We start from the raw sequence: 57,671 nt of genomic DNA, 5'->3' as shown, positions 1-57,671 counted from the left end.
AAGCTCGCCACCCGACCGCGACCGGACATCTCCCGTGCCACGCGGTCGGCGCTGTGGCACACCGGGCACAGCGGCGACGGCGGATGGCACAGCTCGCCACACGCGCCACACGCCTGGATGAGCAGCCGGCCCTGCCCCGCGCCCTCCCAGTAGAAGGCGTTGTCGGCGGTGAGCACCGGCGTGGGGCGCCGTGGTGTGGTGCCGGCGGTCGTCATGCAGCCGACAGCCCGTAGACCCGGGCGGCGTTGCCGGCGACGATCAGCTGCCGCTCGTCGGGGGGGATGTCGGCGAAGAGCTCCTCGACCACCGTGCTCGAGTTCGGCCAGGTCGAGGCCGGGTGGGGGAAGTCCGTCGACCACATGATGTTCTCCACGCCGACGTCGTGGCGCTGGGCGAGGCTCGCGGCGTCGCCACCGATGAAGGTCAGGTACATCTGGGCGCGGAAGGTCTCGGACGGCGGCTTCGTGACGCCGGGGAACATGTGCTCCCGGCCGCGGCGCCACTGCGCGTCGAGCATGCGGAGCCACATCACGAAGATGTGGAAGGCGGGCTCCACGAACACGACCCGCAGCTTCGGGAACCGCTCGAGCAGGCCGGTCATGAGCCAGAACGACAGGTTCTCGACGATCATCAGCCCCGGCAGCGAGGTGAAGATGCTCTTGTAGGGAGTCGGGTCGGAGCGGTAGACGTCGAAGAGGGTGTTCTTCAGACCCAGGTGCTGGCTGATCGTGAGGCTGGTCTCCGACAGCGCCGCCCACAGGGGGTCGTAGGTGGGCTCGTGGTAGGGCGGGAAGCCGAGCTCGGTCGGGTAGTTGGGCAGCTGCACCGAACGGGCGCCGAGGTCGGCGAGGCGGCGCACCTCGTCCACGGCGTGGTCGATGTCGATGATCGGGAGCTGGTAGCTCGCGACGAGGCGGTCGGGTTCGACCGCGACGAAGTCGGTGAGGGCGTCGTTGAACGCGCGCGCCACCTCCTTCCAGTGCTCACCGGCGTGGTGGAACTGACGGAAGGCGCTGAGCTCGGAGTAGAGCACCTCGGCGTACACGCCGTCGCGGTCCATGGCCGCGAGTCGGGCGTGGGGGTCCCAGTAGCCGGGATCCGTGGCGCCCGGTGCGAGGTCGCCGAAGTCCTCGAGGCTCTGGCGGTGTCCGCCGCGCTGCTCGAGCTCGAAGTCGTCGAGCGTCCTGACCGCCGCCTCGTAGGACTCGAGGGCGCTCGACGGCAGCCGCTCCTTCACCCAGTCCTCGGTGATGCGCACGTGCGAGTCGGCGGAGATGAGTCGCTGTTCCATGGTCTCTCTTCGTTCCGGTCGTGGGTTCAGGCCCGAGCGCGGTCTGCGCACTCGTCGTGGACGGCGGCGACGACGTCCTCGGGAAGGTCCAGCTCGGCGAGGATCTCGCCGGTGTGCTCGCCGAGCGTGGGAGCCTCTCCGGGCACGCTGGCCGGTGTGGCCGAGAAGGCCACGAACGGCGTGTCGGCCGGGGCGGTGACGAGGCCAGGAGCCGAGATCTCGACCGGGACCCCAGCGCCGTCGAGGGCGGCGAACCAGTCCTCGGCGCGGCGGCCGGCGAACGTCGCCTCGAGCAACCTGGCGAGCTCGTCGTCGTTGGCCCCGCGAGCGGCGGCGTCGGTGAACCGGGCGTCGGCGACGAGGTCGACCCGGCCGATCGCGTCGCAGAGGCGCCGCCAGTGGTCCTGGGTCACGGCGGCGAGGCAGATCCAGCCCTCCTCCGTCTCGTACAGGCGGTACAGCGCGTCGAGCCCGAGCTGCATGGCGTCGAGCCGGGGACGGTCGGGGCCCGAGCCGTCGGGGAAGGCGTACGTCCCCGACGACGTGGCCAGGCAGGCGCCGAGGATCGAGCAGCCGACCTCCTGGCCCTCGCCGGTGCGCTCGCGGTGGTAGAGCGCCTGGAGGATCCCGATCGCCACGAGGAAGCCGTTGCCGAGATCGCCCATCGACGTGCCGAAGAACGGCCGGCCGCCCCGCGAGCAGCCGCCGTCCTCCCACTCCTGGCCGGCCAGAGCCGATCCCGACTGGTCGGTGCCGGGGATGTTGCGGGCGGACCGGTCGCGGTCGAACCCCCGGCTGGCGCAGTAGACGATCGAGGGGTTGAGCGCGCGGAGGTCGTCGTAGCCGACGCCGAGCCGCTCGGCGACGCCCCACCGCATGTTGTGGGTCACGACGTCGGCCGTCTCGACCAGCTTGTGGAAGGCGGCCAGCCCCTGCGGCTTGCCGAGGTGGAGGAGCACACCGCGCTTGCCCCGGTTGGCCATCTGGCCGATGCCGGTGTCCATCCAGGGCCCGTCCCACGGCGCCATGACCTTCATCACGTCGGCGCCGAGGTCGGCGAGCAACGACGAGCCGTAGGGCCCGGCCAGGGCAAGGCCGATGTCGAGGACTCGGACCCCATCCAGCGGGCCCGCCGACCTCGGCGCGGCGGCCCGTGATGTCACGGCCGGCGTCGGCGTCGACGCCGCCGCCTCGTCGAGGACCACGTCGGTGTGCTCGCCCCGCCGGGGCGCGGGGCCCCGCACACGACCGGGCGACGCGCTCAGCTCCGTGATCACGCCGAGGTGCCGGATGCGGCCGAGCTCGTGGTCCGGCACCTCGACGATGCTCCCGTCCTCGAGCAGCAGAGGGTCGGACAGGGCCTCCTCCGGTGACCGGACGATCTGCACGCCCTCCTTCACCCGCTCGGCCCACCGGCGCCAGGCCTCGGCCGGGAACCTCTTGAACGCGGCCTGCATCAGGGGCAGGTAGTGGAACAGGACGACGATGTTCTCGGGCTCCATGCCGATGCGGGCCGGGTCGACGCGGCGGTGCTCGTACTCCGGTGCCGGTGCCGCCTCGAGCCGATCGTGCTCAGCCGCCTGGATGACCGACAGCGGCTTGATCGGCCACTGGTGCACCCACCGGCCGTCCTGGCACTCGAAGAGCCCCCGGGGCGCGCCCCGCAGGTTCATCCAGGTGCCGCCGACGGCGCCACCGCTCCGTCCGCTCGTCGGAGCGAACGCCGCGCGCGACAGCAGCGATGTCTCGATGTGCTGGCCGACGCCCGTGCGCTCCCGGGCGACGAGGGCCGCCGCGATGGCCAGGGTGGCGTGGTAGAAGCCGTTGAGGCTCATCCACGGCGAGGCACTGAAGATCGGTCCGTCGGGGCGCGCCGCCTGCTCCGCGCCCTCGGGGATCTCCACCTCGGGCAACCCGAGATCGCCGGTCGACATGATGCCGCCGCGCTGCGCCCACTGTGACCCGGTCCTCGCCGCGACCAGCGCCTCGTAGCCGGGCCGGTCGCTGTGCTCGTTGCCCTCGCCGTAGGCGGTGACGGAGCAGGTGACGAGACGGGGGTTGCGGGCGGAGAGCGCGTCATGCCCGATGCCGAGGCGCTCGGTCACACCCGGACGGAACGAATCGAGCACGACGTCGACCCGAGCCGCGAGGGCGAGGAAGGCCTCCCGCCCGGCGGGATCGTGCAGGTCGATGACGGCGCTGCGCTTCCCCCGGTTCCACACCCGGTGCCCGGGGTGCTCGGCGAACGGATCCTCCGGCGGCTCGATGCGGGTCACGACCGCACCGTGATCGGCCAGCATCATCCCCGCCATCGGGCCGGCGATCCCCCAGGTCAGCTCGAGTACGCGCAAGCCCTCGAAGGCACCGGCCATCTCTCCCCCTGAATTCGTTAGCGTTGGCTAATCATTCCTGCGAGGGAGTCGCCGCGTCAAGTGCGCCTGGGTGGGTCAGCCGCCAGTACCGGAACATGGCCTTGCTCCACAGGATGAGGCCCTCCTCGGCGATCGCGCGCTCGTGCTCGGGCAGCTGCGCGGCGACGCGGTCCAGGGGCTCCCGGATGGCCGCGTTGGCCTCGGCCAGGGCGCGCCGGCCGGCCCGGGTGACGGCCAGGGTGGTACGCCGCCGGTCGCGCTCGTCGACCTGCCGCTCCACGAGCCCGCGCTCCGCCAGGCCGTCGACGAGGCGGGTCACCACCGGCGGGCGGACGGTGAGCCGGTACGCCAGCTCCGACGTCGTGGTCGGCTCGACGGCCAGGTAGGCGAGCGTGCGGTACTTCTGGATCGTCAGCCCCTGGGTCTCCAGGACGACCTCGAACGAGCGCGCCAAGCCGGCGATCGCCGATTCCACGGTCGGACCAGCGCGGCGCGGCATCACACGGACGCTACTGATCCCGACGCACCGAACGAGCACCTCACCCGCTGGCGAGCAGATCGTCCGCTGCCCAGAGTCGTCGGAAGGCGGGCTCACCGGCAACCTCGGCGGCCCCGCCCCTGGTGGCGACCCGCCCACCCTCGAGCACCACGATGTGGTCGGCGCGCGCCGCCACCTCGTGCCGGTGCGTCACCATCAACGTGGTGACCCCCAGGGAGGCGACGGCAACCAGGACCCGTCCCTCGACGTCGCCGTCGAGCGACGACGTCGCCTCGTCCAGGACGAGCAACTCGGGCCGAGCCAGCCAGGCACGGGCCAGCGCGATGAGCTGCCGCTGGGCGTGGGTGAGGTTCCGCCCCTCCTCCTCCACCGTGTGGTCGTAGCCGTCCGGGCCGGCGACGAGCAGCTCGTGGGCGCCTACGGCGACGGCCGACGCCTCGACGTCCTCACGGCTGGCGTCGGGGCGGCCGTAGGCGATGTTCGACGCGACCGTGCCGCGGAACAGGAACGCGTCCTGGGGCACGATGCCGATCCGGCTGCGGTAGCCGGCGAGGTCGACGTCGCGGAGGTCGCGGCCGGAGACGACGACCCGCCCGACGTCCGGGTCGTAGGTCCGTGACAGCAGCTTGGCGACACTGGACTTCCCGGCACCCGTCACGCCGACGAGCGCCGTTACCCCACCGGCCGGCATCGTGAAGGAGACGTCGGCGAGGACCTGCCGACCCGCGTGCGGGTAGGCGAAGTCGACGTGGTCGAAGGCGACCGGGCCCACGATCGCCGGGCACGGGGGCGCACCCTCGGCGACGACGGGCAGGACCCGCACGCGGAACGGCTCCCGCACGCGGTCCCACGAGACCCGGACCTCGAGCAGCCGCGCGTACAGACCGCCGATCGTGCCGAGCGGAAGTGTCCCGCCGACGGCGAGGAGCTGGACCGTGAGCGCCGAACCCGTGGACAACCGTCCGGCGAACACCTCCTCACCCGCCCGCCACAGCACGAGCAGGGACAGGACCTGACCGGTCGCGTCGATCACGGAGGTGTACGCACTGGCCACGACCGCCACCCACCAGCGGGCGCGGCGGCGCTCCCAGCACGCGTGCACGAAGCGCCGCAGCTGGAGGCCCAGTGCCCCGAGGTGACGGATCTCGTGCCGGGCCGTGAAGTCCTCCTCGAACTTGGCCGTCACGACACCGAGCTCGTCGCGGGCCCAACCGTTGGCCTGCATGGCCAACGGGAGCTGGATCGCGGTCAGACCGACGATGACGACCACCCCGCCGATCACGACCGGCGCGGTGGCGGGTGCGATCACGAGGATGGCGCCCATCGCCACGAGGACGCGGGCGATGTTGGACACCAGGATGAAGCCCGGGCCCTGGAAGAACACGAGCAGCGTGTCGAGGTCGTTCACCACCCGGGCCGCCACCTCACCGGGTTGCTCCCGGTCGTAGAAGTCGATGCCGAGGCGGGTGAGGCGGTGGAACACCCTCCGGCGCAGCAGGTGGATGACGCCCTGGTTGAAGCGCTCGGCGGAGACACGGAAGACGTACCCGGTCACGCCGATCACGGCACCCATGGCCATCATCACGTACGCCCACCGGTACGCCGCTGCCTCGCTCTCCTCCACGAGGTCGACGACCCGGCCGAACAGGATGTCCGGCGAGCTCACGGCGAGGGCCTGGGCCAGCACCGCCACGAACGCGAGCGCGGCGACCGCCCGGAACCGCCGGAGCACGGCGCGCAGCGTCGGCTCCCTCTCGTCGGCGACGACGTCCTCGGGCAGCGACGGAGCGACGTCGTGCAGGCCGACGCCCGTCAGCTCGGCGACCGGGGCCGGGACCTCGGCGAGCGGGGCCGCGGCGCCCGGCAGGTGGTGCAGCGACCCGCCGCTCGCCAGCCGGCGGACCTCGTCGGCCACGGCCCTGGCGCCGTCGCGCCGGGTGACGAGCAGGATCGCGAGGTCGGGCGCGAACCGTCGCACCCGGCGCAGGACGTCGATCTCGAGCGACGGGTTGACGGCCGACAGGGCGTCGTCGAGGACGAGCAGGCGCGGCCGCGCCAGCAGCGCCCGGGCCATCGCCACGCGCTGGCGCTGGCCGCCCGACAGGGTGAGGCCGCGGTCACCGACGGCACCGTCGAGGCCGCCGGTGAGCGACGCCGGGACATCCTCGGCCCCGGCCGCCTCGAGCGCGGCGAGGATGTCGTGGTCCGTGACGTCGGGCGCCGCTCCCATCGTCAGGTTGTCCCGCAGCGAGAGCGCGAAGAGGAGGGGCTCCTCGGTCACGACTCGGACGCTCCGGCGCAGCTCCACCGGGTCGAGCTCGTCCATCGGCACGGCCTCGAGCAGCGCCCGGCCACGTGTCGGGGCGAGCAGGCCCGCGGCGACGGCGACCAGCGTCGACTTCCCCGACCCGGGCCCGCCGACGACCATGACGAGCTCACCCGGGGCGACATCGAGGTCGAGCTGGTCGAGGACGACGCGCTCGCCGAGCTCGACGGACACGCCGTCGAGGCCGAGGCCGAGCGAAGGGCCGGGCAGCGATCGCCCGCCCGCCAGGGGCTCGTTGCCCAGGGCGAGCATCTCCGTCAGGCGGTCCTGGGCACTGCGGACGTACTGCCACGCGCTCACGACGTCGCCGAGCGGCGCCGCCACCTGGATGACGATGGTGCCCGCCTGGAACGCGAGGAGGAACGTACCGAGCGTGAGCCTGCCGTCCGCGACGAGGCGGGCACCGGCGAGGAGGATCACGCCCTGCATCAGGTAGGGGAAGCCCCGGATGACGATGTCGTACCGGGCGAGAAGGCGCACCCGCGCCAGCGCGAACTGGTAGGCGCGGTCGGCCACGGCGTGCAGCCGGCGCCGCTCGTGATCCTCCCGGCCGAAGGCGCGGACCACCCGGATGCCGCGCACCGGCTCGTCGATGGCGGTCATGACCTCCGCGCGCTGGTTCAGGTCGGCCCAGCTGAGTTGCCGCAGCCGGTCCTTGAAGCGGGCGATGAGCCACAGGTCGACCGGGAGCACGACCATGCCGAGCAGGCCCATCGGCGGGCTCAGGATGGTGATGAACACCAGCAGCGCCCCCAGCACCGGTAGCAGGGCGCCGAGGAGCGGAAGCACCCCCAGAACCGACTGCAGGAGCTGGAGATCGGTCAGCGTGCGGGTGACCAGCTGGCCACCGGCGACGGCGTCGAGCCTGCGCAGCTCGGCCGTCTGGATGCGCGTGTACAGCCACACGCGCATGTCGAGCTCCACCGTGTAAGCGACCCGCTGGAGCATGAGGCCCGACGCGATGCTGGCAGCGACGCCGACGAGCACCCACGGGACGGCCCGCCGCACGAAGGGCCACAGCGGGACCGCCTGGTCGACGATGCCGCGGTCGACCATGCCCCGCGTGAGGTTGGCGACCATGATGCCCGCGACCGCGACGACGAGCGTGAGGGCGACGACGAGCTTCACGTTGCGCCGCTGTCGGCTGAGCAGCGCCCAGAACAGCGACGTCCGGGCGTTGCGATGCACGGACCGCGCCGCAACCACCCAGCCACGGGCCCTCATTGCCCGACGACCTCCCCGATCGCGCCGGCGGCGCGGCCCGACCGTGCGACGACGGCCCGGGTCGATCCGAGGTAGGACGCCACCACCTGCTCGTCGTTCAGCACGACGTCGGCGTCGCCGTCGACCACCACCCGCCCGAGGTCGAGGGCGAGCAGGCGGTCGGCGACGCCGCTGACGAGCGGCATGTCGTGCTCGATGAGCAGGATGCTCGCCCCGGTGAGCTCCCGTATGCGCAGGAGCACAGGCCCCAGGGCCTCGGCCTCCCGCTGGGCGATGCCGGAGGACGGCTCGTCGAGGAGCAGCACCTTCGGCGCCAGGCCGGCCTGGCACGCCAGGTCGACGACCCGCCTCGTGCCGGTGGACAGCTCCCCGATGAGCGAGTCGGCATAGCCGGCGAGGCCCATCAGCTCGAGCAGCTCGTCGACTCGGGCTGCGGCACGCCGGTCGGCGGCCCGTAGGCCGGGCCAGTCGAGGGCCGCCGCCACGGCACCGCGTGTGCCGCGGTGGCCGTCGAGTGCCGTGGTCACCACCTGGCGGACCGTCAGCGCCCCGAACAGCCGGGCGTCCTGGAACGATCGTGCGAGGCCGAGCCGGGCACGACGGTCGGCGCGCAACGTGGTCACGTCGCGCCCGTCGAGCACGATCGCCCCCTCGTCCGGTGCCAGGAACCCGGAGACGAGGTCGAACAGGGTGGTCTTCCCGGCACCGTTCGGCCCGACGATCCCGAGGATCTCCCCCTCGCCCACCTGGAGGCTGACGTCGTCGATGGCCCGCAGGCCGTCGAACCGCTTGACGAGGTGGCGCACCTCGAGTGGGGCCACCCCGGTCGTCGCGGGCCGCCGCCTCTCGGCCCGCGACGAGGCACCCGGGACCGGCGCCACCGCACCCTCGAGGAACACCGACCGCAGGATGTCTGGCCGTTCGAGCAGCTCGTGGGTCGGGCCCCGGAAGCGGACCTCCCCCTTCTCCATGAAGTAGGCGGTGTGGGCCACCGTGAGGGCCAGGTTCACCGACTGCTCGACCAGGAGGATCGTCGTCCCTCGCCGTTGGAGGTCCCGCACCACGTCGAGCAGCTCGGCGACGACGACCGGTGCGAGCCCGAGCGACAGCTCGTCGATGACCAGGACCCGCGGCCGGGCCATGAACGCCATCGCCAGCGCGAGCATCTGCTGCTGGCCGCCGGAGAGGGCGGCCGCCTGGTCGTCGAGCCGCTGGGCCAGGCCGGGGAAGAGCCCGAGCACCTCGGCCCGGCGCTCCCCGACACCGGCACGGTCGTGCCGGTCGAGCCAGCCGGCGAGCCGCAGGTGCTCGCTCACCGTCAAGGTCGGGAAGATGCCGCGCCCGCCGGGAACGTGGGCGAGCCCGAGGGCCGCGACGCGGTGCGGTGGGTAGCCGGCGATGTCGGTGCCCTCCCAGCTGATCGAGCCCCGCGTCGGGCTGACGAGCCCCGACAGCGCCCGGAGCACCGTCGACTTGCCGGCGCCGTTGGTCCCGAGCAGCGCGATCGTCTCGCCCTCCGCCACTTCGAGGTTGACGCCGAACAGGACCTGGACCTGTCCGTAGGCGACGTCGACCGAGCGGAGGCTGAGCAGGTTGGGCTGCCGTCCGCCGAGCGCCAGCTCGGGGAAGCTGAAGTAGTCGAGCTCGGGGGCCGCACGGCGCAGGAACCGCCGCACGTGGCGTGGCGCCCGCGACGGCGGTGGCCGCCAGGCCGCGACCGCGTCGCGGCGCCTGACCGCCCGGTCCGTGGTCGTCGGGCCCGCCGGCTCGGTCGGGTCGTGGGTCAGTGCCCGGATGGCGAGGCCCCGCCGGCGCGCCACCCGACGCAGGTAGGCATCGCGCCATCGGAGCAGGCCACCCCCGAGGCCGCCGGGGAGGAACATGAGGACGCCCAGGAGTCCGATGCCGCTGCCGGCGAACGTGAACACCGTGCGGAACTGCTCCGGGACGACGGTGTTGAACCACTCGGTGCTCTTCAGGAACACCGCTCCGAGCAGGGCCCCGGGCACCGACCCGAGGCCGCCGACCACGACCATCGTCAGGACGCGGATGCTCTCGGCCGGAGCGAAGATCTGCTCGCCGAGAGCACGTTGGTGGTAGGCGAGGAGCCCGCCGGCGAGCGAGGCGTAGAAGCCCGACAGCGCGAAGGCCGTCAGCTTCGCCCGGCCGATGTCGACGCCGAACGCCTGGGCGGTGCGGCCGTTCTCGCGGGCGGCCACGAGGACGCGGGCGATGCGCGACCGCTGCAGGCCGCGGACCGACAGGAGCATGAGGCCGAGCACGACGAGGCAGACGTAGTAGAAGGTCGTCTCGTCGCCGATGTCGAACCGCCCGAACAGCGGCAGCCGCTCCACCTGTTCGACGATGTTGTCCGGCAGGACCTCGAAGCGGTCCCGGTCGAGCAGGTAGGACGACGTCGTCACCGCGAACGCCAGCGTCGCCATCGCGAGGAACAGCCCGCGGATCCGCAGGGCCGGGAGGCCGATGACGACCGACGCGACGGCGCCGACGAGCCCGGACAGCAGCAGCGAGATCGACAGGTCCCAGCCTCGGTGGACGTTCACGATCGAGGTCGCGGCCGCGCCGACGGCGACGAAGGCCATGTGGCCGAGGCTGATCTCGCCCGACCACCCGGTCAGCAGCACGAGGGACACCGCGATCATGGCGTAGATGGCCACGGCTGCGGCGAGGTTCACCTTCGCCGCACCCATGGTCGACGGCAGGACGACGAGGAGGGCCACGACGCCGGCGACGCCGGCCCACCGCACGAACCGCACCTCCGGCAGGCGAGCCAGCGCGGCGGGCACCGGGCGCGCGTCGGCCGCGTCCTGCCACGACGACGCGGCTTGGTCCTCGACCCGCGACTCGCGCCCGCGGCGCTGCACGAGCAGCCCCACGAGCACGATCACGAAGAGGACGGGATCGACGAGCGTCGACGACCCGGTGTTCCACAGGATCGCCGTCTCGACCACACCGAGCATGCCCGCGGCGACGAACATCGTCCCGAACCGCTCCATGCGAGCGAGAACGGCCGCCGCCAGCGCCCTCACCAGGATCGACGGCCCGAACGCCGAGCCGAGGGGTACGCCCACCAGACCGGCGCGCAGGGTCACCGCGACGGCCGACAACAGCGCGGCGACCACCCAGGCGACGTTCTGGGTCAGGCCGACGTTGATCCCCAGCAGCGACGCCCGGTCACGGTCCTCGGCACTGGCACGGATGGCGATGCCGATGTTCGTGTACCGGAGGAACCCGAACAGGCCGACGATCGCCACGACGCTCGCGGTCACGGCGAGCAGGTCGTTCGCGTCGAACACGACCGGTGGCAGCTCGAGGGTCCAGCCGAACGGCGGTGCGATGCGGGTGTCCGGGAGGATCGACCCCATCCAGAACGGGATCGCCAGGCCGAGGGCGACGAGGATCTGGGCGACGCCGACGGTGACGACGACGACGATGAGGCGCGGCGCCGTGCTGAACCGCCGGATGACGAACCGTTCGACGGCGAACCCGAGGGCCGGTCCGGTCACCAGGGCGACCGGCAGCGCCGCCCAGTACGACCAGCGCCACTGGTTGACGAGGCTCACGAACAGGCTCGCCGGGACGACGCCGAGATCGGCCTGCGCGAAGTTCACGATCCGGTTCGAGCGGTAGACCAACGCCAGGCCGAAGGCGATGAGGCCGGTGAGGGATCCGAGGACCATCCCCTTGAGGGCGACGCCGACCGGTGTCGGCCAGACGAGCTGGAGGGCGCCGTAGAGCGCCCCGACCACCAGGACGGTTCCGGCGGCACGCCGCGCTCGCCCGCCCCACGCCGGGTCGAGCGTCAAGGCGGTCACCCGTCGTCTCCCAGCGCACAGAGAGGGGCGACGCCACCATCGGTCCGGTCGCAGTCGCTCGAGCCGTCGTCGCCGCGGAGGAGGTCCGCGCACCCCCGCGACTCGATGGCCGCGGCCCGCCCGACGTGGTAGCCCGAGCGCGCCCACGACGACTCGCGCCGCGCGTGCTCGTCGACGGCCTCGATCGTCTCGCCGTCCCGCACCACCCAGGTGAGCACGTCGCCCTGCGTGTCGGCGTCGTCTTCGCGCAGGTGCAGCTCGGCGCTGACGAACGTGACGCGGTCACCGCGATCGGTCACCTGGCGGGCGTTGCGAAGCCCACCGTCGGCGTGCAGCCGTGTGCTGATCGCGCCCACCACGCTCGTGGGCGGCACCTCGCACGCGGCGGTGTCGGGCTGCGGCATGCCGCACCCCACGGCGACGACGCCCGAGCCCATGGCGACGACGCCCGCAACGACGGCGAGCGCCGACCCTCGTCGGTGGCCAACGACCACGTGTCCCCCCTCCCCTGTCACCCTCGCCGATCCACGATCCAACGGTCACGGCGTCGACAATTTAGTTAGCATAGGCTATGTATAGTGAGCACTATGTAGCGGCGGCCGCACCCACGGCCGGTCCTTGGGGGGACGACGAACGTGAAGCTCACACCTCGCTCCCGGCGCCGCTCGGCGCTGGCGGGAGCAGTCATCGCCGGAATGCTCGCCACTGCGTGCGGGTCGGGATCCGACTCCGACGACACCGGTGCGCCGGGCACCGCCAGACCGGGGCAGACCGGCGCCGAGATGGGGTCGGAAGAAGCGCTCGGCTCACCCGGCTGCGACCCGGCGACGAAGCGCACCAGCTTCTTCTTCGTGAACGGAGGGCCCCTCTGCGTCAACCCGTGGGACACCGGCGACGACAACGGCGGCGCCACCGCGCCGGGTGTCACCGACACCATGGTCGAGATCGTGGTGTACGTGCCGAACGAGACGATGCAGGAGTCCATGACGTCGACGGGGGCGGTCCAAGCGGTCACCGACCAGCGCACCGGCAAGGCGGCCTCCTACGCCGACATGATCCGCGACTACGACGCCGCCTACCGGCACGCCATCGAGCAGCTCCACAGCTTCCAGACCTGGGGTCGTACCCCGGAGTTCACGGTGGTGGAGGCCTCAGGGCCCGACGAGGCGTCCCAGCGTGCCGACGCGGTCCGGGTCCTCGCCCTGGAGCCGTTCATGGTCATCGACGGGTCGAACCTCACCACCGGTGCGCCGTTCTTCGCCGCCGCCGTCGCCAACGCCGAGGTGGTCGTGCTCGGCTACATGGACGGCAACGCGGCGGAGCAGGCGCCCTACCGGTGGGGGTCGCAGTCGCCCACCGCCGGCACCTACCTGCTCGCGAGCTTCCTCGGCCAGAGCCTGTCGGGCCGGCCGGCGCGGTACGCCGGCGACGAGCTCCGGGCGGAGGAACGGGTCTTCGGCATCGTCCACCCGGCCGACAACTGGGACGACGGTCTCCTCGAGGACCTGCTCGACGAGAACGGCTCGACGCCCATGGCCGTGTCGCTGGAGGCCGGCCCCGACGCGTCCGACGCCCAGCAGGCGGCGACGACGATGGTGACGAAGCTCAAGTCGGGCGGGGTCACCTCGGTCGTGCTCCACACCGGCCCGACGGTGGTGACCGCGCTGATGGCGGCCGCGGAGGCCCAGGGCTACGAGCCCGAGTGGATCTTCACGGGCTTCGGGTTCCAGGACTTCGACCTCTTCGGTCGCCAGAACGAGGCCGACCAGATGGAGCACGCCTTCGGCATGGGCATCCTGCCTCCGGCGACCGCCCAGCCCGCTGACGGCACCCCGGTGCCGCCCGCGCCCGACCCGTTCGCCTGGTACTGGGGCGACGACCAGGGCGTGTACGGCCCGCCGGGGCTCCTCTGGATGACCTTCGTGTACGGGGCGATCCACTACGCCGGCCCGGACCTCAACGCCGAGACGGTCCGTGACGGCCTCTTCGGCGTGCCGGCGCAGGGAGGAGCCGACGAAGGCACGACCGGGTTCCTCACCGGGTACGGGCGCACGACGGGACTTCCCTACGACGAGTACGCCGTGCTCGGCGCCGACCGGAACCTCATGTGGTGGAACCCGGAGCTCGAGGGCGGCACCCAGGTCATCCCGTCGCTCGTGGGCACCGGGAAGTGGACGTACCTCGACGGCGCCACCCGGTACCGCTACGGCGACTTCCCCACCGAGGAGCCGACGTTCTTCGACCCCTCCGACTCGGTCGCGGAGGTTCCCTCGACGTCGGCCTATCCCGAGGGCCTGTCTCCCGAGCTCTCACCGTGCGAGGGCTGCCCATCGGCCGGACGATGAACGAGCGTCCGCCGCGGCTTGGTCAGTGCTGGGTGCGCTCGGCCAGGAACTCCTCCTTGAAGACGATCTTCCGCTCGGAGGATCGGGGACGGAAGTTCAGGAACCGCACCCCCTGGTCGCCGACGCGGAAGCCGTAGAGGGTCCACGCGGGGACGAAGACGGCGCTGCCGACGCCGACCTCGCGGTTTCCGAAGTGCACGCTGCCTTCGAGGATGTACATGATCTCGTCCTCGACGTGCGCGTGCGGCGCCGACACCGCGCCCGGTTCACGGGTCACCTCGAAGAGCTCGAGCTCGTCGGCGGCGCCGAAGATGTGACGAACCGACACCTCGGCGGCGCCCTGGGCCCGCCAGCGGTCGGCGTCGCCGTTCCCGTCGGTGATCTCGGCGAGCCGGCGTACCGGGATCTCGTCGGCCATCCCGAACTTGATGGTTGCCATGTCGACGTCCTTTCCTACGACCGTCCGGACCGCAACGACTCTCGTTCCGGCGTCGCGGGGAAGCCGGCCTCGGCTTCACCCTCGGCACCCGCCTTCAGCGGCACGTGCGGCCAGTCCCGCCCGTCGAAGACGATGATCACCGTGGCTCCGTCGGGCCCGGCCACCACGGGGCCGTAACCCGTGCCGGCGCCGACCACGCGGATGTCACCCGGGCCGTACGAGCGCCTCGTGACTTCGACCGTGCCGGAGACGACGATCTCGGCGTAGGCGACGTTGTGCGTGTGGGGCGGCACGTGGAAGTTCGGTGGGTAGTGGACCTGCATCACCGTGGTCGCCGAGTCCGGGGCCGTCTCCTGGTCGTGCGCCAGGACGAACCAGCCCGACTTCAGTCGGTCGGGGAGCTCCTCATAGCCGAGATCGCTCCACGAGGTCTCCCGCTGCCACCTCGTCGGGGGTGTCGGCCTTGCGTCGTCCATGGGGTCCTCACTCTCGCGGTTGCCTGCCGGGTCTCGAGTCGTCGGGCTCACGTCAACACACGACCGCCGTCGGCCACGATGGTCTGCCCGGTGAGCGGTGCGCTCAGATCGGTGGCGAGGTAGATCAGCGTCCCGACGAAGTCCTCCGGGACGAAGCGTCGCCCGAGGATCTGCTGCCGCACCGCGGACTCGCCGATCTCGGTGCCGTCGATGCTGTCGAGGCTCGGCTTGTCCCAGATGAGACCTGGCGCCAATGCGTTCACCCGCACGCCGGCCGGTCCGTACGCCCGAGCGAGCGACCTGGTGAGGCTGAGCACCGCAGCCTTGGACGCCGCGTAGTGCGCGAGGTGCGTGGGGCCGGACAGCGCGCTGGTCGAGGAGATGTTCACGATCGTCCCGCCCGACCGCGCTCGCATGGCGGCTGCTGCCGCGCGGCTGCAGATGAACGTCCCCTTCACGTTGACCGACATCACCCGGTCCCACTCGTCGAGGTCGAGGTCGTCGAGGTGGGTCCACGAGATGCCCGCGTAGAGCGCGGCGTTGTTGATCAGAGAGTCGAGCGCGCCGAGCTCGTGGAGCGTGACGTCGACAGCTCCGGTGACGGCTTCCGGGTCGGTGATGTCGACGCCCAGGGCGATGGCCGACCCACCTTGGTCCCCTATCTGCGCCGCGACCCGGCCCGCTCCTCGTTCGTCGACGTCGAGCACTGCGACGGCTGCGCCGGCACGCGCCGCAGCGAGGGCGTACACCTCGCCGGCGTTGTTGCCGCCACCGGTGATCATGACCACCTTCCCGAGGAGGGGCTGGCCCTCGTGCGACGGGACGGAGCGCTCCATCAGGACGGCCGGAAGGTCACGACGAGCGACTCCGGGTAGCGGATGACGCCGGGCCGGAACACGACGGGGGCCGTCGACGCCCGTCGGAGGTCTCGCACCTGCGCCAGCAGGCGCTCGATCGCGATCCGGATCTCCAAGCGGGCGAGGGAGGCGCCGATGCACCGGTGCACGCCGCTGCCGAACGCGAGGTGGGCGTTGTCCGCACGGTCGAGGTCGAGCTGCTCGGGGTCGGGGAAGCGGTTGGCGTCGCGGTTGGCCGCTCCGTAGAAGACCATGAGCTTGTCGCCCTTCGCGATCGGCTGGCCCTCGAGCGTCACCGCCTCCCGGGCGACCCGGCACAGGCCCACGACGGGTGAGTCCAGCCGGAGCAGCTCGTCGACGTCCCCTCGGGTGAGCGACCGCTCCCGCAACCTCGGCTCCAGGTGGGGAACCGTCGTCAGCCGGAACACCGCGTTGGCGATCGCCGCCTTGGTGGTGTCCTGGCCGGCGCCCAGGAACAGCCGGATCGTGTTGTACACCTGGGCCTCGGTCAACGGGCCCTCCGCGGTTGTGCCGAACACGATGGCCGAGAGCACGTCGTCGGTGCGCTCGTCGGACGACCTCCGGGAGGTGATCAGGTCGAGGATGAGGTCGCGGAGCGCGGCCTCGTTTCGAACCCCCGCCGCACCTGACTCCACCGCCTCGGCCGCCTCGAGGATCGCCGCCGCATCGGTGGCGTCGGGGAGCCCCAGCACGACCCTCGCCAGCACGCTGGCCGCTAGCGGACCGGCGAACGCCGCCACGATGTCGCACCGGCCGTCGTCGATCCATCCACCGATGAGCCGGTCGGTCGTCTCGACCACGAAGGGCTCGTAGCGCGACAGGTGCTGTGCCCCGAAGTACCGGTCGAGCGGTCGCCGCAGCTCCCGATGACGGGGAGGGTCGGTCTCGATGAGCGAGCCCGAGACCGGCGACTCGTCGAGCGTGATCCCGCCCTCGGACGAGAAGCGGTCCGGTCGGGTCAGCACCTCCTTGGCCGCCTCGTACCCGAGCACCATCCAGTGGCCGCCGTGCCGGTCGTTGTGCACCACCGGGCACGCGGCGCGGGCCTCGCCGAGCGATTCGTACAGCGAGCCGCTGCCGGCAGGATCGAACAGGTCGACCCCCGTCCCCGTGTCCCCGCCGGTACCACCACCCTTGTCATGGGCCATCTGCCAGAATCCCTTCTCGAAGGTCATCCATGTCGAGGTCGGCATCCGCCGGGATGGTGATCGATCGGGGTTCGAGGAACTCCTCGAGCCCCTCACGGCCTCGCTCGCGACCGAGGCCCGAGCGCTTCAGCCCACCGAACGGGCCCGAGCCTCCCGAAGCGGAACCGGCGTTGATCGAGCACATGCCCGAGGCGATCAGGCTGGCGCACGACAGGCCTCTCGCCAGGTCGCCGGTGTAGACCCCGGCAGCCAGGCCGAAGTCCGACTCGTTCGCCAGCCTGATCGCCTCGGCCTCGTCCGGGCAGCGGATGAGCGTCAGCACGGGACCGAACACCTCGCGCTGGGCGATCTCCATCCGGTTGTGGACGGCGAGCACCGCCGGCGCGAGGAACCAGCCCTCTTCGAGCTGCGCCGGACGCTCACCCCCCACCAGGAGCGCGGCCCCCTCGCGCACCGCGGACGCGATCCGGTCCTCCACCGCCGCACGATGCCCGCGGGTGATCAGCGGGCCGATGTCGGTCGACGGGTCGTACGGATCGCCGATCCGGAGCGCCTGCACCGCCGACACAAGGCGTTCGGCGAGCGCGTCGTAGACGTCGGCCAGTGCCAGGATCCGCGTGGTCGCGAAGCACACGGCGCCGTTGTTCGCCAGGCCCCGCTCGACGAGCAGCGGGACGCAAACGTCGAGATCGGCGTCGTCGAGGACGATCGCGGGGGACTTCCCGCCCAGCTCGAGCACCGCCCGCTTCACCTGCCGTCCACACACCGCGCCGATCTCCGAGCCGACCGCCACGCTGCCGGTGAACGAGACGGCGTCGACTCCGGCATGGCCGACCAGGCGACGCCCCACCTCGACCCCTCCGACCAGGACGTTCACGACCCCGGGTGGAAAGCCCGCCTCGTGGGCCGCCTGAGCGATCACGAACGACGTCAGCGGCGCCTCGGGGGGCGCCTTCACCACGACCGAGCAGCCGGCCAGCAGAGCCGGGAGCAGCTTGTTGAGCAGCAGACCGACCGGGGCGTTCCACGGCACGATCGCGGCCACCACGCCGACCGGCGCCTGCAGGACCAGCGTCGGCCCGCCCCGTCCGTCGCGGATCTCGGGCCGCATCGTCGCCCGAGCTGTCGCGATCTCCTCCCGGGCCCGGGCGCCGATGCCCTGGGTGGCTCGCTCCACGAACGAGCGCGGCCCTCCCGTCTCGCCGATCTGGAGCCACGTCAGCTCCCCCGAGCGCTCGTCGAGCAGCTCGGCGAAGGCGGCGAGCCTCGTGATCCGATCGTCCAGGCCGAGCGATCGCCACGGTCCCTGGTCGAAGCAGTCCCGGGCCGCACGGACCGCGACCTCGACGTCCGACTCGTCGCACTCGGGCACCACGCCGAAGAGGGAGCCGTCGATCGGGCACTCCACCGGGAGTGCCCGATCGGCTCGCGACGGGCGCCAGGCGCCCCCGACGTAGACCCGGTCGTGCTCGGTTCGGAACGTCGTGGCCAGGTCGCGCATCGCCGGGCTACTTCAACCAGAGCTCGTCCGTCCGGATCGTCCCGTCGTTGATGCCGGCCTCCTCCATCCCCTGCACGTTGTCGTTGTAGGCCCAGAAGGACGGGGTGCGCTGCAGCGGGAAGAAGGGCATCGTGTCGATGAGCTCCTTCTGCATGTCGATGAGCAGCTGAGCCCGCTCGTCGGTGTCCTGTGTCGCTCGCACCTCGACGACCAGGTCGTCGACCGCGGGGTTGTCGTACGTCTGGAAGTTCCGGGTGCCGCTGCTCAGGACGAGCTCCAGGAACTGCGACTCCGGATCGGATCCCTGGTAGATGAAGTAGAAGGCGTCGAAGTTGCCGGCCGTGTAGTCGGCCAGGTTGGCGGCCGGGGCCTGCGACTTCACGTCCATCTTCACGTTCTCGAGCTCCCCGAGCTGCGCCTGGATGGCCTGCGCCGTGAGCGTGGACCGGGCGCTCGTCGCCGTGGTGAAGGTGAACTCGACGTCGGATCCGGTCTCGGCGACGTACTCGTCGATGAGGTCCTGCGCCTCGGCGAGATCGGGCTCGGGGTAGACCACGCTGTCGTCGGACAGGCCGGTCTCCTCGGGGAACAGGGTCGCCGGCACGCCGCCCAGACCCTGGTCCACCTGCTCGTTGATCTGTTCCACATCGATGGCGAGCTGCAGGGCCTTGCGCACCCGGACGTCGTCGAACGGCGGCTTGGCCAGGTTGGGCCAGAACACGAAGGTGTTCAGGGCCTGCGGCGAGTACACCGGACCTGCCGCCTTCTCCTGGGTGACGGTGTTGAGCTCGTTGCTCAGGTTGATGTCACCCTGCCCGGACTGGAAGGCGTTCAGGCGCTGGGTCTCGTCGGGGACGGTCTTCACGACCAGCTTGTCCACATAGGGCCGCGGAGCGTTCCAGTAGGTCGGGTTCCGTTCGAACTGGGCATCGACCGTCGGTGTGTAGCTCGTCAACGTGAACGGACCGGCACCGATGGGATGCTGGGCGTAGTCGTCGCGGTCGGACGCCGCCTGGATCGCCGTGGGCGAGCCGATGAAGGTGAGGTTGTCGGCGATGATCCGCGGGAGCTGGTAGTTGGGGGCATCGATCTTCACGCTCAGCGTCGTGTCGTCGACGACCGCGTAGCTGAGCGACCTGGCGGCCGGAGCAGACGGCGACGCCAGCTCGGGATCGACGTGGCGATCCCAGTTGAACTTCACCGCTTCGGCATCGAGCGGGGTGCCGTCCGAGAACTCCAGGTCCGGTCGGAGCTTCAGCTCCCAGTTCATGCCGTCGCTCGACGTCATGGACTCGGCGAGGTGCGGCACGACCTCGCTGGTCGCGGAATCGGCGTAGAGCAGCGCGTCGTAGACGGCGTAGAGCCGATAGGTGTCGCCGCCGAGCACCGACGTCTGGAACTTCGTCGGGTCGTAGCCGTTCCCGTCGGAGTAGGTGAGCACCGTCAGCGTGCCGCCGCTGACCGGGTCCCCACCGTCCTCGGAGCCGCCCGAGCCGCCGGAGACGTCGTCGTCCGACGAGCCGCATGCAGCCAGCCCGACGACCACGAGCGCAAGGACCCCGGCGCACAGCGCTCGGAACCACCGGTCTCGCGTGTCCTTCATCTGTCCCCCTCTTCGTCGAATGCCAGCGCTCGTGGTGCGTGACGACCACCTGAACGCGGGTGGAACGTAACAACGCCTCCAGGTGGGACATAGACGCCGTTCCGCTCATCGGATGACCAGTTGAGCGCCGCGTTCCGGGGTCCAGAACGAGCCGTTGCCCAGCGAGCGGCGGGTGCGTACCGTCCGAAGTCATGCCCCGGATCGAGCCGATCACCGCCCGGACAGGAGCGGTCGTCCGGGGTTGTGACCTGCGGACGGCCCCGCCCCCGGCGACCGTCGAGCTGCTCGAGGAGGCGCTCGCCACCCACGGGGTGCTCTTCTTCCCGCAGCAACAGATCTCGGCGGCGCAGCACCTGGCGCTCGCGGCCGCTTTCGGGCGCGTCGAGGTCCCGGCTGCAGGGCGCGACACCGTGCCGGACTTCCCCCAGATCGTCCGGATCGCCAGCGCAGCCGGACGGGCACACCACACCGACACCTGGCACTCCGACACCAGCTTCGAGGAGCGGCCCCAGCGCTTCGACGTCCTCCACGCCCATCGCATGCCGCCGGTCGGTGGGGACACGCTGTGGTCGAGCTCGATCGCCGCCTACGACGCGCTCTCCCCGGCCCTCCAGGGCTTCCTCGAACCGCTCACCGCGCACCACGAGTACGCGTACGACGGGACCGTGCGCGGCGCCGACCATCCCGTGATCTGCACCCATCCGAGGACGGGGCGGCGAGCCTTGTACGTCAACGAGATGCTCACGACCCGGATCAACGAGCTCCACCCCGCCGAGAGCGACGAGATCCTGGGCCTGCTCGTCAAGCACATGACGCAGCCCGACTTCGTGTGCCGTTGGCGCTGGTCGCAGGGCGACGTCGCCATGTGGGACAACCACTTCGTGCAGCACTACGCGGCGCACGACTTCGGCGCCGCCGACCGGGTGATCCATCGCGTCGACGTGCAGCGAGAGCCGCCGCGCGCTCCCACCCGCGGCGCCCGCCCGGTGGACGCCACCGCCGGCTGAGCGATCGACCCTAGGCAGGCTGCGCCTCGGCTGTCTCGAGCTCCTGCGCCTCGAGGGGGCCAGGGAAGTGACAGGCCACGAAGTGACCGGTGCCGACACCCTGCATCAGGGGCACCTCGGCCTCGCAGCGCGCTGCCGCCCGAGGGCAGCGGGTGTGGAAGCGGCAGCCGCTCGGCGGATCCACCGGGGACGGCAGATCGTCGGAGATCGCGGGCACCGGAGCGATGCTCCCGGGGTCAGGATCAGGGTCGGGGATCGCGCTCATGAGCGCCTGTGTGTACGGATGTTGCGGGTTCACGTAGAGCTCGTCCGCGGGCGCGATCTCACACAGCCTGCCGAGGTACATCACCGCGATGCGGTCGCTGACGTTCTTCACCACCGCGAGATCGTGCGCGATGAAGAGCAGCGTGAGGTTGTAGCGGGCCTTGGCCTCCTCCAACAGGTTGAGGATCTGCGCCTGCACCGAGACGTCCAACGCCGAGACCGGCTCGTCGCAGACGATCAGGGCCGGCTCGAGGAGCAGTGCCCGGGCGATGGCCACCCGCTGGCACTGCCCACCGGACAGCTCGGCAGGGAACCGATCGCCCACCGCATCCGGGTCGAGCCCGACCGCCAGCAGCACCTCGTCGACCCGATCGTCCCAGGGCTTCGGGGCGCGCACGATCGACAGGCCCTCCGCGACGATGTGCCGGACGCGTCGCCGGGCGTTCAGGGACGAGATCGGGTCCTGGAAGATCATCAGCACACGGCGCCGCAACCGGCGCAGCGCCCGTGCGGGCAGGGCCGCCAGGTCGCGGCCTTCGAACATCACCGTGCCGCTCGTCGGCCGCCGCAACATGACGATGGCCTGCCCTGTCGTGGACTTCCCGCAGCCCGACTCCCCGACGAGCCCGAGCGTCTCACCACGGCGCACGTCGAGGCTGATCCCCGACACGGCATGGACCCTCTTCGATCGCTTCCCGGGCACCGGGAACTCGACCACCAGGTCGTCGACCTGCAGGAGCACGTCCTCGCCCGGATCGAGGTGGGCCTTGCCAGCACCGGCCATCAGGACACCACCACACTGGCTTCCGCGTCGACGCTGCCGCCGCGCACCCGCGGGCGCTCGACCGGCACGGTCGATCCGGAGGTCGGGTCTTCCACCGGGTTGAAGCACGCGAAGGCATGACCCGGAGACCCCGGAGCGGGCGCCAGCTGGGGGTCCTCCTCCGTGCAACGGGCCTGGGCACGGGCGCACCGGGGAGCGAAGCGGCAGCCCGGGGCCGGGTCGACCACGTCGACCGGGCGGCCCGGGATCGCCGCCAGCCTGGTGTGACTGGGCTGGTGGAGCCGCGGAACGGCGGCGAGGAGCGATGCCGTGTAGGGGTGGCGGGGCCGGCGGAACAGCGCCGCCGTCGGCCCTTGCTCGACCACGCGGCCGCCGTACATCACGAGCAGGCGATCGGTCCGGCCGGCCACGACGCCGAGGTCGTGGGTGATGAGGATCAGCGCCATGTCGAGCTCGCGGCCCAACCGATCGAGGAGGTCGAGGATCTTGCGCTGGATCGTGACGTCGAGCGCCGTCGTCGGCTCGTCCGCGATGAGGAGCTTCGGGCTGCACGCGATCGCGATGGCGATGCCGACGCGCTGGCGCATGCCTCCCGAGAGCTCGTGCGGGTAGGAGCGGAGCCGGCTCGCAGGCTCGGGGATGCCGACCATGCGCAGCAGCGCCACGGCGCGGTCGCTGGCCGCGGCCCCCTGCAGACCCTCGTGGAGCTCCAGCGACTCGGTGATCTGCCGCCCGATGCGCATGACCGGGTTGAGCGAGGTCATCGGGTTCTGGAAGACCATGGCGATCTCGCTGCCCCAGATCTCGCGGGCCTGGTCGTCGGAGAGCTGCATGAGGTCCCTGCCGCCGAACGTCACGGAGCCGGCGCTCCACGCGGCGGAGGGCAGCAGGCGCATGACCGAGCGAGCGAGGACCGACTTGCCCGATCCCGACTCACCGACCACGCCGAGTCGTTCGCCCCGAGCGAGGTCGAACGAGACGTCGTCCACGGCGTGCACGACGCCCCGCTCGGTCGGGAACCGCGTTCGCAGCCCCTCGACGGCGAGGAGAGGCTCGTCCGATCCACGTTCGGGGTTCGTCAGCATGGGAACCGCATCCTTGGTGTCGTCACCGGGCCACCTTCAGGTGTTGCTCCGCGTCCTCGCCACACGCGTCTGGACCTGCTCGCCGAGACGGCGCAGGGACATGACGGTGAACAGCAGCGCTGCCGACGGGATGAACACGAGCAGAGGCGAATCGCGCAGGTACTGGCGGCCCTCGTTGACCATGCTCCCCCAGCTCGGGTCGGGGGGAGGCACCCCCAGGCCGAGGAAGCTCAGGGAGCCCTCGGCCACGATGATCGTCGCCATGAAGAGGACCACGATCGACACGACCGAGGGGATCACGTTCGGGAGGATCTCCCGGAACATGATCCGCAGGTTCGAGGCCCCCATCGACCGCGCGGCGAGCACGAACTCGCGATCGGCCAGTGACAGCGTGTTGGCCCGGACCAGCCGGGCGAAGGGTGCGACACCGAGCACCGCCAGGCCCGCGATGAGCGTCGTGACGCTCCGCTGCCCGATCGACGCGACGGCGAGGAGCAGTACGAGGGGCGGAAACGCCAGCACCGAGTCGAGGACGACGTTGATGACCTCGTCCAGCTTGCCGCGGAAGTAGCCGCTGACGAGGCCGAGCGTCGAACCGACGACCACCGCGACGGAAACGGCGACGACACCGATCGTGAGCGATTGGCGCGCACCGTAGACGAGCCGTGCCGTCACCGACCGGCCGATGACGTCGGTCCCCAGCAGCTCGTCCATCCGGCCGAGGCCGGGCGACACACGTGGGCCCAGGTCGGTGAACGTGTTCGGGTCGTGGAGCGGGAGGACGTCGGCGAACACCGCGGCCAGGGCGACGACGCCGATCCAGGCAGCGGCCAGCCAGAAGCCCAACCGTCCCCGACTCCGGCGCGACGTCGGCGGCTGCATCAGCGCACCGATCGGATCGACCGCCGCGATGCGCCGCGGCACCGCCGGCTCTGTGAGCTCCTCCGTCGTCCCCGGCTCGGCGTCGGCGACGGTCGGGCTCTGGTCGGTCGGGAGCGCCATCAGCCGGCTCCGGCCTTCACCCGGGGGTCGAGCACGCCGTAGAGGATGTCGATGAGCGTGTTGACGAGGACGTAAGTGATCGCGACGAACATGACCACTCCCTGCACCACCGGGATGTCCTTGTTGTTGATGGAGTTCACGCTCAACGAGCCGATCCCGGGCAGGACGAAGAGGATCTCGACGATGACGGCCCCGCCGATGAGGCGTCCGAGGCTGATGCCCCCGAGCGTGACGATCGAGAAGGACGACGGGCGCAGTGCGTGCCGGTACAGAACCGCCCGTCTCGACAGTCCCTTCGACTTCGCGTTGAGGATGAAGTCCTGCTGGAGGGTCGACACCATCTCGGTCCGGAGGCCGGCCACGAAGACGGGGAGCTCGTAGAGAGCCAGCGCGATCGTCGGCAGCACGATGTGGTGCAGGTTCTCGAGCGGGTTCTCGGCCAGGTCCACCCATCCCGTGGCAGGGAAGAGTTGTGCCTGCAGGACGAAGGCGAACGCCAGCAGCGGAACGCTGATGAACGGTGGCATGGCCACCAGCACCGACGACGACGCGCCGACGATCCTGTCGATCCGCCCACCGGCGTTCTGGGCGCAGGCGATGCCGAGGGGGACAGCGACCAGCATGGCGATGAGCAGGGTCAGGAGGACGATCTCGGCCGTCACCGGCAGGGCGTCGACGATCAGGCCCGTGACGTCCTGGCCGGTCTTGAACGACGTCCCGAAGTCGCCCGTCACGACGTCGTCGAGCCAGTCGACGTAGCGGGTGAGGAAGGGCCGGTCGAGCCCGAGCTGCTCGTGGACCTTCTCGACCTGCTCCGGCGTGGCGTTGTCGCCCAGCACCGCATAGGCCGGATCTCCGGGTGCCAGGTCGAGCATCCCCGACACCGCCAGACTGGCGAGCAGGAGCACGGCGACCGTGTGGGCGAGCTTCCGGGCGACGTACCTGGCCATGGCCGCCTACCGCCCACACCGGCAGCCCGCCTGCCGGCACTCGACGGTTTCGGTCATCCGAACGTCGCTGGGCCGATCAGGACGGTCGCGACCCATCAGGCCGCTCCCGGGATGCCGCTGAGGAGCGGGTCGTTGGAGATGGTCCTCGATGCCGCGAGCGCCATCGCCTGCACCGTGGGCGCCAGGCGCTGCAGGTCGAACCGCGCCGTGGGCACGGTGACCGAGATCGCCGCCACCGACTCGCGACGCCGGTTCGACACCCGGGCGGCGACGCACGAGACCCCCGGCGTGTTCTCCTCCCGATCGACGGCATAGCCGTCGGACCGGATCTGCGCCAGCTCCACACGGAGAGCGGCCGGATCGACGATGGTCTGCGCGGTACGACGGTGGAGGCCGGCCTCCACGGTCGCCTCGACGACCTCGCACGGGGCGTAGGCGAGCAGAGCCTTGCCCACACCGGTGCAGTAGGCGGGCATCCGACCGCCGAGGCGCGACGGCGCTTCCGTCCGCTCCTGGCCGCGCAGCTTGTCCAGGTAGACGACCTCGTGACCGTTGAGCACGGCCAGGTGCACGACCTCGTGCGTGATCTGGTACAGGTCCTCCAGGCACGGAAGGAGGAGGTCCCGCAGGCGTCCGCCCCGGTACAGGCTCCCGATCTCGAACACTCCCAGCCCGATGGCGTAGCGGCCGTCGACGACCTCGAGCGCCCGGTTGTGCACCAGCTCCCGGAGGAACCGGTGCACGGTCGTCTTGGGGAGATCGGTGGCCCGCGCGATCTCCGACAGCGTCATCATCGGCTTCTGGGTACGGAACGCCCGCAAGATCTGGAACGTCCGGAGGACGCCGGATCGGGTGTCGGACGTCGTGCCGTCGGCGCATGCCGACTTGACGCTCTCCATGTCGAACCCTCCCCCGTGTTGCTCAGCCACTCCGCTCACCGGACGTGGCAGTCCATCGCCGGACGGTCACGCACCGCCCGAATCCTGTCGCACAGCGTGCTCGTCCGCCACGTCACGACGCAACGCGGCGTCCCGCCCATCGGAACGGCTAGGCGGATCGCTTTCCGAGCACGTAGTCGGCGATCAGCACACGATGGATGTCGTTCGCCCCCTCGACGATCTGGAACACCTTGGCGTCCCGGTACAGCCGGCTGACCGGGAGGTCACCGGAGACCCCGTAGGCACCGTGGATCTGCACGGCATCGGTGGCCACGCGCTGGGCGACGTCGCTCGCGTACAGCTTGGCCATGCTGGCCTCGAGCCGGGCCCGCTCCCCTCGGTCGAGGGCCTCGGCGCAGCGGACCACCAGCGCCCGAGCCGCCTCGATCTCCACCGCCGCGTTCGCCAGCTTCTGCTGGACCATCTGGTAGTCGGCGATCGGCTGGCCGAACACCACACGGTCGTTCGCGTAGTCGGCGGCACCTTCGAGGCAGGCCTGGCCGAGACCGACGGCGCGGGAGGCCACCGCCAGACGACCGCGCTCGACCGCCGCCATCGCGACCTTGAAGCCGTCGCCCTCCTCTCCCACCAGGTGCTCCGGTCCGACACGGACCTGGTCGAGCACGAGCTCCCCGGTGGAAAGGGGGCGAAATCCCAGCTTGTTCTTGAACGGGCGCACGGTCACGCCGGCCGTCCCCGCGGGGATGATGAAGGCCGACACACCCCCGTGGCGCAACGAACGGTCGATCGTGGCGAAGGTGAGGAAGAACGCGGCGATGTCGAGGTTCGAGATCCAGGTCTTCACCCCGTCGATGACGAAGTCGTCGCCCTCACGGCGATAGGTCGTCTCCATGCCCGCCACGTCGGACCCGGACTGGGGTTCGGTGACCCCGGCGGCACCGAAGACCCGGCCCTCGGCCAGCGGCCGCAGGTACGTGTCCTGCTGATCGGGCGAGCCGTAGGCCAGCAGGCCGCCGCCGACGAGGCCGCTCGGCATGCTCATGAGCACGCCGAGGATGTGGTCGACCTTCGAGATCTCCTCGATCAGGCCGGCATAGGTGACGTGGTCGAGGCCCGCACCACCGAGCTCGGGGGGAACGGTGCCGCCGTAGAAGCCGAGGTCGGCCATGCGCTCCAGGATGTCGAGGGGCAGCTGCTCGGCGGCGTCGTACTCCATGACCCGTGGGGCGACCTCGGCTCGGGCGAAGTCGCGCACGACCTGCCTCAGGTCCTGCCTCTCCTCGGCGCTCAGCGTCACGTTCTACCTCTCGGTCGGAGCCAGGCCGAGGAACGCCAGCGCGTTCGGGCCCCGCATCTGGTCACGATCGTCGGGCTCGAGCACCCGCTGGTCCACGGCTCGGGCGAAGATGTCGTCCGGGCCCGGCGGCTCCCAGGACTTGAACGGGTAGTCGGACCCGAGCAGGACGTGGTCGGCTCCGAACCGCTGGCGCAGCACGCCCAGCATGAACGGGTCGAACACGATGGAATCGACGAAGAGCCCGCGGGTGCGTGCGTCGACCGCGGCGGCCTCCAGCTCCGGCTCGGGGTGGTCGAGCAGGTGACGGAACCGCAGGCGCGGGAAGCAGGAGCAGAAGCTGCCGCCACCGTGCGAGAGGACGATCTTGAGGTCCGGGAGCTCCTCGAGCACGCCCCCGAACACCAACGCCGTGGCTGCGAAGGTCGTGTCGGTGAGCATCCCCACGCCGAAGGCCGTGAGCACCGAGCCTGGCCGGCCGATGGCCGCGCCGCCCTCGAGCGGGTGCACGAGGAGCCTCGCCCCGAGGTCGGACGCGGCGGCGAAGAAGTCGCGCAAGCCGACCGCGTCGAGCTCGTCGCTGCCGACCGACGCGCCGATCTCGACCCCGCGCATGTCGAGCTGGGTGACGGCCCGTTCCAGCTCCCGGATCGCCAGCTCGGGGTCCTGGAGGGCCACGCCGGCGAAGGCGAGGAGCCGGCCGCCGGAACGGCTCGCCGCGTCCGCCAGCGCGTCGTTCTGACGCCTGGCGTACTCGTCGGCGAGCCCACCGTCGGCCCAGTAGGTCAGCGTCACCGGCACCGGCGAGATCACCTGGGTGTCGACGCCGAAGCGGTCCATCTGCTCGAGCCGCTCGTCGATGTCGAAGCACGACCGCTCGACCGTGCGGAACACCTTCGGGCCACGCCGGATCTCACCACCGCCCGACCCGGAGGCGACGAGCCGCGGCCAGCGTGGGTCCCCGTGTTGCTCGGCGAAGTCGGGCAGGCCGAGCGGCATGAAGTGCGTGTGGACGTCGACGACGCAGGTGCTGCTGGCGGGCGGGTGCATCGGGCCGGGTCCTAGGCCGGCACGGGCGCGCTGTCCGCCTGGTCGGCGATGCGGCCCGCGACCTCCGGGCGGTGCCGCGACACGTTGGCGCGGTCGGCGGTGGCCCGCTGGACCAGGCCGTCGCGGAAGAACTCCAGGAAGACCTGGTTGAAGAGCTCGGGTTGATCGGTCTGGCCCTGGTGTCCGCAGTTCTCCGGGTAGAAGAACTGCACCTCGGGCAGCGCTTCCTCGACCTCGTAGCCGATGGTGACGGGGATCGCCGCGTCGTCCATGCCCCAGAGCGCGACGGCAGGGATGCCGATGCGGTCGAGCCGGTCCTTCGTGGTGATCGCCAGCTTCACGTGCTCCGGGATCTGTCCGAGGAGAACGGTCTCGCGGAAGGTGTTGTACGAGCCCATCTGCCGGTCGGCCGACCGCATCCGCATCTCGAGGAGGTCCTCGGTGAGGGCGCTCTGCTCGTGCACGATCGCGCCCAGCATCCTCCGCATCGCCTCACGGTCGCCGGTCCACGGGGCGGGGATCCGGCCGTGCCGCACCAGGTCGATCGGGTGCTGGTCGCCGATCATGCCGGCGATCAGCGCGAAGGAGAGGACCCGGTGCGGGTACCGCACGGCGTAGGTCGCGGTGTTCAGGCACCCCATCGAGTTGCCGGCCAGGTGGAAGCGGTCGAGGCACACGGCCTCGACGAACTGCTCGAGGAACTCGACGTGGCTGAGCGTGCCTCGGGTGGGCCAGTGCTCGGGCCGAGGATCGGACAGACCGAACCCCGGCTGATCGGGGCAGAACACCTGGAAGCCCTGCTCGGCGAGGAAGGGAGCCATGAAGCGCCAACCGACCGTGCCGGAGGACCCGGGCAGGCCCCCGTGGAGCAGCACGATCGGCGGGCCGTCCTCACCCGCGGTCACGTAGTGGGCGACCGCACCGTTGGCGAGCCGCACCCACCGGCTGTGGAGCCCAGGAACCCTGAGCAGCCCTTCTTCAGTCAGCGCCATGGGGCTCGACTCCTTTCATGTCGGCGAGCTTTCCAACACGCCCGTGTCGTCCCGGATCTCGACGGGCACCTCGTGGGGCTCGGGAGGCAGATCGACACCCGTCATGCGACGGTTCCACTCGCGCCAGAACGTGCGCATGTGGTACTCGTCGGACCGCATGGGCACCTCTCGCCGCATGCCCCGCGAGATGTCCGACCACGGCAGCTCCTTGAGGGTGCCGAAGCCGCGCTGGCACGTCTCGAGTGCCTCGACGTCGTCGGGGGTGGCCAGGCCACCCGGACCCCAGAACGTCAGGAAGTTGCTGAGCCGGAGCTCGCGGAGCGTCGCCGACTCGTGCGTCGGGGCCAGCTCCCAGGCCGTCACCTCGGAGTAGTCGGGGCGGATCGGTTCGATCTTCCGGACGAGCACCGTCCCCACCAGGTCGAGGAGCATCAGGTTGGGGAAGACCAGGAGGTTCCTGGAGCCGTACATGCGGGCCACCCGGCGCAGCCCGTGCTCGGCCTCCAGGCGCTCGCGGTGGGCGTCCCACTCGGCCCGGGCCGCGTCGTCGGGCAGCGGCCGGCCCATGCCGCCGCTGCCCCGCTCGATCGCCACCGAGGCCCCGCACGCGTGGCCGTTGTCGAGGTTCGCGCCGTACTGGACCGCCGACTTGGAGGCGTAGACCGTGGGCCGGACGATGTCGTCGTCGAGGTCGTCCCAGGCCGACTCGACCATGGCGAAGTAGCGCTGGTGGGTCGAGCCCGCGTGGTACGCGTCCATGCTGTTCTCGATGAGCAGCTTCCAGTTCGCGGCCATCGAGTACTCGTGCGACCCCCGGAGCAGCTCGACGCCGTCGGGCGCCTGGTCGCACACCAGATCGATGTAGTCGGCGGCACCGGCGAGGTACTCGCGCAGTCCGACGACGTCGGAGGCGAACGAGACGAAGACGAAGCCCCGGTAGCTGTCGAGGTGAGCCGGCCGCGCCAGCCCGAGGTTGTCGCGGTCGAAGTCCGGGCCGTACCCCTCCTCGTCGGGAAGGGCCACCAGCGCGCCCGACGTGTCGAAGCTCCATGCGTGGTAGAAGCACTTCATGAAGCGGCTGTTGCCGCTCCGCTCGCGGCACAGCAGCGTCCCTCGATGGGTGCACGAGTTGAGGAACACGTTGATCGTGCCGTCTGCGTCCCGACAGAAGATGACGGGGCGTCCCATCACGTCGCGGGCGATGTAGTCGTTGGGCTGCTTGAGCTCGGTCTCGTGGCCGACGTAGAGCCAGCACCGGTCGAAGATCCGCTCCCTCTCGGCGGCCAGCACGTCGGCGTCGACCATCGTGCTGCGGTGCACGCGGAAGCGTGGCGTCTCCCGGTCATCGATGATGTAGGGCGTGCTCACTTCGTGGGACCTCCGGAAGCTCGAGACGACGCGGCTGGCCGTGCGGCGCTGCACACGCTCCGTGCGACCGGCGGCGACGGCGCCCAGCCACTATTGACCGACGGCCGGGGCCGCCACAACGACGGGTTCCGGTGTGCCGAACCGGCGGGGCGCGGCGCGGCCGTCAGGGACCGACGAGAGCCGGGTTCGGGGGACGGCGGTCGGAGACCCCGGCCCGCTCCGCCGTCGCGGTCGACACCTTGCCGGTGCTGAAGAACTCGAGGAACACCTGGTTGAACAGCTCCGGCTGGTCGGTCTGACCTTGATGACCGCAGTCGGCGGGGTAGAAGAACTGGATGCGCGCGAGGGCGTCCTCCTGCGGATGGCCGAGCTCGGTGACCGGGAACCCGTCGTCGCGCCCGTAGAGGTAGATCCCCGGGATCGTCAGCTCGCGGAGCCTCCCGGCAGTGGACAGCCGGGCCGCCAGGTCGGGCGCGTCACCCGTGGCGACGGCGTCGCGAGCGGCCAGGTGGCGTTGGTAGGCCTCGCGCTGGCGGTTGGCGGCGGCGGTGCGCATCGCCACCAGATCCGGGTCGATCTCCCCCGGACGGTGCAGGATCGCCTGCAGCATGGACCGCATCGACTCCTCGGTGCCGTCGAACCGACGGGTGTTGGGTCGCCGACCGTTCGGCTGGATGTTGAACCACCGGAGGTACTCGCCCGGCACCGTGTCGCCGACGGGACCGGCGACCAGGACGAAGCTCACGACGCGCTCGGGATGGGCGACCGTGTAGTTCACGGTGTTCATGCACCCCATGGAGTTGCCCGCGAGGTGGAATCGGTCGAGCCCGAGCGCGGTGGTGAAGTCGTGGAGGAAGTCGACGTGCCCACCCGGTCCCGGGCTGTACACCTGCGCCGCGTCCTCCGTCAGACCGAACGACGGCATGTCCGGGCAGTAGACGCGGAAGCCGTGCTGGCCGAGGAACGGTGCCATGAGGCGCCACCCGGCAGTTCCCGACGACCCGATGATGCCTCCGTGCAGCAGCACGACGGCCGGGCCGTCGTCGCCGGAGGTCACGTAGTGTGCCCGGACACCTGTCGGCAGCTGCACCCAGCGGCTGAGCAGGCCGTCGACGTGCACGAGCCCCTCGGCTGTCAGACCCATGATCGGCTAGCCCTCGTCGCCGAAGCCGAAGAAGCGGACGATCTCCGTGCCCGGCACCGAGGGTGTCAGCCACACCTCGGCGATGGCGTCACCGGCGAATCGGAACGTCCACAGGTTGTTGTAGCTGATGTGGTCGTCGCCCCGGTGGGCCTGCGCGCTGTTCACGACCGCGACGATGTCACCGCCGCCGATCACGTCGAGGTAGACGACCTCGAAGGTGTTGCCGCTCCGCTCGAGCAGGGCGCCGACGACGGTGGTGAGCCCGTCGAAGCCACGCAGGTCGTCGAACGGCAGCACGTCCGGGACGTGGACGCGTGCGTCGGGCGCGATCCGTTCCTTCAGGAACTCCATGCGGCGGTCGTCCTCGCCGCGGAACGCCTCACGAACCTGGTCGGTCGGGGTGGGCAGAGCCATGTGCACTCACTTTCCTCAGGGGGACCGGTCGGCGAACCGATCCGGGCTAGCGGACGAGGTGGCCGAGGCTGATCGCGTTCACGTCGTCGACGAGCATCGAGTAGCCGGCAGACCGTCCTTCCGCCGACTCTCGGCGCGTGACCCGCGCCTGGTGATAGGCCTTCACCTCGGCGGGGTACGGCAGGTCGCCGAAGTCCCAGAGCCGCACCGCGCCCTCGGCATCGCGGACCGGCATGATCTTGCCGGCGCAGGCCCGACTCGGCGAGAACGGGATCTCCAGCGCCCCCGCCTCGATGGCCCGACAGATCCCGGCGGCGAGATCGCCCTCGCCAAGCTCGATCGCCCGGTCGATCACCGAGGTCGCCTCGAGCCGGATGATGTGCATCTCCTCCTCGAGGGCGGCCGTGTCGGGGAACGGCTGGCTTCGGAGCATCCCCAGGATCTGCGCGGTCGCCCTCACGCCCGAGGCGTTCGCCTCCTTCGTCGGCACGCCCGCCGCCTCGTGCGGCGACTTCGTGATCACCTCCACCGCGCGCCCGTAGGCGGCCGTGACGGCGCCCCAGCCGATCACTCCCATCGCCGCGCCCTCGTCGGCGGGGAACGCGCCCATCCACTGGTCGAACACCGAGCCGACGCGCACGTCGGTGAAGCCGTACCGGTCGAGGTAGCCGCGCGCGATCTCCGGCGCGACGCGGAGCGCCGCGACGTCCTGCACGAGATGGCCCTCCTGCCCGTACCCGAGGCCGACGTGGCGGACGCCCTGTCGGGCCGCGAGCAGGGCCTCGAGGGTGGTCACGGCGATGGCCAGGCCCGGAGGGACGAGCGTTCCGGTGATCGAGCCGTACTGCTCCTGGTGCATCGGAACGCCGCGCTCCTCGTACCAGCCGACCAGGCGGTAGATGTAGTCCCAGTTCCGGATCACGTCCGCGGGCGACGTGCTCTGCGTGTAGGCGAACAGGTAGTCGAGCGGGCCGCCCTCGAAGTCCGTGTACCCGGCGGCGAACATGATCTCGGCCGCGAGCCGGGCGTCCGGTGTGCCGGGGCGGCCGATCATCGGGCGATCGACGGCCTCCACGACGCGCCGGCACCCCGCGACCCCGTGGTTCACCGCCGGGAAGCCGTTCAGGAACGACTCCCCGCTCTCCAGGCTCCGGAGGAGCCCCGCCTCGGCCTCCTCGAACCGGATCGTCCTGGTGTAGCTGTCGAGGGTGCTGGGGAGCAGGTCCGCCCCCGCCTCCTGCAGGTGGACGAGCAGCTCCACCTGCCCCTCGACGGTGGCGACGCCACCGCGCGGCTGGACCAGCGTGCGGCCGTCGTCCTGCGCCCTGGCCAGCACCAGCGAGGCGTTCTTGTGCTCGGGAAGCGCCCGCAGCACCTCGAGACCGCTCTCGAGGTCGACCTCCGCGCCGGTGGGCCATTGCGCCAGCACGGCCGCGCGCAGGGCGAGGAACTCGTCCTCGTCGAGCCGGGCGGATGTGAGGGGTGCCGTCGTGGTCATCCGAGCTCCTTTCCCACGAGACCGGACCGCTGCGTGGTCCGCAGCAGGGCCAGCGCGACCTCGGGATGGGTCGACGAGAGCAGGCCGCCCGCGGCCATCACGTACTCGCCGTCGACCAGGAGGTCGGCGTCGACCGGGCGCAGCTCGCCCTCCAGCTCCGGACGGGCCAAGCTGCGGCGCAGCACGTCGATGCCGGCGTCCTGGTGCGCGAACAGGCCCCCGGTGCCGACCACCGCCCGCACGTTCGAGAGGTCCTTGCCGGTCTGCACGAGCACCTCCCCATGCGGGCTTAAGCTCCGACGGATGCGGCCGACGTGACGTCCCACGGCCACGTCGACGGCTGTCGCCGCGAGCGTGCGGTCGAACGTCGACTCGCTCCGCCCGCTCGGCAGGAGCTCGGTGCGCGACGAGACCCGATCGGCGTAGGCGCTGAGCGCCGCCTCGTCGGCATCCTCGAGCTCCGGGTGGAACCGCAGCGACGAGGTGAGCGTGTCCACGATCCCGCCGGCGTTGACCCGCAGGCCGAGGTCGCCTTCGACCGTGCGCTTGGCATGCGGCTCGGGGATGCCCTGCCAGACCGTGCCCGGCTGCACCGGGCTGCCCGCGGCGACCGAGTGCACGTCGGTGGTCGCGCCGCCGACGTCGACGACCATCAGGTCGCCGACACCGCGGTCGGTCGCGACGCCGCCGCTCATCAGGACCGCGGCGTCGAGGACGGCCAATGGGGTGGGGACCAACGTCCCGCCGAGGGCGTCGGCCGCCAGCTCCATGCCCTTGGCACACACGATGTGCCGTAGGAAGAGCTCGCGGATCGCCACCCTCGCCGGCTCGAGATCGAGCTCCCGCAGGTTCGGGAGGACGTTGGGCACGGCGACGGTGAGCACCCCCGCCGCCGAGAGGGACGCGGTCGCAGCCTGCGTCACCTCACGGTTTCCGGCATAGATCACGGCGGCCCCGACGCGGCGCTGGGCCAGTCGCTCGGCGTTGTGCAGGACGACGTCGCTGTCGCCTCCATCGGTGCCGCCGGCGAGGAGGATCAGGTCGCACCCCAGCTGGTCGATCGCCGCGACGTCCTCATCGGTGAGCCGATGGGAGAACGTGCCGACCAGACGGGCGCCGGCCCCCAGGGCGGCCTCACGCGCCGCCGAGACGGTGAGAGAAGGGACCAGGCCGACCGCGACCATGCGCAGACCACCGGCTGCGCTCGAGCACCCGGCGAGGTGGTGCGCACCGTCGAGGGAGTACCCGGCCCCCGCGAGGTCGACGGCGCGCTGCAGCCCCACCCGGAGGTCGGTCGACGTCGTCGTCGGGGACTGGCTCGACGCCACGAGGGCACCGTCGTCGAGGGAGACCACGCGCACCTTCGTGAAGGTGCTGCCGAAGTCGCAGGTCAGGGCGTAGCGCATGCGGCCGCGTCAGGCGGTGACCGGCAGGCCGAGGTCGGCGCGCAGAAGCGCGATGGCCGACTCCGGTGACGATGCCGGAGGGAAGACGCGATCGAACCCCAGCCCCCGGAACAGCTGCTCCACCTCGTCGAACTCGCGCTTTCCGACCACGAGGTTGCCGCCGATGTAGAGGAGGATGTCGGCGATGCCGGACTCCTGGCAGAGCTCCCGTAGCCCTTCGCAGTCGAGCTCGGCGTGCCCGTAGAGCGACGAGACCAGGATCGCGGCGGCGTTCGTCTCGATGGCCGCGTCGACGAGGTCCTGCTGCGTGACCTGGATGCCGAGGTTCTCTGTCAGGAAGCCCGCCTCGCGGAGCGCGTGGTCGAGGATCCGGTTGCCGATCACGTGGACGTCGGCGCCGATCACGCCCATCACCAGCACCGGGGCCGGGAGCGCCTGGGTGCTCCCGCTCGTCTCGTGCTCCGCTGTGTCGTCCCGCTCCATGATGACGTTCAGTCTCAACGGGGCGAGACGCTCGCGTAAGGGATCGTCCCGCTGGCCGGGAAGCCCGACGCGGATCCAGGCGATCAGTCGGGGTGGGGCACCCAGGGCCAGTACTTCGCGGTGGCGCCGGCGTCGACGGTGATGTTCGTCCCCGTCATCATCCTCGAGTCGTCGGAGGCGAGGAAGACCAGCGCCGGCACGTAGTCCTCCGGTGTCGGTCGGCGGCCGAGCGGGAGGTGGCTCTCGAACTCCATGGTCCAGCCGCTGCTCCTCGACTCGGCACGCCGGGCCTCGTGGGCCGCGTCGGTGATCGCCGTGGCCGTCGGCGTGAAGCCGTTGACGCGGATCCCGTGCTGCGCGAGCTCCATCGCGGCGGAGCGGGTGAAGTTGATCAGCGCTCCCTTGCCCGTCGAGTACCCGATGTTCCCGGGCTCGCCCTGCCATGCCGCGGTCGACAGCACGTTGACGATGCTCCCGCCGATCCCGAGCTCGATCATCGCTGCGGCGACGTGCTTCGTGAGCAGGAACGCTCCGCCGAGGATCACGTCGAGCTGGGCGCGGAACTCGGCGTGGCTCATGTCGAGGACGCCCTTCTTGTTGAAGAGCACCGCGTTGTTGACCAGCACGTCGATCCGACCCCATTCGTCGATCGTCCGCTCCACCGCGGCCGCGACGTAGGCCTCGTCGGTCACGTCGCCGGGCAGGGCCATCGCGTGGCCGCCCAGCCCGGCGACCCGCTCAGCCGTCGCCGCGGCCGTCGCCGGATCGAGGTCGTTGCACACGACCTTCGCGCCCTCGACGGCGAAGCCGGCGGCGATCGACCCGCCGATGTTCTTGCTGGCACCGGTCACGATAGCGACCTTGCCCTCGAGCCGCCGGGTCACAGGATGATCGAGACCTTGCCGTGCGGCCGCAGCGCGTCGAGGTCCAGGACGGCCTTGCGCTCGCGGAACCGCAGCTCGCCGTCCGTGCCCCGCTCCAATTGATGCCGGTACTCCCCCACGTAGCAGTCGACCACCTCGCGGCGGACCCGGTAGACGGCGAAGTTGGCCGTCACCACGATCCCCTCGGCGCCGTGGTCGACGGCTCGGACGTTGGCGATGAGCCGACGGGTCCGCGAGTGCGGGAACTCGGCGTGCGCGCTCCGCTTCAGGAGCGACCGGACCCGCTCCCCGAGCAGGAAGCGGTCGTCGCTCACCAGCGCGAGGTCCCGCGACGTGTCGCCGTCGGGCAGGTCGGTGGCAGGGATGACGTAGCGGCACTCCGGCAGGAAGAGCTCGAGCCACTCCTCGAGACGCCAGGCGTCGAGCAGAGCCGCCTCGTCGTAGAGGAAGTCCTCGGCCTCGTGGCGCAGATCGCGATCGCGGGCGCGCCCCGGTGCAGCGGTGGTCGGTCCCATCTCAGCTGCGCAGCGACGGGAGCTCGGCGGGGCGGTCGCCTGCACCCGTGGGAGAGGCGATCCGCGGCTCGGGGAGCGGGACCCGCCAGACGTCGGCCGTCTGCGCCCCGACGGGGAGCCGCCGCGGCCGGTGGGTCTCGTCGTCGAGGACGGCGTGGCCGGTGCAGTACTCGATGGCGAGCCCGCGCTCCTCGTCACGGATGTACACCGAGATCGAGCCCGAGGTGGGGTGACGGAGCAGGTCGCTGCGCAGAGCGACGCCGTGGTCGACGGCGTTGTGGCGGAAGCGCATGACGTCGTCGATCGACTCGACGTTGATGCACAGGTGGTCGAAGCTCGTCTCGCCGTCGGGGCTCCGGACCAGCACCAGGCTGTGGTGGAAGCCGTTGGCGCAGCGGAAGAAGCCCACCGTGTCACCCAGCCAGTCCGAGACCTTGAACCCGAGGGTCTCCTGGTAGAAGCGAGCCGTCCGGTCGAAGTCCCTGGCCTTCCAGCCGGCGTGCAGCAGGCGGTCGAGGGCGACACCGGAGCTGACCGGCGGCACCGGCCGCTCCGCCATGCCGACGAAGAGCTCGAGGGGGAACCCCGACGGATCCTCGAACCGCAGCCATCGATGCACCCGCTCCTTGCCGAAGTCGCCGCCTTCGGTGTACTCGATGCCGGGATCGGACCGGCGCAGGCGTTCGGCGATCTCGGCGAGCGTCGCCTCGTCGGCGACCTCGTAGCCGACCCGGTTGACGCCCGTGCGCTCACCCTCCTCGAGCCGGATCCAGTGGTGCTCGACGCCACCGGTCATGAACGCGGTCGTGCCGACCCGCTCGGTGAGGTCCAGGCGGACGTAGCGGGCGTAGAAGTCGATGGCCGCGTCGAGGTCAGCCACCCCGATGCTCAGATACCCGAGACGTTGAACCAAGTGCATTGATGCTCCTTCTCAGCCCGCGTTCATGCTGCCCGCTGTCCGCGGGGCGTGACAACCAACCGTTCCGACCATGGGAACAGGGTGCGGGGCACGACCCGGCAGGCCGCGGCGTTCCGGGGCGTGGAACGCGGCATTTGCCACCGGCCCGGCGCTCCGTACCCTCCACACCCCGAACGCCGAGCGAAGGGAAGCAACGGTGGACAGCGCAAGCGACGACGAACCCCTGCCGGCCACGGGACCGCTGGCCGGGGTGCGCGTGCTCGACCTCTCGTCGGTGATCATGGGGCCCCTCGCCACGCAGATGCTCGGCGACCTGGGGGCCGAGGTCGTGTCGGTGGAGGCCCCCAACGGCGACATCAACCGCCTCATGGACGCCGGGCCCCATCCCGGCCTCTCCGGCGTCACCCTGAACCTGCTGCGGAACAAGCGCAACATCTCACTCGACGTCAAGGACCCACGGGGCCGCGAGGCCCTGCTGCGGATCGCCGCGACGTGCGACGTCTTCGTCACGAACCTGCGCCCGGGAAGCCTGACCCGACTCGGGTTGACCTTCGACGACGTCCGGGCCGTGCGGCCCGACGTGGTCTACTGCCAGGCCCAGGGCTACCCGTCCGATGGCCCCGACGCCGATCGGCCGGCCTACGACGACGTCATCCAGGCGGTGTCCGGGCTCGCCGACTCGTTCGCCCTCAGCTCCGGGACCCCGCGGTTCGCTCCGACGATCCTGGCCGACAAGGTCTCGGCCCTGACCATCGTCTACGCCGTGTGCGCCGCGCTGTTCCGGCGTCACCGCACCGGCACCGCCGAACGGATCGAGGTGCCGATGGTCGACGTCATGCGCTCCTTCATGCTCGTCGAGCACGGCTCCGGGGCGATCCCGTCGCCGGCGACCGGGCCGGTCGGGTACTCCCGGGTCCTCGCGGAGAACCGGCGGCCCTTCGCCGCCCAGGACGGCTGGATCTGCGTCCTCCCCTACTCGCCCGGCGAGTGGAAGGCCGTCCTCGAGATCGACGGCCGAGGGGACGTCGTCGCCAGCGGCATGACCGAGAGCCGCCAGGCGATCATCGAGCACGCCAACGAGCTCTACGCCGTCCTCGCCGAGGTCATCGCCACGCGCAGCACCTCGTTCTGGACCGCGTTCTGCGAGGAGCACGGGATTCCGGCGGGGCTCGTGGTGCCCCTCGATCAGATCACCGCCGAGCTCCCGGAGGTGGACCACCCGCTGTCAGGCGCGTACCACCACATCCCCGATCCGGTGCGCTTCTCGGGGGGATCGGGCGGGCTGCGCCGGCCGGCACCGGTCCGCGGGCAGCACACGGAGGAGGTGCTCGCGGAGGCCGGCCTGACCGAAGTCGAGATCGCCGAGCTCGAACGCTCCGGTGTCGCGGTCAGCGTCGCTCGGCGAGCTCGCTAGCGATCTCCACGATCTGATCCTCCTGCCCGCCGACGAGCTTGCGCTCGCCGCACTCCAGCAGGATGTCCGCCCCGGAGACCCCGTAGCGCTCCGCAGCCCGGTAGGCGTGCTTGAGGAAGCTCGAGTACACCCCGGCATAGCCCATGATGAGCGCCAGCCGCGACAGCGTCGGCTCCTCGTCCATGATGGGGCGCACCACGTCCTCGGCGACGTCGAACATCGCGAGGGCGTCGACGCCGGTCTTGATCCCGAGCTTGTCGCACGCGGCGACCAGCGCCTCGGTCGGCGTGTTGCCCGCGCCGGCGCCGAAGCGGCGGGTGCAGCCGTCCACCTGGGCCGCACCGGCGCGGATCGCCTGGATGGTGTTCGCGACGCCCAGCGCGAGGTTCTCGTGACCGTGGAACCCGACGGTCGACTCGCCGCCCACCTCGGCCAGGACGGCAGCCACCCGGTCGCCGGCCTGCTCCAGCACGAGAGCGCCGGCGGAGTCGGTGACGTAGACGCACTGGCAGCCGGCATCGGCCATGACCCGGGCCTGCGCGGCGAGCGCCTCCGGTGGCTGCGAGTGCGCCATCATCAGGAACCCGACCGTCTCGAGGCCGAGCTCGCGGCACGTGGAGAAGTGCTCGACCGCGATGTCCGCCTCGGTGCAGTGCGTGGCCACCCGGATGACCGTCGCGCCGAGGTCGGCGGCGGCCTTGATGTCCTCCGTGGTGCCGACGCCGGGGAGCAGCAGGCAGGCGATCTTGGACCGGCTGGCCGCGGCGACTGCCTCCTTGATCAGGAGTCGCTCGTCGATGGCGGAACGACCGTAGGTGAACGACGAGCCGCCCAGGCCGTCGCCGTGGCTCACCTCCACGACCGGCACGCCGGCCGCATCGAGCGCGGTCACCACCGCACGCACCTGCTCGGGCGTGAACTGGTGTCCGATGTGGTGCGAGCCGTCACGCAGCGAGCTGTCGGTGATCCGCACATCGATGTCGGGGAGCATGGGTGTCACATCGCCACCTTCGTCTTGGCCTTCGCGATCTCCTCACCGACCTTCGTGGCGGCCGCGGTCATGATGTCGAGGTTGCCTGCGTACGGCTCCAGGAAGTCACCGGCACCCCGCACCTCCACGAAGATCGTGACCTTCTCGTCGTCGAACTGCGGCTCCCGGAGCAGGTGGTAGCCAGGCACGTACGACTGCACCTCTGCTTCCATGGCGCGGATCGACGCCTCCAGCGCCTCGCGGTCGGTGTCCGGACCGATGGAGCACATGATCGTGTCCCGCATCATGAGCGGCGGTTCGGCGGGGTTGAGGATGATGATCGCCTTGCCGCGCGCCGCGCCGCCGAGCCGCTCGATCGCCCGGGCGGTGGTGAAGGTGAACTCGTCGATGTTGGCCCGCGTCCCCGGGCCCGCGGACAGCGACGCGATGGTCGCGACGATCTCCGCGTACTCCACCGGCGCGACCCGTGACACGGCGTGGACCATCGGCACCGTCGCCTGGCCACCGCAGGTCACCATGTTGACGTTGGGCGCCTCGAGGTGCTCCACCAGGTTCACCGTGGGCACGACGTAGGGTCCGCGCGCCGCCGGCGTGAGGTCGATCGCTGCGATCCCCGCCTCCTCGTAGCGGGGAGCGTTGCGCACGTGGACGTAGGCGGACGTCGCCTCGAAGACCAGGTCGGGCAGCGGTTGCCGAAGGAGCCAGTCGACCCCCTCCGTCGACGCCTCGATCCCGTGGGCCCGGGCACGAGCCAGCCCCTCGCTCGCCGGGTCGACACCGACCATGTACCGCAGGTCGATCGCCTCGGACCTGAGCAGCTTCTCCATCAGGTCCGTGCCGATGTTGCCCGGCCCGACGATGGCAGCGACCGCCCGCACAGGGGGCGCGCTCACTCGAACACGACCGTTGCCGAGCCCAGCCCCTCGAAGCGTGCCTCCACCTGATCCCCGGCCCGTACGTCGAACGCCCTCGTGCACGATCCCGGCAGCACGATGTGGCCGGCGTCCAACGACGCGCCGAACGCGGCCAGCTTGTTGGCCAGCCAGCAGACGGCCGTGGCCGGATCCCCGAGGACGGCGGCACCGGTGCCGGTGGCCACCTCCTGCCCGTTCAGCGAGAGTGTGGCCGACACGGCGGGCAGGTCGACCTCGGACGGCGGGGTGTGCACGTCGCCGACGACGAAGCCGCCGGCACTGCCGTTGTCGGCGACGGTGTCGGCCAGCTTGATCTGCCAGTCCGCGATGCGGCTGTCGATGATCTCGATCGCCGGAGCGACAAACCGGGTGGCCGCCAGCACGTCGGCCTCGGTGACGCCCGGGCCCTTCAGCGGCTCACCGAGGACGAAGGCGATCTCGATCTCGACCCGAGGCTGCAGGAACCGCCCGGCCTCGACCGACCCCGTCACCGCCATGTCGTCGAGCAGATGGCCGTAGTCGGGCTCCGAGACGCCCAGCATCTCCTGCATGGCGACCGAGGTCAGGCCGACCTTGTGACCGACGATCCTCGCGCCGGACTCGAGCCGCTCTCGCACGTTGACCAGCTGCGCCCCGTAGGCCTCGTCCACCGTGAAGTCAGGGAAGGTCGAGGTGAGAGGAGGGATCGCGGTGCGGCTTCGCCTCGCGGAACCGAGGAGCTCCGCGGCGGTTGCCGAGGTGGTGGCGTTCATCCACGAGCATGATCGCCGAGGCCCGCGCATCCGACCACCCTGCGTTCCGAACGACGGAACCCCGGCGGCCGGGCCCCCGACCCTGCTGGCACGGCCTCGGCCCGAAGGTCGGAACGCACACTCCCCGGTCGCCGGGCACCGGTGGTGTGATGCGCAGCATGGAGCTCGCCCCGATCACACCGCACTGCGGAGCCGAGGTGGTCGGGATCGACCTGTCGGTGGCGCAGGAGGACGAGACGATCGCCACCATCGATCGCGCCCTCGAGACCCACGGCGTCCTCGTCTTCCGCGACCAGCACGTCGACGTCGCCGCGCAGCGCGCCTTCGCGGCTCGCTTCGGAGAGCTGCACCAGACGCAGTACGCCGGCGCGGTCGACGGGTTCCCCGAGGTCACGGTGATCAGCGAACGCATCAAGGGAGCGACCTCCAGCTGGCACGCCGATTCCACGTTCGAGCCGACGCCACCACGAGGCTCCCTCCTACGGTTCGTCGAAGGACCGGCCGTGGGCGGCGACACGCTCTGGGCCAGCACGCACGCCGCGTTCGCATCACTGTCGTCCGCCATGCAGCGCCTGGTCGACGGGCTCACCGCGCAGCACGACAGCCACCACGTCGCCGCGCAACGGCAGAAGCAGCAACGCGGCGGCGAGCCGTTCACGCTGTCCACCTCCGAGCATCCAGTCGTGCTGGGCGGCAACTCGCCCGGCCGCAGGTCGCTCTTCGTGAACTCGACCTTCACAGCGCGCATCACCGAGCTGTCGGAGACGGAGAGCAACCGGGTGCTGTCGATCCTGTTCGAGACCATCCGGTCACCCGACCTGCAGGTCCGGGTGCGCTGGGAACCCGGCACGCTCGCGTTCTGGAGCAACTACGCAACGCAGCACTACGCGGTACCCGACTACGACGGCACGCGGACGATGCACCGATGCACCCTCGTGGGCGGCCCGCCTCGCTGACCCTGGCCCACCGGCGCATCCGATCCGCTCATCACGAACGCCGCGGAGCGCGTCGGCTCCGAGACGCCGACCGCCGCACGTCGGTCCACGGCGGCTCACCATCGGTTGTCGACGCCACCGGTACGTGACCGAATGGTCGCGTACACGCCTTAGGGTGTGGGCGGGATCGTTGGGGAGGGGAGGGCGTCAGATGCGTGTCGTCACGGCATCACCGGAACGCGGCTGTCGTGGGCGACACGTCGCCGTCGACGCCTGACGCTGGCCGGAGGGCATCGAGATGTTGCGCGTGGCGGTGGGCCGGATGGCGTCGGCGGTACCGCTCATCCTGCTCATAACCCTGGGCACGTTCGTTCTCGGGCAGCTGATGCCGGGGGACCCGGCTTATGCCGTGGCCGGCCCGGACGCCTCCTCCGAGGAGGTGGCCCAGGTCCGCCGGGACCTGAACCTGGAGGACCCGCCGCCGGTCCGTTATGTCCGGTGGCTGGGGGACGCGTTCCGCGGTGACCTCGGCGTGTCGGCCGCCACCCGCCGGCCCGTGGCGGACGAGCTGGGCCGCCGCTGGCCGGTGACCGCCTCGCTCGGCATCGCCGCCCTGACGCTGTCACTGGCCCTGGGCATCCCGATCGGCATCGCCCAGGGCCTGCGGCCCGGCTCGTGGCTGGACCGGGCCCTGCTGGCGCTCGTCTCCGTGGGCCTGGCCGCGCCGGCGTTCTGGCTCGCCACCATGCTGGTCTACCTGCTGGCGGTGGAGCGGCGATGGCTGCCGGCCCGGGGCTACGTGCCCTTCGGCGACTCGCCGGACGAGTGGGCCCGTCACATCCTCATGCCGGCCCTCACGCTCGCCGTCGTCGGCGGCGCCGAGATCGCCCGCCAGCTGCGCGCCTCGCTGGTGGGGGTGATGCAGCAGGACCACATCCGGGCGGCCGCCGCCCGAGGGCTCAGCCCCCGGGTGGTCGTCGGCAAGCACGCGCTGCGCAACGCCTCGCTGCCGGTCCTCACCATCGTCGGGCTGCGGATCGGGCAGCTGCTGGCCGGTGCGGTCGTCGTCGAGGAGATATTCGAGCTCCACGGCCTGGGCAGCTACGCCCTCGACGCCATCCTGAACCAGGACTTCGTGGTGGTGCAGGGCGTGGTCCTGGTCACCGCCGTCGTCGTCGTGGCCACGAACCTGCTGGTCGACATCCTCTACTACTGGGCCAACCCCAAGGCGCGGCCGGCGTGAGCGACTCCTACCTCCGGCGCACGGTGGCCCGCCTGGTGCGCCGCCCCGCCGCCGTCGTCGGCCTCGCCGTCGTGGCCGCCTTCGGGCTCGCCGGCCTGTTGGCCCCGGTGATCAGCCCCTACGGCCTGGAGGAGGCCACGTCCGAGTTCCGCGCCGGTCCGTCGCAGGACCACTGGCTGGGCACCGACATGATCGGCAAGGACACCTTCAGCCAGCTGCTCTACGGCCTCCGCACCTCGCTGTGGGCCAGCCTGGTGGCGGTCACGCTCGCGGTGGTGGCGGGCACGGCCATCGGCCTGTGCAGCGGGTACTTCGGGGGCCGGACCGACCAGGTCCTCATGCGGATGGTGGACGCCGTCCTGTCGTTCCCCGGGCTGCTCACCGCCATGGTGGTGGTGGGGTTGCTGGGCCCGAGCGTCCTCAACGCGATGATCGGCCTGTCGGTGGCCTTCATGCCCCTCTTCGCCCGGCTGGTCCGCGGGCAGACCCTGGCCGTGCGCCAGGAGAGCTACGTGGAGGCGGCCCTGGTGGTCGGCTCCGGGCCCGGGCGCATCATCCGCCGCCACGTCCTGCCCAACGTGGCGCCGCCCCTGGTGGTGCAGGCCTCCATGACCTTCGGTTTCGCGCTGCTGGCCGAGGGCACGCTGGCCTTCCTGGGGCTGAGCGTCCAGCCTCCGGAGACGAGCCTGGGGAGCCTGCTGCGGCGGGGGTTCGGGGCGGTCAACGACACGCCGCGGCTGGTGCTCGTGCCCGGCCTCGCCATCACCGTGCTGACCCTGGCGTTCAACGCCGTCGCCGACGGGTTGCGCGACGCGATGGCCCGCGGGGACGCCGACCGGGTCGAGGGGCGGCTGTGACGGCGCTCTCACCCGGTCCCGTGGCCGCCGGGTCGCCGGACGGCGACAGCGGGCCGCTCCTCGCGGTCAGCGACCTGGGGGTGGAGGCCCGGGGCGGCGTGACGCTGCTGGAGGACGTGGCGTTCGCCCTCGATCGGGGCCGGACCCTGGGGCTGGTGGGCGAGAGCGGGTCGGGCAAGACGCTGATCGCGCTGTCGGTGCTGGGCCTGCTCCCGTCGGGTGTCCATCGCGTGAGCGGCCACGTCCGGTTCGACGCGCAGGACCTCACCACGCTCGGGCCCCGGCAGCTCCGTGCGGTCCGGGGCCGGGACATCGGCGTGGTGTTCCAGGACCCGATCGGGAGCCTGGACCCGTCGTTCACCGTCGGCAGCCAGCTGATCGAGACCATCCGGGCCCGCACCGGCCTGTCCCGCCGAGCCGCCCGCGAGCGGGCGGCCGGCCTGCTCGACCGGATGGGCATCGCGCACCCGGCGAAGCGGCTGCGTGACTACCCCCACCAGCTGTCCGGAGGCATGGCCCAGCGGGTCATGATCGCGCTGGCCATCTCGTGCGAGCCGCGGCTCCTGATCGCCGACGAGCCGACCACCGCACTGGACGCCACCGTGCAGGCGCAGATCCTGACCCTGCTGCGCTCGTTGCAGGACGAGCACGGCATGGCCCTGCTGCTCATCTCCCACGACCTCTCGGTGGTGGCCGAGATGGCCGACGACGTGGCCGTGGTCTACGGCGGCCAGATCGTGGAGCGGGGCGCGGTCACCCCGGTGTTCGACCATCCCCGGCACCCCTACACCGGGGCGTTGCTGGGCGCGCAGCCCGGCAGCGTGGCCCGGGGCGAAGCCCTGGCTGCCATCCCCGGATCCGTCCCCGCGCCGGGGGCGCTGCCGGAGGGCTGCCGGTTCCACCCCCGCTGCGACCATGCCACCGACGCCTGCCGTGCGGGGGTCCCGCCGCTGGTCGAGGTCCCGCCACTGGTCGAGATCCGGGCGGGGGGCGACCTCCGGGCCACCCGCTGCCTGCGCCACGCCGACCTCACGCTGCGGGGTCTGCCCGGGATGTCCGACGCACCGGAGCCGGAACCCGAACCGGACCTGGGCCCGCCGCCGGCGTTCCCTGCGGCGCCCACACCGGCCGTACCCACACCGGCCGGGGCCGAGGACCGCGACCCCGGAGCGCCCGTGCTGGTGGACGCCCGGGACCTGAGCAAGGACTACGTGCTGCGCGACGGGCGCGGGCCGTGGTCCCGCTCCCTGCTCCCCGCGGTCGCGGGCGTGACCTTCCAGATCCGGGCCGGGGAGACGTTGGGCCTGGTGGGCGAGAGCGGGGCGGGCAAGTCGACCGTCGGGCGCCTGGTGCTCGGCCTCGAGGCGCCGACGCGGGGCCAGGTGCTGATCGACGGTACCGACCTCCGCCAGGCCCGGGGGGCGCGCCGCCGGGAGCTCCGCCGTGACGTCCAGGTCGTCTTCCAGGACCCGCACAGCTCGCTCGACCCGATGATGACGGTCGGCACCATCCTGGCCGAACCGCTCGAGGTGCACACCACCTCGACCCGGGCCGAGGTCGGCGCCCGGGTCGCCGAGCTGTTGGAGCTGGTCGGCCTGGGCGCGGCCACGGCCCGGCAGTTGCCCGACACGCTCTCGGGCGGCCAGCGCCAGCGGGTGGCCATCGCCCGGGCCCTGGCGCTGCGACCGCGCCTGATCGTGTGCGACGAACCGGTGACCGCCCTCGACGTCTCGACCCAGGCCCAGGTCATCAACCTCCTCGTCGACCTCCAGCGCGAGCTGGGCGTGGCCTACCTGTTCATCGGCCACGACCTCGCGGTGGTCCGCCACATCAGCGATCGTGTCGCCGTCATGCGCGACGGCCAGATCGTGGAGATCGGCACGAGCGACCAGATCCACCGCCGTCCCCGGCACGCGTACACCCGGGCGCTGAACGACGCGGTCCTGTCCGTGGACCCGCGCCGGCGCCGGAGGCGCGCACCGGACGGTGAGGCCCCGCCCTCCAGCCCCGCTGAACAACAGGGAGAGACCCACGGTGCACTCAACGACCAGCCTTGAGAGACGGAGCGCGGCCGTGCCGGTCGCCCCACCCCGCCGTCGACGCCGGTGGCGATCGCCGGCCCTGGTAGTGGTCGCGGCCGTCCTGGCGGCAGCCTGCGGCGGCGGTGACGGTGGCGGCGGGGGGAGCAACGCCCCCGGGGGCGAGGAGGACGCCGTCGGCTGTGGCGCCGCGTCGTCCCCCGGCGACGTGGGTGGGGACGAGGGCGGTGCCGCGATCGAGGACGCCGACCCGTCCGCCGTCCTGCGCTGGGGAGCCATGCGGGCCGAGAGCATGGACCCCATCCGGGAGGCCGGCGTCGACTACGTGCAGCTGCACGCGGTGTTCGACACGCTGCTGTCGATCTCGCCGGAGGACGGCGAGCTCATGCCCCGCCTCGCCTCGGAGTGGGAGGCCGACGAGGAGTCCGTCGTGCTGCACCTGCGGGACGACGTCACCTTCCAGGACGGCACGCCCTTGGACGCCGAGGCCGTGGCCTTCAACCTCGACCGGGCCATGAACGACCCCGACTCGAACATCACCGGGATGCTGGAGGCGATCGAGAGCGTCGAAGTGGTGGACGGCAGCACGGTGGAGCTCCAGCTGGCCGAGCCGACGCCGCTGGCGGTCCTGCAGCTGCTGGCCGACCGGCCGGGCATGATGGCGTCGCCCGAGGCGGTCCGGGACGCCGGCGGCAGCACCGCGTTCAGCGAGGCGCCAGTGGGCGCGGGCATGTACCAGGTCGAGGGCGAGTGGTTCCCCCGGGAGTCGATGTCGGTGCGGGCGTGGGACGGCTACTGGGACACCGACGCCCAGGCGCTCGGCGGCATCGACTTCACCGAGGTGGAGCCCGACGCCAAGGTCAACGCCCTGCTGTCGGGTTCGGTGGACGTCGCCTCGGTCGGGGGCACCGACGTCTCCGCCCTGGAGGACGAGCCCGACGTCGCCCTGTCGGTCGGGCCGGCCACCATCGGGCGGGGGCTCACCGTCAACCCCACGCTCGAGCCGTTCGACGACGTGCGCGTCCGCCAGGCCATCGCCCACGCCATCAACCGGGACGCCATGGTCGAGGCGTTGACCAACGGCTACGGCGAGCCCCGCTGCCAGCTGTTCGCCGCCAACTCGCCCGCCTACGACGAGGAGCTGGACGGGCTCTACCCCTACGACCCGGCCCGGGCGTCCGAGTTGCTCGAGGAGGCCGGGCACGCCGACGGCCTCGAGTTCAAGGCCATCATCGGCAGCGGGGCGACGGCCTACATCCAGTTCGGTGAGCTGCTCCAGGCCCAGCTGGCCGAGGTGGGGATCGAGATGGACCTGGAGCTGGTCGACCGGTCACAGACGCTGCCCATGCTCTACGAGGAGGACGCCGCCCCGGCCGCTCCCATCGGTGGGGGCGCCGACGCCGCCCTGACCGACGTGTTCATTCGCAACTACCTGCTGGAGGACGGGAGCTTCAACGCCGGCGACGTCGAGCTTCCCGAGGTCCGGGACCTGGTCGAGGAGGCGGGCGCCCAGCCGGACATCGCGTCCGCCCGGCCCCTGTACCAGGAGCTGAACCGGGCGGTCGCCGAGGACCTGTTCCAGATCATCCCGGTGTACGCCGATGCGGCCATCACCGGGCACCAGACGAACGTCGGTGGCCTGCACCCGGGGCTCCTCGACATCGACCCCAGCCCGGAGCTCCTCCGCGGGGTGTTCGTCGTCGAGGATTGACGCCGTAGCGTCAGTCCCAGGTTGTGTCCTGACGCCGTAGCGTCAGTCCCCAGGTTGTGTCCTGACGCTCGTCACCCGAGCCTGGCGGGGCTGGTGCGCCGCCAGGCTCAGAGGCCGTTCTCAGGACGGCATCACGTTGCCGAGATCGGCGGGCGGGCGCAGCCGGGCACGCAGCTCGGGGGTCAACACGTTGCCGATCCGCCCGATCAGCAGGCTCATCTCATAGCCGACCAGGCCGATGTCGCAGCTCGACTCGCACATCATGGCCAGGACCGAGCCGTCGCTCACCCGGGCCACGAACAGGAAGCCGTCGTCCATCTCCACGATCAGCTGCCGCACCCCGCCGGCGGCGAAGAACTGCGCCGCCCCGTCGGAGAGGCTGGCGAGGCCGGAGGTGATGGCCGCGAGCTGATCGGCCGAGTCGCTGGGGATCTGTGCGGAGATGCAGAGGACCAGCCCGTCAGCCGTGACCACCGCGGCGCTGAAGGCGCCGGGCACCCGGTCGACGAAGTCGTCGAGCAGCCAGTCGAGCTCGGACTCGTCCGACTGGTTCGGGATCCCCTCGTCACCTACGTCCACGATCCGGCCCCTTTACCTTGCGTTTCGTTTGCCCGCATGGACGTGTCGGCATCGCGGCGACCACACGGTCGCGCACACGCCAGAGACGCCGATCACTGGTGAGCGGCCTTCACCCCGGCCGCTGACCCATCCCACTTCGAGACCGATGCACCAGCGAAACGAACGCAAGGGAGCAGGCCTCTGAGGGTGACTATAACGCGGCGTGTTCGCCACCTAGAGCCCGTCTGCCACGCCGCGTCCCGCCCGTGCCGTCGGCGGCCAGACGGTGATGAGGGGTGTACTACCGTACTCGCGGGGTGCGCGACCCGATTCCCGAGTCGTGCTGGGGTCGACAGACCGGACGAGTCGCTCTGTGGGCGAGCACATGACCGAAACTGGGGGTGCGATGGGCGTCGGCGTTAGACGCGTCATGGCCCGGATCAGCAACGCGAAGTTCCCGGTCCGTTCCAAGCTGGTGGCGGTCCTCCTGCTGCCGGTGACACTCCTCCTGGCGCTGGGGGGCTCGCAAGTCGTCAGCGTCCGCCAGGACGCCCGGGAGGCCAGGGCCGAGGCCCGGCTGGCCGCCGCGGTCACGGGCCCGGGCAGCTTCCTGAAGCTGGTGGTGGACGAGCGCAACCACACCGCGGTGTACCTGCTCGACGCCGAGGACCTCATCCGGAGCGTCGGGCCGGGCCGGTACCTCGAGACCCGCCGGCTGGTCGACGAGGCCCGCCAGGAGTTCCTCGATTTCATCGCCGGGGAGGACGAGCAGGTCCGGGCCATCTACGAGCCGGCGATGGCGGCCGTCGAGCAGCTCGACCAGCTCCGGGTCGACGTCGACGCCGACACCGGCACGCGCAGCTTCCAGAACGTGGCGGCCGTGCAGGACCTCTTCGCACGGTTCGGCGAGGTCACCGGTCCTCTGTTCGACGCCAACCGGCGGGTGTCCCTGATCGTCGGCGAGCCGGCCCTCCAGCGGGGCGCGGCGATCGTCGACCAGTCCCTCCGCCAGTCCGACACGATCGCCCTGCTGACCTACAGCCTGGTGGTGGCGGCCCTCGCCGGCGACGCCGACGGCGTCAACACCGGTGAGGAGTACGTCGACGTCGCCTCGCTGCTGCGGGACCTCCGCTCCGGCGAGCAGATCATCCGCCTCAACGGCGAGGGCGACTATGCCGAGATGGTCGCGATGCTGTTCGCCAGCGAGCACATCCAGGTCTACCCCGAGCTGGTGGCGACCGCGCTCGACTCGGGGGCCCCGGACGTCGGCGGCCTGTTCGCGAACGCCGGCAACGAGGACGCCTTCGGCTACGACAAGCTGCGGGAGGCGGCCGAGGAGCAGATCGGGCAGGCCGTCGACGACATCAACGGCGACGCGCAGCAGACGCAGACCACGTTCACCGTCGTCGGCCTGGCCGTCCTGCTGGTGCTGGCCACGGTCACCACGCTGGTGGCGCGCTCGATCACCCGGCCGCTGCGTTCGCTCACCCAGCAGGCCATGGCCATGGCCGGCGAGCGGCTGCCCAGCGCCGTCCAGGGAATCCTGGACGCCCCGCCCAGCGAGACCATCGAGGCCCCCCGACTGGAGCCCATAGACATCCGCACCCGGGACGAGGTGTCCGACGTGGCCCAGGCCCTCACCACGGTGCAGGACTCCGCCCTGGGCCTGGCGACCGAGCAGGCCGCCCTGCGACGGAACATCTCCGACAGCTTCGTGCACCTGGGCCGCCGCAACCAGACCCTGCTCGGCCGCCAGCTCGACTTCATCACCGAGCTGGAGCAGACCGAGACCGACCCGAACACGTTGGCCAACCTGTTCCGGCTGGACCACCTGGCCACCCGCATGCGGCGCAACGCCGAGTCGCTGCTGGTGCTGGCCGGCCTCAAACCTCCCCGGGTGTGGCGGGTGCCGGTGATGGTCAGCGACGTCGTCCGGGCGGCGCTGAGCGAGACCGAGAACTACGAGCGGGTGGAGATCCTCGGCGTCGAGCCGGCTGCCGTCGTCGGGTCCGCGGTCGCCGACCTGGCCCACCTGCTGGCCGAGCTCGTCGAGAACGCCATCGCCTTCTCCCCGCCCCACCTGCGGGTGGAGATCAGCGGCCGCTACCGGCCCTTGGACCCCTACGCCGGTGACCGCGGCCTGCCGCCGTCGGCGCGCGAGGACGGCGCGTTCACCATCACCGTCGCCGATTCGGGCATCGGCATGACCGCCGAGGCCGTCGGCCGGGCCAACCAGCGCCTGGCGGGCCAGGAGTCGTTCGCCGTGGCCCCCTCCCAGTACCTGGGTCACTACGTCGCCGGCATGATCGCCCGCCGGCATGGCATCACCGTCCGCCTGGACAGTTCCGGTCACCGAGGGACCACGGCCACGGTGACGCTGCCCCCGAGCCTGCTGTCGAGCCCGGAAGAGTCGTCGGTCCCGGTGCCCGCGGGCCCGGGGGCCTACGCCGCCCCGCCGGTGCCGGCCGCCCCGACGCCCATCGCCACGCGCGGCTTCCACCCCGGCGGCCGGGCCGCCCTGGCCCCGACCATCGACACCTACCGGGTGGGCGAGGCCGAGTTCTACATCGACTTCGGCACCCTCCACCAGCCCGAAGCCCCGCCGCCGACGGCCCCGGGCCCGGCCCCGGGCCTCCCCACCGGGCGCGCCCGGCCCGCCGCCTCGGCCATCGACAGGACCGCCATCGGCGAGGCGCAGCGGGCGCGCTACGTGCGCGACACGCTGTCGAAGTTCTCCGCCGGCCTGGAGAAGGGGCGGTACGCCTCCGCCCGCGAGCAGGACGAGCGGGCGGTTGGCCCCGACGGTCCCGACGGCCCCGGTGCAGAGCCGCCGTCGCCGGCGCCGGCCGACGGGAGTGGGGAGGCGCCGCCGCCCCCGAGCCAGGGGGCCGGGACGGCGGCCGACGACCAGGCTGGGTGACATCGACCTGCTCGACCGGGACGTGCTCGGCCGCCGGGTACCGCACGACTGGTTCGAGCTCCCGGTCCGGCTGGCCGCGGCGGCGTAGGCGGTCGCTACTCGCAGATCTGCTCGAGGGCCTGGACCTCGGCCACGTGCGCGGACAGGTCCTCGTCGCGCAGCGGGGTCGACGAGGTGTCGCTGTCCGATGTCACCTCGCCGCCGGTGGCGCCAACCATGAACACCCGGTCCCGGGGCACGCCGCCGGACACCAGGGGGAAGACCGTCTCCTGGTCGCCCGCGTACCCGGCGTCGACATCGACACCGGCGGCGCCCAGGCGGGCCAGCTCCTCGATCAAGGCGACCGACGGATCGCCCGACCCGTCACCCGGCGGCGCCCACACCCGGACGCGCTCGCCGACCGGGAAGCCGTTGAGGCCCAGCCACACCGTGACGGCGTCCACCACCGGCCGGTCGCCGATGAGCGTCTCCGACGGCAGCAGAGCGACGTACACGATCTCGTAGCCGACATCACGGTAGGCGCCGGCCACCGCCGCCGCCCTCGGCCGGGCCGCGGGCTCGGCCTCCGGGTCGTTCACCCACCTCGTGGCCTCGCCGTCCGCTCCGGACGTGGCGCCGCCGAAGACGACGAAGACCACGGCCCGGTTGACCTCGCGGCAGGACGGGAGGCCGGTGTCGCCGGCCGTGGTGGCCCCCGCGGTCGCGAACGGCGCTTCGTCGTCCCCGCCGCCGTCGCCACAGGCAAGGGCGCCCACCCCCAAGACGACCACCGCGGCGATGCCCCGAAGGGCGCGGCTCATCGTCGACCCGTCCCAGTCCCCAGCCAGCATCCAGCCATCATTGCAAACCCGACACCCGGGATGTGGCCCCGTCGGGCCTCCCACCACTGGTGTCGGACACACCGCCCTGAGCTGTAGGAAATCGACCCCCAATACTCACCGAAGACAAAAGCCCAGGTCAGAGACCTGGGCTTGCTCCCCGCTCGGGCGAGGACCTCTGGGAATCTGGATGGCCAGTTCTGTGACCTGGGGTCTTGGGGTTGCTCGGGGGCGAGGACTCCAACTCACCTTGGGCCCCTCCCCACCTGTACCACCTCGTCTCGCCCAATACCCCTGAGCTGCCCAAACGCCCTCGCCGCCCTCCCGGCCGCTCCCCCTCCGTACCTCCGTGTTGCGCCCCGTCTGTGACCACTTCGTGACCACACACCGACGCCGGACGTTCGCCGCTCGGTGACGAGGCACCAGCTCCTGCCCTGCCCCGTCGTAGTTCCCGCGACGACCGCTTCGCGGTATCGCCGGTTATCTCGCGCAAGTTGAGTGACCGGGCGGGCGCGGTTATGTGCGTCTTCGAACCCTTGACGGGTCACACCTCAGAGTGGTGCCGACCGTCACCGTGGGGGTTCGAGTCGGTCCTCTGACACCGATACCCGGCACTGCGGGCTGCGGTTGAGCTGGCCCTCCACCGTGCCTGGGATCGCCGGCTACGCGCTGGGTTCGACGGGACCGGCGCTGTGGTTGTGGGCGCCCTCCCCGAGCCGGCATCGTTAGGTGACAGGTCGGCCGGGGGTGACTGGACCTGACAGCGGGCGGGCGGTGCCTCGGTCGAGCGCAGTGCCTCCGAAGAGCTGGGCGCAGGCCGCGCGTTGTCTGACGCCATCCAGTCCCAGTCATGGTCGCCGGACTCGTCGGCGCGGTTGTCGGCAACACGCCGATGCCCCCCGGGGTCTACCGGATCAAGGCGAGCCGTCAGCAGAGCGTCTACGTACCGCCCGCCGGTACTTGTTGACGTCGACCTGGTAGAACCACTCGATCGTCACCAGGCCTCCCTGGGGGAGAGGGTCCCAGTCGATGAGTGCTGCGCCGGACTCAAGATGCTGATGCTCGTCCTTAGGAGAGATGATGACCTCCGTGAGGAGGTTTAGAGGCTCTGGTGAGGACGTCGGAACTGTTGCCCGCCTGATGAATCGGGTGAGTACGATTTCTCCATCGGGGCGCATTCGAAGCCCAAATAGGGCGCCAAACCGGTGAATCAGGACATGGAACGCCCGGAGAGGGTCTCGGGACAGGCCCAGCGAGCCTCCATCGTCATAGAGTTTGTAGGAGTGGCCAAGCTCGAATCGCTTACCCGCTATCTCATGGACGAAGATCAATAACGTGTAAGGGTGTGTTGTCGTTATGACGCGTCGCGTCACTATCGACTGCGATAGTTTAGTGCTGCGTTCGAGGACATATTGGTACTCGGCATCTGGATTCAAGGCAGCGGTTATAGCGTGTTCAGCTCTCACGCCGTCTACATGTGCATTAAAATCCCGGAATCCAGGGCCAGCAATGAGGTCTCCGTGACTCAAACGAGGCCCAACAGAGGACACCTGGCCGAGCTCGAGGAGGCTGACGGTCATCGACACGCGGGTTGACGGCGAGATGGTCGTCGGGGTGATAGGGAGAGTGCTGGCAGGGTTCGGATGCTCGAGAACAAGTGACCTGCGGCGAAGTTCGTATGAGATCTCGGATCCTGGTACACCATCAATGACCAGATCATCCCAAGTGAGGATGACCACTCCAGCATGCCGTGAACCGCTACCGAGTTGGCGCCGAGCCTCCGCTGCGTAGGCCTCGATGTCACTTGGGACTTTATCATCGAGCGCCACTCTCACGATCGCTCGGTCGATGCTTATGAAAACTACCCCCGAGTTTTGCGGCGTCGCGTTTGAGATCTGATGACTCGCCTTACTTATGCGCTGACGTACTCGCCGGGGAGTCGAGTCGAGCCTGATTCGCTTGACCTCGACCCAGACGGGTTCGGGGAAATCATCAAGCCGGATGTCAGGCAGTCCTTCGTCCTCGACGAGGTGGCAGTCAAGCCCTCGTGAACGAAGCCACGACCAGTAGGCCACCTCCGCCATTGTGTCGTGATACTGATCAGGGTCAGCGATCCGAGATCGGACCGAGTCTCGTGCTCGCCGGTCGTCGATGAACGACCAATGGTCGTCAGGATCTGATGGTGCTATCCAGTAGTCCTCGTCGAGCATCGCGGTAGCTAGCTCGCGAACCATGCCGCTTTCGTCAGGATACAGGAGGCCTTGGTCGAGATACTGTTCGATCGAGTCAAACTGAAGGACCGCGGGGTGGCTGGGCGTGCGGGCGCGCAGTCGATCTAGCTTTGGATCGTCGAACATCGCTATAAGGACGTCTTGACGACGGCGGAGCGGCCCTTCAAGGGCCTTCATATTGGCGAGATCAGCGGAGTGACTTGGCTCTTGGTCCATTTCGGTTCGCTACCGTAGTCCCATTCACCGATGATCTCCTCTGCTTTGCGTCTGCCTCCCACTCCGCCGATGAGGCGATCTCATACTCAAAGCGGTCCACCACACGCGGGGCGGGGTGGGAAGTCTCCAGCGGATGGACGACGGGCACCGGTGGGCGGCGTTGGAGCGCTTCGAAAGGGCGACCGAGCTGCCGTTGCTCGTGTTGGCCTTGGCGATGGTGCGGCTGTTGGTCGTGCCGCTGCTGGTGGATCTGCCCGAGTCCGCAGACGCCGCCGTCGGCGGACTCGACCGAGCCGTAGGGGCGGTGTCCGTGTTCAAGGAACCATCGCTCCTGATCCCGTCATTGACCGTGGTTCACCGGCCCGGGCGAACGCACCAATTGCGGCAGCCGCCGCCGTGGTCATCACCTCGTTCTGATCACGCGTCGATCATCCTCCACCAATACGCTCCGCGCTGCGCCATCGGCCAGCATCCGAGCCACCGTCGACGTCCCTGCCCCGGGCGGCCCGGTCACCACCAACGCCGCCATGCCAAACATTCTCGCCGCCCCACCCCAGCAGCCTGCACCGATGCCAACCGCGTCGTCCTAGCACTCGACATCGCCGGTTCTGGTTGGCTGGCGGCTCTGGCCGAGGACGATGTTCTGGGCTCTCTGCGGGGTGTTTGCGGGCACCCTCAAGCATCCGCCCGCTCGAATTTGAGCAGTAATGGTTCTGATACTCTCCGTAAGAGCGAAAGGAATGTCTTTGGCAACTCGCGTCGTCATTGCCGAGGACGAGGCCATCATCCGTCTCGACCTGAAGGAGACCCTCGAGGAGGAGGGCTACGAGGTGGTCGGTGAGACCGGTCGGGGTGACGAGGCCGTCCGGCTGGTCCGTGAGCACGAGCCCGAGCTGGCCATCCTCGACATCATGATGCCGGGCATGGACGGGCTGCAGGCGGCCCGCGAGATCGCCGGCGACCGCCGGGCCGCGGTCCTGATCCTGACGGCGTTCAGCCAGCGCGACCTGATCGAGCAGGCGCGCGACGCCGGGGCGCTGGCGTACCTGGTGAAGCCGTTCGAGCGCAACGAGTTGATCCCCGCCGTCGAGGTGGCCTTGGGCCGGTTCAACGAGATGCGGGCCCTGGCCGACCAGACCGTCAACCTCGAGGAGCAGCTCGAGACCCGCAAGATCGTCGACCGCGCCAAGGGCCGGCTCATGGACGAGCACCGTCTCGGTGAGAGCGACGCGTTCTCGTTCATCCAGAAGCGGGCCATGTCCGACCGGGTGACGATGCGCGTGATCGCCGAGAAGGTCATCGCCGGGGACCTCCATATGGATGACGCCTTGCGTGCCGTCGATATCCAGATCGGGATCTACGTCCAGTCCGATGACGAGGACATCCTCGGGGATGTGACCAGGCATGTCGTCGAACTTGTTGAGCACCTCGGCTATGGCCAGGCCGTCGAGGTCAGGTGACTGCCAGGTGTTTCGGATCTGGCGCGAGAGGGCCAAGTCGGGGTTGACATCGCGGGAGGCCCGCGAGCGGTTGGCGCAGATGGAGAGCATGTTGCGTGTACAACTGCTCGACAAGCATCAGGCCGAAGTCAGCAGCAAGGAGGGTGAGACCGTCGCCAACCTCGTTCGAGCGCTCGAACAGGTGCCATCAGCCTGTATAACATTCGGGTCCCTCGCTGTGCTTAAATATCACGTCAACGGCGAGCCAGTGTTCCATGCACGGCATCTCAGCGCAATGGAAGTGCAAGCTTTGGGACGCTTTCCTGATCTTCACAAACATCCAGAGAAGTTCTTCGAGTCGCTCGCAGATGCGGTGGCGCTACCGGAGATTGAGCCTCGAGAATGAGGACTCCGTCCCCTGTCCGCCTGGATCTGACTCTCCGGCAAATTGCAGCGACCGTGATCGATGATCAGTGTCTCGGAGGGATCGGCATGGGGATCGGCCGCACATAAGGTCCTCGTTGCAGAGGCAACGCGATCCGCACAGATCGGCGCATCTCGGGCGGCTCCGGGAGGCGGCTCGAACGACCACACGGTCGAGCTCAGTCGGACCCTGAGGTCCGGTGCTGCCTCCGACTGACTGACTGCAGATCGGTCGCAGCCCCAGCCAACCGCTTCGAGGAAGCAGCTCCCACCGAGCATCCAAGATGTCTGTGACCAAACTGTGACCACGTGCT

47 protein-coding genes (1 of these 47 running past the window's edge) are annotated in these 57,671 nt (G+C 70.8%); 11 read left to right on the top strand and 36 right to left on the bottom strand.

Features of this window, described 5'->3' with window-relative positions; translation table 11 throughout:
* The 7 genes in view from VK611_05835 to VK611_05805 are tightly spaced (at most 40 nt apart) and all read right to left on the bottom strand, a layout consistent with a single transcriptional unit that may run on beyond the window.
* Positions 1 to 215, bottom strand: the 5' portion of a protein-coding gene (locus VK611_05835) for an OB-fold domain-containing protein (GenBank protein HMG40828.1). The gene continues 211 nt to the left of window position 1, outside the view; the window shows 215 of its 426 coding nt (coding positions 1-215); its start codon is at positions 213 to 215; its stop codon lies beyond the left edge, outside the window.
* The gene (locus VK611_05830) at positions 212 to 1,291 is read right to left on the bottom strand and encodes an amidohydrolase family protein (GenBank protein ID HMG40827.1); all 1,080 of its coding nucleotides are present in this window, start codon (positions 1,289 to 1,291) and stop codon (positions 212 to 214) included. Before VK611_05830 ends, VK611_05835 begins: the two co-directional genes overlap by 4 nt.
* Before the next feature lie 26 nt (positions 1,292 to 1,317).
* Positions 1,318 to 3,663, bottom strand: a complete 2,346-nt coding sequence (locus VK611_05825; protein ID HMG40826.1) for a CoA transferase — start codon at positions 3,661 to 3,663, stop codon at positions 1,318 to 1,320.
* A gap of 31 nt (positions 3,664 to 3,694) precedes the next feature.
* Positions 3,695 to 4,162: a MarR family transcriptional regulator gene (locus VK611_05820; GenBank protein HMG40825.1), complete on the bottom strand. Its 468-nt coding sequence runs from the start codon at positions 4,160 to 4,162 to the stop codon at positions 3,695 to 3,697.
* Positions 4,163 to 4,202: 40 nt separating this feature from the next.
* Positions 4,203 to 7,676: an ABC transporter ATP-binding protein gene (locus VK611_05815; protein HMG40824.1), complete on the bottom strand. Its 3,474-nt coding sequence runs from the start codon at positions 7,674 to 7,676 to the stop codon at positions 4,203 to 4,205.
* A gap of 32 nt (positions 7,677 to 7,708) precedes the next feature.
* Entirely contained in the window at positions 7,709 to 11,548 is a 3,840-nt protein-coding gene (locus VK611_05810) for an ATP-binding cassette domain-containing protein (protein ID HMG40823.1), read from the bottom strand.
* Positions 11,545 to 12,042, bottom strand: a complete 498-nt coding sequence (locus VK611_05805) for a hypothetical protein (protein HMG40822.1) — start codon at positions 12,040 to 12,042, stop codon at positions 11,545 to 11,547. Before VK611_05805 ends, VK611_05810 begins: the two co-directional genes overlap by 4 nt.
* 141 nt (positions 12,043 to 12,183) lie before the next feature.
* Here VK611_05805 and VK611_05800 point away from each other — a divergent pair, with 141 nt between their 5' ends.
* Entirely contained in the window at positions 12,184 to 13,893 is a 1,710-nt protein-coding gene (locus VK611_05800) for a hypothetical protein (GenBank protein HMG40821.1), read from the top strand.
* Positions 13,894 to 13,915: 22 nt separating this feature from the next.
* On the opposite strand, the gene VK611_05795 is transcribed toward VK611_05800, so the two are convergent.
* The 6 genes from VK611_05795 to VK611_05770 are packed head-to-tail and all read right to left on the bottom strand — an operon-like array spanning position 13,916 to position 19,938.
* Positions 13,916 to 14,332, bottom strand: a complete 417-nt coding sequence (locus VK611_05795) for a cupin domain-containing protein (protein HMG40820.1) — start codon at positions 14,330 to 14,332, stop codon at positions 13,916 to 13,918.
* A gap of 14 nt (positions 14,333 to 14,346) precedes the next feature.
* Positions 14,347 to 14,808, bottom strand: a complete 462-nt coding sequence (locus VK611_05790; protein HMG40819.1) for a hypothetical protein — start codon at positions 14,806 to 14,808, stop codon at positions 14,347 to 14,349.
* 47 nt (positions 14,809 to 14,855) lie between these two features.
* Complete coding sequence (locus VK611_05785) at positions 14,856 to 15,644, bottom strand: SDR family oxidoreductase (GenBank protein ID HMG40818.1); 789 nt, start codon at positions 15,642 to 15,644, stop codon at positions 14,856 to 14,858.
* Entirely contained in the window at positions 15,644 to 16,834 is a 1,191-nt protein-coding gene (locus VK611_05780) for a cytochrome P450 (GenBank protein ID HMG40817.1), read from the bottom strand. Before VK611_05780 ends, VK611_05785 begins: the two co-directional genes overlap by 1 nt.
* A complete protein-coding gene (locus VK611_05775) occupies positions 16,824 to 18,335 on the bottom strand; it encodes an aldehyde dehydrogenase family protein (GenBank protein ID HMG40816.1) in 1,512 nt (503 codons plus the stop codon). Before VK611_05775 ends, VK611_05780 begins: the two co-directional genes overlap by 11 nt.
* 7 nt (positions 18,336 to 18,342) lie before the next feature.
* A complete protein-coding gene (locus tag VK611_05770) occupies positions 18,343 to 19,938 on the bottom strand; it encodes an ABC transporter substrate-binding protein (protein ID HMG40815.1) in 1,596 nt (531 codons plus the stop codon).
* A 191-nt stretch (positions 19,939 to 20,129) separates the two neighbouring features.
* On the opposite strand from VK611_05770, the gene VK611_05765 reads away from it, so the two are divergent.
* The gene (locus VK611_05765) at positions 20,130 to 20,945 is read left to right on the top strand and encodes a TauD/TfdA family dioxygenase (protein ID HMG40814.1); all 816 of its coding nucleotides are present in this window, start codon (positions 20,130 to 20,132) and stop codon (positions 20,943 to 20,945) included.
* A gap of 10 nt (positions 20,946 to 20,955) precedes the next feature.
* Here VK611_05765 and VK611_05760 read toward each other — a convergent pair whose 3' ends face one another.
* From VK611_05760 to VK611_05680, 17 genes are all read right to left on the bottom strand, one after another.
* A complete protein-coding gene (locus tag VK611_05760; GenBank protein ID HMG40813.1) occupies positions 20,956 to 21,993 on the bottom strand; it encodes an ABC transporter ATP-binding protein in 1,038 nt (345 codons plus the stop codon).
* Positions 21,993 to 23,078 carry an ABC transporter ATP-binding protein gene (locus VK611_05755; protein HMG40812.1) on the bottom strand — a complete coding sequence of 362 codons (1,086 nt, stop codon included), beginning with the start codon at positions 23,076 to 23,078 and terminating at the stop codon, positions 21,993 to 21,995. The genes VK611_05760 and VK611_05755 overlap by 1 nt, the downstream gene beginning before the upstream one ends.
* Positions 23,079 to 23,114: 36 nt before the next feature.
* Positions 23,115 to 24,080 carry an ABC transporter permease gene (locus VK611_05750; GenBank protein HMG40811.1) on the bottom strand — a complete coding sequence of 322 codons (966 nt, stop codon included), beginning with the start codon at positions 24,078 to 24,080 and terminating at the stop codon, positions 23,115 to 23,117.
* Entirely contained in the window at positions 24,080 to 25,030 is a 951-nt protein-coding gene (locus tag VK611_05745) for an ABC transporter permease (GenBank protein HMG40810.1), read from the bottom strand. The genes VK611_05750 and VK611_05745 overlap by 1 nt, the downstream gene beginning before the upstream one ends.
* 95 nt (positions 25,031 to 25,125) lie before the next feature.
* Entirely contained in the window at positions 25,126 to 25,929 is an 804-nt protein-coding gene (locus VK611_05740) for an IclR family transcriptional regulator (protein ID HMG40809.1), read from the bottom strand.
* A 148-nt stretch (positions 25,930 to 26,077) separates the two neighbouring features.
* Positions 26,078 to 27,226: an acyl-CoA dehydrogenase family protein gene (locus VK611_05735; GenBank protein HMG40808.1), complete on the bottom strand. Its 1,149-nt coding sequence runs from the start codon at positions 27,224 to 27,226 to the stop codon at positions 26,078 to 26,080.
* Positions 27,227 to 27,229: 3 nt separating this feature from the next.
* The gene (locus VK611_05730; protein ID HMG40807.1) at positions 27,230 to 28,273 is read right to left on the bottom strand and encodes an amidohydrolase family protein; all 1,044 of its coding nucleotides are present in this window, start codon (positions 28,271 to 28,273) and stop codon (positions 27,230 to 27,232) included.
* Between the two features lie 11 nt (positions 28,274 to 28,284).
* The gene (locus VK611_05725) at positions 28,285 to 29,265 is read right to left on the bottom strand and encodes an alpha/beta hydrolase (GenBank protein HMG40806.1); all 981 of its coding nucleotides are present in this window, start codon (positions 29,263 to 29,265) and stop codon (positions 28,285 to 28,287) included.
* Between the two features lie 15 nt (positions 29,266 to 29,280).
* Positions 29,281 to 30,633: an aromatic ring-hydroxylating dioxygenase subunit alpha gene (locus VK611_05720; GenBank protein HMG40805.1), complete on the bottom strand. Its 1,353-nt coding sequence runs from the start codon at positions 30,631 to 30,633 to the stop codon at positions 29,281 to 29,283.
* 163 nt (positions 30,634 to 30,796) lie between these two features.
* On the bottom strand, positions 30,797 to 31,777 hold the full coding sequence (locus VK611_05715) for an alpha/beta hydrolase (protein HMG40804.1): 981 nt from the start codon (positions 31,775 to 31,777) through the stop codon (positions 30,797 to 30,799).
* Positions 31,778 to 31,783: 6 nt separating this feature from the next.
* On the bottom strand, positions 31,784 to 32,191 hold the full coding sequence (locus tag VK611_05710) for a nuclear transport factor 2 family protein (GenBank protein ID HMG40803.1): 408 nt from the start codon (positions 32,189 to 32,191) through the stop codon (positions 31,784 to 31,786).
* Between the two features lie 46 nt (positions 32,192 to 32,237).
* The gene (locus VK611_05705; GenBank protein HMG40802.1) at positions 32,238 to 33,689 is read right to left on the bottom strand and encodes a methylaspartate mutase subunit E; all 1,452 of its coding nucleotides are present in this window, start codon (positions 33,687 to 33,689) and stop codon (positions 32,238 to 32,240) included.
* Entirely contained in the window at positions 33,686 to 35,095 is a 1,410-nt protein-coding gene (glmL, locus tag VK611_05700; GenBank protein ID HMG40801.1) for a methylaspartate mutase accessory protein GlmL, read from the bottom strand. The genes VK611_05705 and glmL overlap by 4 nt, the downstream gene beginning before the upstream one ends.
* 9 nt (positions 35,096 to 35,104) lie before the next feature.
* Complete coding sequence (gene glmS, locus VK611_05695; protein HMG40800.1) at positions 35,105 to 35,596, bottom strand: methylaspartate mutase subunit S; 492 nt, start codon at positions 35,594 to 35,596, stop codon at positions 35,105 to 35,107.
* A gap of 65 nt (positions 35,597 to 35,661) precedes the next feature.
* On the bottom strand, positions 35,662 to 36,429 hold the full coding sequence (locus tag VK611_05690; GenBank protein ID HMG40799.1) for an SDR family oxidoreductase: 768 nt from the start codon (positions 36,427 to 36,429) through the stop codon (positions 35,662 to 35,664).
* A 29-nt stretch (positions 36,430 to 36,458) separates the two neighbouring features.
* Positions 36,459 to 36,977, bottom strand: coding sequence for an aromatic-ring-hydroxylating dioxygenase subunit beta (locus tag VK611_05685; protein HMG40798.1), 519 nt, complete (start codon positions 36,975 to 36,977; stop codon positions 36,459 to 36,461).
* A gap of 1 nt (position 36,978) precedes the next feature.
* A complete protein-coding gene (locus tag VK611_05680) occupies positions 36,979 to 37,896 on the bottom strand; it encodes a VOC family protein (protein ID HMG40797.1) in 918 nt (305 codons plus the stop codon).
* Between the two features lie 196 nt (positions 37,897 to 38,092).
* Between VK611_05680 and VK611_05675 the strand changes: the two genes are divergently transcribed.
* Positions 38,093 to 39,310: a CoA transferase gene (locus VK611_05675; GenBank protein ID HMG40796.1), complete on the top strand. Its 1,218-nt coding sequence runs from the start codon at positions 38,093 to 38,095 to the stop codon at positions 39,308 to 39,310.
* On the opposite strand, the gene dmpG is transcribed toward VK611_05675, so the two are convergent.
* Genes dmpG through VK611_05660 form a run of 3 tightly spaced genes read right to left on the bottom strand, consistent with a single transcriptional unit; the run spans position 39,285 to position 41,967 of the window.
* On the bottom strand, positions 39,285 to 40,301 hold the full coding sequence (gene dmpG, locus VK611_05670; protein HMG40795.1) for a 4-hydroxy-2-oxovalerate aldolase: 1,017 nt from the start codon (positions 40,299 to 40,301) through the stop codon (positions 39,285 to 39,287). The two genes, VK611_05675 and dmpG, sit on opposite strands and share 26 nt — an antisense overlap.
* A gap of 5 nt (positions 40,302 to 40,306) precedes the next feature.
* Positions 40,307 to 41,194 carry an acetaldehyde dehydrogenase (acetylating) gene (locus VK611_05665; protein ID HMG40794.1) on the bottom strand — a complete coding sequence of 296 codons (888 nt, stop codon included), beginning with the start codon at positions 41,192 to 41,194 and terminating at the stop codon, positions 40,307 to 40,309.
* Positions 41,191 to 41,967 carry a 2-keto-4-pentenoate hydratase gene (locus VK611_05660; protein ID HMG40793.1) on the bottom strand — a complete coding sequence of 259 codons (777 nt, stop codon included), beginning with the start codon at positions 41,965 to 41,967 and terminating at the stop codon, positions 41,191 to 41,193. Before VK611_05660 ends, VK611_05665 begins: the two co-directional genes overlap by 4 nt.
* 158 nt (positions 41,968 to 42,125) lie before the next feature.
* Here VK611_05660 and VK611_05655 point away from each other — a divergent pair, with 158 nt between their 5' ends.
* From VK611_05655 to VK611_05635, 5 genes are all read left to right on the top strand, one after another.
* Positions 42,126 to 42,923: a TauD/TfdA family dioxygenase gene (locus tag VK611_05655; GenBank protein ID HMG40792.1), complete on the top strand. Its 798-nt coding sequence runs from the start codon at positions 42,126 to 42,128 to the stop codon at positions 42,921 to 42,923.
* Positions 42,924 to 43,200: 277 nt separating this feature from the next.
* Entirely contained in the window at positions 43,201 to 44,145 is a 945-nt protein-coding gene (locus tag VK611_05650; protein ID HMG40791.1) for an ABC transporter permease, read from the top strand.
* On the top strand, positions 44,142 to 45,002 hold the full coding sequence (locus tag VK611_05645; protein HMG40790.1) for an ABC transporter permease: 861 nt from the start codon (positions 44,142 to 44,144) through the stop codon (positions 45,000 to 45,002). Before VK611_05650 ends, VK611_05645 begins: the two co-directional genes overlap by 4 nt.
* Positions 44,999 to 47,059, top strand: a complete 2,061-nt coding sequence (locus tag VK611_05640; protein HMG40789.1) for an ABC transporter ATP-binding protein — start codon at positions 44,999 to 45,001, stop codon at positions 47,057 to 47,059. The genes VK611_05645 and VK611_05640 overlap by 4 nt, the downstream gene beginning before the upstream one ends.
* 16 nt (positions 47,060 to 47,075) lie before the next feature.
* On the top strand, positions 47,076 to 48,752 hold the full coding sequence (locus VK611_05635; protein HMG40788.1) for an ABC transporter substrate-binding protein: 1,677 nt from the start codon (positions 47,076 to 47,078) through the stop codon (positions 48,750 to 48,752).
* Between the two features lie 120 nt (positions 48,753 to 48,872).
* Here the strand turns inward: VK611_05635 and VK611_05630 are convergent, their stop codons facing one another.
* Positions 48,873 to 49,331 (bottom strand): roadblock/LC7 domain-containing protein, encoded by a 459-nt coding sequence (locus tag VK611_05630; GenBank protein ID HMG40787.1) that lies wholly within the window; start codon positions 49,329 to 49,331, stop codon positions 48,873 to 48,875.
* 409 nt (positions 49,332 to 49,740) lie between these two features.
* On the opposite strand from VK611_05630, the gene VK611_05625 reads away from it, so the two are divergent.
* The gene (locus VK611_05625) at positions 49,741 to 52,230 is read left to right on the top strand and encodes an ATP-binding protein (GenBank protein HMG40786.1); all 2,490 of its coding nucleotides are present in this window, start codon (positions 49,741 to 49,743) and stop codon (positions 52,228 to 52,230) included.
* A 95-nt stretch (positions 52,231 to 52,325) separates the two neighbouring features.
* Here VK611_05625 and VK611_05620 read toward each other — a convergent pair whose 3' ends face one another.
* Both VK611_05620 and VK611_05615 read right to left on the bottom strand, forming a co-directional pair.
* Positions 52,326 to 53,060: a hypothetical protein gene (locus tag VK611_05620; protein ID HMG40785.1), complete on the bottom strand. Its 735-nt coding sequence runs from the start codon at positions 53,058 to 53,060 to the stop codon at positions 52,326 to 52,328.
* Positions 53,061 to 53,962: 902 nt separating this feature from the next.
* Complete coding sequence (locus VK611_05615) at positions 53,963 to 55,495, bottom strand: hypothetical protein (GenBank protein ID HMG40784.1); 1,533 nt, start codon at positions 55,493 to 55,495, stop codon at positions 53,963 to 53,965.
* Positions 55,496 to 56,235: 740 nt separating this feature from the next.
* Here VK611_05615 and VK611_05610 point away from each other — a divergent pair.
* Both VK611_05610 and VK611_05605 read left to right on the top strand, forming a co-directional pair.
* Positions 56,236 to 56,955, top strand: a complete 720-nt coding sequence (locus VK611_05610) for a response regulator (GenBank protein ID HMG40783.1) — start codon at positions 56,236 to 56,238, stop codon at positions 56,953 to 56,955.
* Between the two features lie 7 nt (positions 56,956 to 56,962).
* On the top strand, positions 56,963 to 57,340 hold the full coding sequence (locus tag VK611_05605) for a hypothetical protein (protein ID HMG40782.1): 378 nt from the start codon (positions 56,963 to 56,965) through the stop codon (positions 57,338 to 57,340).
* The last annotated feature ends 331 nt before the right edge of the window (positions 57,341 to 57,671 follow it).

The sequence above is a fragment of the Acidimicrobiales bacterium genome, assembly GCA_035316325.1.
In the GTDB taxonomy this organism is placed as follows: domain Bacteria; phylum Actinomycetota; class Acidimicrobiia; order Acidimicrobiales; family VFJN01; genus DASXTK01.
This window is presented reverse-complemented; position numbering and strand designations above follow the sequence as displayed.

Bases quoted from the DNA above. Each gene is read 5' to 3' on its own strand.
- VK611_05830 (HMG40827.1), bottom strand. From the start codon at position 1,291: ATGGAACAGCGACTCATCTCCGCCGACTCGCACGTGCGCATCACCGAG.
- VK611_05825 (HMG40826.1), bottom strand. From the start codon at position 3,663: ATGGCCGGTGCCTTCGAGGGCTTGCGCGTACTCGAGCTGACCTGGGGG.
- VK611_05820 (HMG40825.1), bottom strand. From the start codon at position 4,162: ATGCCGCGCCGCGCTGGTCCGACCGTGGAATCGGCGATCGCCGGCTTG.
- VK611_05795 (HMG40820.1), bottom strand. From the start codon at position 14,332: ATGGCAACCATCAAGTTCGGGATGGCCGACGAGATCCCGGTACGCCGG.
- VK611_05790 (HMG40819.1), bottom strand. From the start codon at position 14,808: ATGGACGACGCAAGGCCGACACCCCCGACGAGGTGGCAGCGGGAGACC.
- VK611_05785 (HMG40818.1), bottom strand. From the start codon at position 15,644: ATGGAGCGCTCCGTCCCGTCGCACGAGGGCCAGCCCCTCCTCGGGAAG.
- VK611_05780 (HMG40817.1), bottom strand. From the start codon at position 16,834: ATGGCCCATGACAAGGGTGGTGGTACCGGCGGGGACACGGGGACGGGG.
- VK611_05775 (HMG40816.1), bottom strand. From the start codon at position 18,335: ATGCGCGACCTGGCCACGACGTTCCGAACCGAGCACGACCGGGTCTAC.
- VK611_05770 (HMG40815.1), bottom strand. From the start codon at position 19,938: ATGAAGGACACGCGAGACCGGTGGTTCCGAGCGCTGTGCGCCGGGGTC.
- VK611_05765 (HMG40814.1), top strand. From the start codon at position 20,130: ATGCCCCGGATCGAGCCGATCACCGCCCGGACAGGAGCGGTCGTCCGG.
- VK611_05760 (HMG40813.1), bottom strand. From the start codon at position 21,993: ATGGCCGGTGCTGGCAAGGCCCACCTCGATCCGGGCGAGGACGTGCTC.
- VK611_05755 (HMG40812.1), bottom strand. From the start codon at position 23,078: ATGCTGACGAACCCCGAACGTGGATCGGACGAGCCTCTCCTCGCCGTC.
- VK611_05750 (HMG40811.1), bottom strand. From the start codon at position 24,080: ATGGCGCTCCCGACCGACCAGAGCCCGACCGTCGCCGACGCCGAGCCG.
- VK611_05745 (HMG40810.1), bottom strand. From the start codon at position 25,030: ATGGCCAGGTACGTCGCCCGGAAGCTCGCCCACACGGTCGCCGTGCTC.
- VK611_05740 (HMG40809.1), bottom strand. From the start codon at position 25,929: ATGGAGAGCGTCAAGTCGGCATGCGCCGACGGCACGACGTCCGACACC.
- VK611_05730 (HMG40807.1), bottom strand. From the start codon at position 28,273: ATGCACCCGCCCGCCAGCAGCACCTGCGTCGTCGACGTCCACACGCAC.
- VK611_05725 (HMG40806.1), bottom strand. From the start codon at position 29,265: ATGGCGCTGACTGAAGAAGGGCTGCTCAGGGTTCCTGGGCTCCACAGC.
- VK611_05715 (HMG40804.1), bottom strand. From the start codon at position 31,777: ATGGGTCTGACAGCCGAGGGGCTCGTGCACGTCGACGGCCTGCTCAGC.
- VK611_05710 (HMG40803.1), bottom strand. From the start codon at position 32,191: ATGGCTCTGCCCACCCCGACCGACCAGGTTCGTGAGGCGTTCCGCGGC.
- VK611_05705 (HMG40802.1), bottom strand. From the start codon at position 33,689: ATGACCACGACGGCACCCCTCACATCCGCCCGGCTCGACGAGGACGAG.
- glmL (HMG40801.1), bottom strand. From the start codon at position 35,095: ATGCGCTACGCCCTGACCTGCGACTTCGGCAGCACCTTCACGAAGGTG.
- VK611_05685 (HMG40798.1), bottom strand. From the start codon at position 36,977: ATGGGACCGACCACCGCTGCACCGGGGCGCGCCCGCGATCGCGATCTG.
- VK611_05680 (HMG40797.1), bottom strand. From the start codon at position 37,896: ATGCACTTGGTTCAACGTCTCGGGTATCTGAGCATCGGGGTGGCTGAC.
- dmpG (HMG40795.1), bottom strand. From the start codon at position 40,301: ATGCTCCCCGACATCGATGTGCGGATCACCGACAGCTCGCTGCGTGAC.
- VK611_05660 (HMG40793.1), bottom strand. From the start codon at position 41,967: ATGAACGCCACCACCTCGGCAACCGCCGCGGAGCTCCTCGGTTCCGCG.
- VK611_05655 (HMG40792.1), top strand. From the start codon at position 42,126: ATGGAGCTCGCCCCGATCACACCGCACTGCGGAGCCGAGGTGGTCGGG.
- VK611_05650 (HMG40791.1), top strand. From the start codon at position 43,201: ATGTTGCGCGTGGCGGTGGGCCGGATGGCGTCGGCGGTACCGCTCATC.
- VK611_05625 (HMG40786.1), top strand. From the start codon at position 49,741: ATGGCCCGGATCAGCAACGCGAAGTTCCCGGTCCGTTCCAAGCTGGTG.
- VK611_05620 (HMG40785.1), bottom strand. From the start codon at position 53,060: ATGCTGGCTGGGGACTGGGACGGGTCGACGATGAGCCGCGCCCTTCGG.
- VK611_05615 (HMG40784.1), bottom strand. From the start codon at position 55,495: ATGGACCAAGAGCCAAGTCACTCCGCTGATCTCGCCAATATGAAGGCC.
- VK611_05610 (HMG40783.1), top strand. From the start codon at position 56,236: ATGTCTTTGGCAACTCGCGTCGTCATTGCCGAGGACGAGGCCATCATC.